Source organism: Methylobacterium sp. D53M, from assembly GCF_053345625.1.
The window spans coordinates 1-56342 of sequence record NZ_JBKFAL010000007.1 but is presented as its reverse complement, the minus strand read 5'-3'; the positions used below and the strand labels follow the sequence as shown (position 1 = coordinate 56342).

General features: G+C 72.4%; 50 protein-coding genes (1 of these 50 running past the window's edge). 27 read left to right on the top strand and 23 right to left on the bottom strand.

The window, feature by feature from the left end; genetic code table 11:
• Positions 1-266 carry the 3' portion of an orotidine-5'-phosphate decarboxylase gene (gene pyrF / locus ACLBYG_RS13040; RefSeq protein ID WP_056523322.1) on the top strand. The gene continues 427 nt to the left of window position 1, outside the view, so only the last 266 of its 693 coding nucleotides appear in the window; its start codon lies beyond the left edge, outside the window; the stop codon is at positions 264-266.
• Between the two features lie 63 nt (positions 267-329).
• Positions 330-674: a DUF1330 domain-containing protein gene (locus ACLBYG_RS13035; protein WP_020093214.1), complete on the top strand. Its 345-nt coding sequence runs from the start codon at positions 330-332 to the stop codon at positions 672-674.
• Between the two features lie 8 nt (positions 675-682).
• On the opposite strand, the gene ACLBYG_RS13030 is transcribed toward ACLBYG_RS13035, so the two are convergent.
• A complete protein-coding gene (locus tag ACLBYG_RS13030) occupies positions 683-1312 on the bottom strand; it encodes a TetR/AcrR family transcriptional regulator (RefSeq protein ID WP_056523325.1) in 630 nt (209 codons plus the stop codon).
• A gap of 152 nt (positions 1313-1464) precedes the next feature.
• On the opposite strand from ACLBYG_RS13030, the gene ACLBYG_RS13025 reads away from it, so the two are divergent.
• Entirely contained in the window at positions 1465-2235 is a 771-nt protein-coding gene (locus tag ACLBYG_RS13025) for an SDR family NAD(P)-dependent oxidoreductase (RefSeq protein WP_447681733.1), read from the top strand.
• 91 nt (positions 2236-2326) lie between these two features.
• Here the strand turns inward: ACLBYG_RS13025 and ACLBYG_RS13020 are convergent, their stop codons facing one another.
• From ACLBYG_RS13020 to ACLBYG_RS13005, 4 genes are all read right to left on the bottom strand, one after another.
• A complete protein-coding gene (locus ACLBYG_RS13020; RefSeq protein WP_012318739.1) occupies positions 2327-2524 on the bottom strand; it encodes a hypothetical protein in 198 nt (65 codons plus the stop codon).
• 204 nt (positions 2525-2728) lie between these two features.
• Positions 2729-3373: a cysteine hydrolase family protein gene (locus ACLBYG_RS13015; protein ID WP_082557760.1), complete on the bottom strand. Its 645-nt coding sequence runs from the start codon at positions 3371-3373 to the stop codon at positions 2729-2731.
• Between the two features lie 97 nt (positions 3374-3470).
• Positions 3471-3980 carry a ferritin-like domain-containing protein gene (locus ACLBYG_RS13010; protein ID WP_056523329.1) on the bottom strand — a complete coding sequence of 170 codons (510 nt, stop codon included), beginning with the start codon at positions 3978-3980 and terminating at the stop codon, positions 3471-3473.
• Positions 3981-4185: 205 nt separating this feature from the next.
• Positions 4186-4785, bottom strand: a complete 600-nt coding sequence (locus ACLBYG_RS13005; protein ID WP_020093209.1) for a PAS domain-containing protein — start codon at positions 4783-4785, stop codon at positions 4186-4188.
• A gap of 770 nt (positions 4786-5555) precedes the next feature.
• On the opposite strand from ACLBYG_RS13005, the gene ACLBYG_RS13000 reads away from it, so the two are divergent.
• On the top strand, positions 5556-6275 hold the full coding sequence (locus tag ACLBYG_RS13000; RefSeq protein WP_447681732.1) for a hypothetical protein: 720 nt from the start codon (positions 5556-5558) through the stop codon (positions 6273-6275).
• On the opposite strand, the gene ACLBYG_RS12995 is transcribed toward ACLBYG_RS13000, so the two are convergent.
• The 5 genes from ACLBYG_RS12995 to ACLBYG_RS12975 all read right to left on the bottom strand — a co-directional run bounded on the left by ACLBYG_RS12995 (position 6272) and on the right by ACLBYG_RS12975 (position 13616).
• Positions 6272-7153, bottom strand: coding sequence for an ABC transporter permease subunit (locus tag ACLBYG_RS12995; RefSeq protein ID WP_447681731.1), 882 nt, complete (start codon positions 7151-7153; stop codon positions 6272-6274). The genes ACLBYG_RS13000 and ACLBYG_RS12995 overlap by 4 nt on opposite strands.
• On the bottom strand, positions 7150-7941 hold the full coding sequence (locus tag ACLBYG_RS12990) for a taurine ABC transporter ATP-binding protein (RefSeq protein ID WP_447681730.1): 792 nt from the start codon (positions 7939-7941) through the stop codon (positions 7150-7152). Before ACLBYG_RS12990 ends, ACLBYG_RS12995 begins: the two co-directional genes overlap by 4 nt.
• Before the next feature lie 23 nt (positions 7942-7964).
• Positions 7965-8978 (bottom strand): taurine ABC transporter substrate-binding protein, encoded by a 1014-nt coding sequence (tauA, locus tag ACLBYG_RS12985; protein ID WP_447681729.1) that lies wholly within the window; start codon positions 8976-8978, stop codon positions 7965-7967.
• 410 nt (positions 8979-9388) lie between these two features.
• Positions 9389-12847 carry a PAS domain S-box protein gene (locus ACLBYG_RS12980; RefSeq protein WP_447681728.1) on the bottom strand — a complete coding sequence of 1153 codons (3459 nt, stop codon included), beginning with the start codon at positions 12845-12847 and terminating at the stop codon, positions 9389-9391.
• A gap of 223 nt (positions 12848-13070) precedes the next feature.
• A complete protein-coding gene (locus tag ACLBYG_RS12975) occupies positions 13071-13616 on the bottom strand; it encodes a TetR/AcrR family transcriptional regulator (RefSeq protein ID WP_020093203.1) in 546 nt (181 codons plus the stop codon).
• Positions 13617-13728: 112 nt separating this feature from the next.
• Here ACLBYG_RS12975 and ACLBYG_RS12970 point away from each other — a divergent pair, with 112 nt between their 5' ends.
• Positions 13729-14292 carry a sugar O-acetyltransferase gene (locus tag ACLBYG_RS12970; RefSeq protein ID WP_056523342.1) on the top strand — a complete coding sequence of 188 codons (564 nt, stop codon included), beginning with the start codon at positions 13729-13731 and terminating at the stop codon, positions 14290-14292.
• Between the two features lie 435 nt (positions 14293-14727).
• Here ACLBYG_RS12970 and ACLBYG_RS12965 read toward each other — a convergent pair whose 3' ends face one another.
• A complete protein-coding gene (locus ACLBYG_RS12965; protein WP_244491822.1) occupies positions 14728-16476 on the bottom strand; it encodes an outer membrane beta-barrel protein in 1749 nt (582 codons plus the stop codon).
• A gap of 550 nt (positions 16477-17026) precedes the next feature.
• On the opposite strand from ACLBYG_RS12965, the gene ACLBYG_RS12960 reads away from it, so the two are divergent.
• Both ACLBYG_RS12960 and ACLBYG_RS12955 read left to right on the top strand, forming a co-directional pair.
• A complete protein-coding gene (locus ACLBYG_RS12960; RefSeq protein WP_447681727.1) occupies positions 17027-17305 on the top strand; it encodes a hypothetical protein in 279 nt (92 codons plus the stop codon).
• Between the two features lie 186 nt (positions 17306-17491).
• Positions 17492-17809 (top strand): hypothetical protein, encoded by a 318-nt coding sequence (locus tag ACLBYG_RS12955; RefSeq protein WP_020093199.1) that lies wholly within the window; start codon positions 17492-17494, stop codon positions 17807-17809.
• A gap of 29 nt (positions 17810-17838) precedes the next feature.
• On the opposite strand, the gene ACLBYG_RS12950 is transcribed toward ACLBYG_RS12955, so the two are convergent.
• Positions 17839-20556 carry an MGH1-like glycoside hydrolase domain-containing protein gene (locus ACLBYG_RS12950; protein ID WP_447681726.1) on the bottom strand — a complete coding sequence of 906 codons (2718 nt, stop codon included), beginning with the start codon at positions 20554-20556 and terminating at the stop codon, positions 17839-17841.
• A gap of 103 nt (positions 20557-20659) precedes the next feature.
• Between ACLBYG_RS12950 and ACLBYG_RS12945 the strand changes: the two genes are divergently transcribed.
• The 7 genes from ACLBYG_RS12945 to ACLBYG_RS12915 all read left to right on the top strand — a co-directional run bounded on the left by ACLBYG_RS12945 (position 20660) and on the right by ACLBYG_RS12915 (position 27766).
• On the top strand, positions 20660-20908 hold the full coding sequence (locus ACLBYG_RS12945; protein WP_447681725.1) for a hypothetical protein: 249 nt from the start codon (positions 20660-20662) through the stop codon (positions 20906-20908).
• Positions 20905-22038 carry a branched-chain amino acid ABC transporter substrate-binding protein gene (locus ACLBYG_RS12940; protein ID WP_447681724.1) on the top strand — a complete coding sequence of 378 codons (1134 nt, stop codon included), beginning with the start codon at positions 20905-20907 and terminating at the stop codon, positions 22036-22038. Before ACLBYG_RS12945 ends, ACLBYG_RS12940 begins: the two co-directional genes overlap by 4 nt.
• 122 nt (positions 22039-22160) lie before the next feature.
• A complete protein-coding gene (locus ACLBYG_RS12935; protein ID WP_020093196.1) occupies positions 22161-23051 on the top strand; it encodes a LysR family transcriptional regulator in 891 nt (296 codons plus the stop codon).
• Positions 23052-23181: 130 nt separating this feature from the next.
• Positions 23182-23946: an HpcH/HpaI aldolase family protein gene (locus tag ACLBYG_RS12930; RefSeq protein ID WP_447681723.1), complete on the top strand. Its 765-nt coding sequence runs from the start codon at positions 23182-23184 to the stop codon at positions 23944-23946.
• Between the two features lie 22 nt (positions 23947-23968).
• Positions 23969-24856 carry a 2-hydroxy-3-oxopropionate reductase gene (locus ACLBYG_RS12925; protein WP_447681722.1) on the top strand — a complete coding sequence of 296 codons (888 nt, stop codon included), beginning with the start codon at positions 23969-23971 and terminating at the stop codon, positions 24854-24856.
• Positions 24857-24900: 44 nt separating this feature from the next.
• Entirely contained in the window at positions 24901-26493 is a 1593-nt protein-coding gene (gene garD / locus ACLBYG_RS12920) for a galactarate dehydratase (RefSeq protein WP_447681721.1), read from the top strand.
• A gap of 76 nt (positions 26494-26569) precedes the next feature.
• A complete protein-coding gene (locus ACLBYG_RS12915; protein WP_447681720.1) occupies positions 26570-27766 on the top strand; it encodes a PepSY-associated TM helix domain-containing protein in 1197 nt (398 codons plus the stop codon).
• A gap of 54 nt (positions 27767-27820) precedes the next feature.
• Here ACLBYG_RS12915 and ACLBYG_RS12910 read toward each other — a convergent pair whose 3' ends face one another.
• The 6 genes from ACLBYG_RS12910 to ACLBYG_RS12885 all read right to left on the bottom strand — a co-directional run bounded on the left by ACLBYG_RS12910 (position 27821) and on the right by ACLBYG_RS12885 (position 36275).
• A complete protein-coding gene (locus ACLBYG_RS12910; protein WP_447681719.1) occupies positions 27821-30001 on the bottom strand; it encodes a TonB-dependent siderophore receptor in 2181 nt (726 codons plus the stop codon).
• 426 nt (positions 30002-30427) lie between these two features.
• Positions 30428-31066 carry a TetR/AcrR family transcriptional regulator gene (locus ACLBYG_RS12905; RefSeq protein ID WP_447681718.1) on the bottom strand — a complete coding sequence of 213 codons (639 nt, stop codon included), beginning with the start codon at positions 31064-31066 and terminating at the stop codon, positions 30428-30430.
• Positions 31063-31362 carry a hypothetical protein gene (locus ACLBYG_RS12900; protein ID WP_020093189.1) on the bottom strand — a complete coding sequence of 100 codons (300 nt, stop codon included), beginning with the start codon at positions 31360-31362 and terminating at the stop codon, positions 31063-31065. Before ACLBYG_RS12900 ends, ACLBYG_RS12905 begins: the two co-directional genes overlap by 4 nt.
• A gap of 403 nt (positions 31363-31765) precedes the next feature.
• Entirely contained in the window at positions 31766-33616 is a 1851-nt protein-coding gene (locus ACLBYG_RS12895; RefSeq protein ID WP_447681717.1) for an NADPH-dependent assimilatory sulfite reductase hemoprotein subunit, read from the bottom strand.
• 262 nt (positions 33617-33878) lie between these two features.
• Positions 33879-35648 carry a diflavin oxidoreductase gene (locus ACLBYG_RS12890; RefSeq protein ID WP_447681716.1) on the bottom strand — a complete coding sequence of 590 codons (1770 nt, stop codon included), beginning with the start codon at positions 35646-35648 and terminating at the stop codon, positions 33879-33881.
• Between the two features lie 111 nt (positions 35649-35759).
• Positions 35760-36275, bottom strand: coding sequence for an Lrp/AsnC family transcriptional regulator (locus tag ACLBYG_RS12885; protein WP_010686224.1), 516 nt, complete (start codon positions 36273-36275; stop codon positions 35760-35762).
• 265 nt (positions 36276-36540) lie between these two features.
• Between ACLBYG_RS12885 and ACLBYG_RS12880 the strand changes: the two genes are divergently transcribed.
• The 3 genes from ACLBYG_RS12880 to cysN are packed head-to-tail and all read left to right on the top strand — an operon-like array spanning position 36541 to position 39745.
• Positions 36541-37380, top strand: a complete 840-nt coding sequence (locus tag ACLBYG_RS12880; protein ID WP_447681715.1) for a phosphoadenylyl-sulfate reductase — start codon at positions 36541-36543, stop codon at positions 37378-37380.
• Positions 37377-38339, top strand: a complete 963-nt coding sequence (gene cysD / locus ACLBYG_RS12875) for a sulfate adenylyltransferase subunit CysD (RefSeq protein ID WP_091926378.1) — start codon at positions 37377-37379, stop codon at positions 38337-38339. Before ACLBYG_RS12880 ends, cysD begins: the two co-directional genes overlap by 4 nt.
• Positions 38339-39745: a sulfate adenylyltransferase subunit CysN gene (cysN, locus tag ACLBYG_RS12870; RefSeq protein WP_447681714.1), complete on the top strand. Its 1407-nt coding sequence runs from the start codon at positions 38339-38341 to the stop codon at positions 39743-39745. The genes cysD and cysN overlap by 1 nt, the downstream gene beginning before the upstream one ends.
• A 167-nt stretch (positions 39746-39912) precedes the next feature.
• On the opposite strand, the gene ACLBYG_RS12865 is transcribed toward cysN, so the two are convergent.
• The 4 genes from ACLBYG_RS12865 to ACLBYG_RS12850 form a co-directional block, all read right to left on the bottom strand.
• Positions 39913-40941 carry a fumarylacetoacetate hydrolase family protein gene (locus ACLBYG_RS12865; protein WP_447681713.1) on the bottom strand — a complete coding sequence of 343 codons (1029 nt, stop codon included), beginning with the start codon at positions 40939-40941 and terminating at the stop codon, positions 39913-39915.
• A gap of 107 nt (positions 40942-41048) precedes the next feature.
• Positions 41049-42071 (bottom strand): LLM class flavin-dependent oxidoreductase, encoded by a 1023-nt coding sequence (locus ACLBYG_RS12860; RefSeq protein ID WP_447681712.1) that lies wholly within the window; start codon positions 42069-42071, stop codon positions 41049-41051.
• A gap of 66 nt (positions 42072-42137) precedes the next feature.
• Positions 42138-42473, bottom strand: coding sequence for a type II toxin-antitoxin system RelE/ParE family toxin (locus tag ACLBYG_RS12855; RefSeq protein ID WP_447681711.1), 336 nt, complete (start codon positions 42471-42473; stop codon positions 42138-42140).
• The gene (locus tag ACLBYG_RS12850) at positions 42466-42744 is read right to left on the bottom strand and encodes a ribbon-helix-helix domain-containing protein (RefSeq protein ID WP_447681710.1); all 279 of its coding nucleotides are present in this window, start codon (positions 42742-42744) and stop codon (positions 42466-42468) included. Before ACLBYG_RS12850 ends, ACLBYG_RS12855 begins: the two co-directional genes overlap by 8 nt.
• A gap of 166 nt (positions 42745-42910) precedes the next feature.
• On the opposite strand from ACLBYG_RS12850, the gene ACLBYG_RS12845 reads away from it, so the two are divergent.
• From ACLBYG_RS12845 to ACLBYG_RS12830, 4 genes are all read left to right on the top strand, one after another.
• The gene (locus ACLBYG_RS12845; RefSeq protein WP_447681709.1) at positions 42911-44113 is read left to right on the top strand and encodes a pyridoxal phosphate-dependent aminotransferase; all 1203 of its coding nucleotides are present in this window, start codon (positions 42911-42913) and stop codon (positions 44111-44113) included.
• 26 nt (positions 44114-44139) lie between these two features.
• Complete coding sequence (locus tag ACLBYG_RS12840) at positions 44140-44982, top strand: DUF1932 domain-containing protein (protein ID WP_447681708.1); 843 nt, start codon at positions 44140-44142, stop codon at positions 44980-44982.
• A gap of 427 nt (positions 44983-45409) precedes the next feature.
• Positions 45410-45790 carry a hypothetical protein gene (locus ACLBYG_RS12835; protein WP_091926382.1) on the top strand — a complete coding sequence of 127 codons (381 nt, stop codon included), beginning with the start codon at positions 45410-45412 and terminating at the stop codon, positions 45788-45790.
• 114 nt (positions 45791-45904) lie between these two features.
• The gene (locus tag ACLBYG_RS12830; RefSeq protein WP_056523381.1) at positions 45905-46858 is read left to right on the top strand and encodes a DMT family transporter; all 954 of its coding nucleotides are present in this window, start codon (positions 45905-45907) and stop codon (positions 46856-46858) included.
• A 32-nt stretch (positions 46859-46890) separates the two neighbouring features.
• Here ACLBYG_RS12830 and ACLBYG_RS12825 read toward each other — a convergent pair whose 3' ends face one another.
• Positions 46891-47160, bottom strand: a complete 270-nt coding sequence (locus ACLBYG_RS12825; protein ID WP_012318778.1) for a hypothetical protein — start codon at positions 47158-47160, stop codon at positions 46891-46893.
• A gap of 336 nt (positions 47161-47496) precedes the next feature.
• Between ACLBYG_RS12825 and ileS the strand changes: the two genes are divergently transcribed.
• The 6 genes from ileS (at position 47497) to ACLBYG_RS12795 (ending at position 56045) form a co-directional block, all read left to right on the top strand.
• The gene (gene ileS, locus ACLBYG_RS12820; protein ID WP_447681707.1) at positions 47497-50463 is read left to right on the top strand and encodes an isoleucine--tRNA ligase; all 2967 of its coding nucleotides are present in this window, start codon (positions 47497-47499) and stop codon (positions 50461-50463) included.
• A gap of 85 nt (positions 50464-50548) precedes the next feature.
• Positions 50549-51064: a signal peptidase II gene (gene lspA, locus ACLBYG_RS12815; protein WP_447681706.1), complete on the top strand. Its 516-nt coding sequence runs from the start codon at positions 50549-50551 to the stop codon at positions 51062-51064.
• Positions 51065-51224: 160 nt separating this feature from the next.
• Positions 51225-51890, top strand: a complete 666-nt coding sequence (locus ACLBYG_RS12810; protein WP_020093175.1) for a hypothetical protein — start codon at positions 51225-51227, stop codon at positions 51888-51890.
• A gap of 159 nt (positions 51891-52049) precedes the next feature.
• Entirely contained in the window at positions 52050-53459 is a 1410-nt protein-coding gene (locus tag ACLBYG_RS12805; RefSeq protein WP_020093174.1) for a M16 family metallopeptidase, read from the top strand.
• Positions 53460-53566: 107 nt separating this feature from the next.
• A complete protein-coding gene (locus tag ACLBYG_RS12800) occupies positions 53567-54862 on the top strand; it encodes a M16 family metallopeptidase (RefSeq protein ID WP_447681705.1) in 1296 nt (431 codons plus the stop codon).
• 232 nt (positions 54863-55094) lie between these two features.
• Positions 55095-56045 (top strand): ring-cleaving dioxygenase, encoded by a 951-nt coding sequence (locus ACLBYG_RS12795; protein ID WP_056523391.1) that lies wholly within the window; start codon positions 55095-55097, stop codon positions 56043-56045.
• The last annotated feature ends 297 nt before the right edge of the window (positions 56046-56342 follow it).

Sequence of the window (56342 nt, the reverse complement as noted above, 5' to 3'; positions counted from 1 at the left end):
CCGCGCAGGCGGCCGAGATCGGCATCGACGGCCTCGTCTGCTCGGCCGCCGAGGCGGGCGCGGTCCGGCGCGTCGTCGGCCCGGACCGGCTGATCGTCACCCCGGGCATCCGCCCGGCGGGCGCCGCGGCCGGCGACCAGAAGCGGGTCATGACGCCGGGCGATGCCCGCCGGGCCGGGATCGACCACGTGGTGGTCGGGCGCCCGATCACCGGCGCCGCCGACCCCCGCGCGGTGGCGCGGGCGATCGTGGCGGACCTCGCATGATCCGAGCGGGATTGCCTTCGGGCGGAGCGGTCCCACTTCGCTCCGCAGGGCAGGAGACGCAGCATGACCAAGGGCTACTGGATCGCGCGGGTCGATGTCCGTGACGCGGAGGCCTACAAGGACTACGTGGCGGCCAACGGCGCGGCCTTCGCCAAGTTCGGCGGCCGGTTCCTCGTGCGCGGCGGCGCCCACGAGGCGGTGATGGGCCCGGCCCGGTCCCGCAACGTGGTGATCGAGTTCCCGAGCTACGCCGACGCCCTCGCCTGCTGGAACTCCGACCTCTACCAGGCCGCCAAGGCCAAGCAGCGCGGCGGCGTCGAGGCCGAGATCCTGGTGATCGAGGGCTATGACGGGCCGCAGCCCAGCGCCTCCGAGCCGGCGCCGGAGGCGGGACCGGCCTCCGAGTAGGCGGCGCGCTACGGGAGCGGCCCGCGCGGCGCGAGGCTCCGCAGCAGGAACGCCGTCATCGCCGCCATGGGCGGCACCGGCTGGAGGGTGGAGCAGCCCACCAGCAGCGGGTGGGTGTAGCGGGCGATGGCGACGTGGACGCAGGCGGCCGCCTCGGCGGGATCGGCCGCCTCGAACTCGCCCCGCGCCACCCCGTCGCGGATGATCCGCTCGAACCCGGCGGTGATCCGGGCGACGTGGTGGCGGCAGACGTCCCAGCTCTCCGCCATCGCCGCCTCGATCATCTCGTGCAGGCGGGGAAACGTCTCGCAGCGCCGGGTGGAGTCGCGATGCAGGGCCTCGATCGCTGCCGCGAGGCGCGCGGTGGCGTCGAGGCCCGGCCGGTCGGCGATGCCGAGGATCACCGCCTCGCTCTCGCCGATCAGCCGCTCCAGCACCGCCTCGTTGATCGCCTTCTTCGACTCGAAGAAGCGGTAGACGTTGGCCGGGCTCATCTTCAGCGTCCGGGCGATGTCGGCCACGGTCGTCTTCTGGTAGCCGATCTCGCGGAAATACGTGCCCGCCGTCGCGAGGATGCGGCTCCGCGTGTCGGGCGCGCACTCCTCCGCGAGCGAGCGGGTCGTATCTTCGAGGGACATGCGACCTCACTAGGCCATGCGGCGGCGGGGCGTCAAAGACGCGAACCCGGATCGGGTTCCCCTGCGGCGGCTGCGCGCGCCCGGAACCGGCCCGGGCGGCGCCCATTGCCCAGGCACCCCGCCGCGACGGCGGCGTCAGCGAGAGATCCGCGATGCGCTTCACCGACACCCGCGCCCTGGTCACCGGGGCCGATTCCGGCATCGGGCAGGCGACCGCGGAACTGCTCGCCCGCGCGGGCGCCGACGTGGCCATCACCTATCACAGCGACGCGGAGGGCATCCGCGAGACCGCCGCGCGGGTGGAGGCCGCGGGCCGGCGGGCGCTGGTGCTCCAGCTCGACGTCGGCGACCCGGCGGCGGTCACGGCGGCCTTCGACTGCATCGGCAGCGAGTTCGGCACCCTCGACATCCTCGTGGCCAATGCCGGGCAGGCCATGAGCGGCATGCCGGTCGCCGAGATGGATGACGCGGTGCTGGAGCGGATCCTGCGGGTGAACCTCATGGGGCCGCTGTTCTGCGCCCGCCCCTTCATCCGGATGCGCCGGGCCCAGGGCGGCAACGGGAAGATCGTGTTCGTCTCCTCCGTGGCCCAGCACCTGCCCACGCCGGAGAGCGCCCCCTACGGCATGTCGAAGGCCGGGCTCGGCTCCCTCTGCCGGTCCCTGTCGCGCGAACTCGCGGAGGATCGGATCAACGTCAACAGCGTCGCCCCGGGCCTGATCGAGACGCCGATGACCGCCGACCGGTTCAAGAAGCCGGAGGTTCTCGACGAGTCCCTGGAGCGGATCCCGTGGCACCGGGCCGGCCAGCCCGAGGAGATCGCCCGGGCGATCCTCTACCTCGCCTCCGAGGACGCCGCCTACATCACCGGCCACACCCTGGTGGTCGATGGCGGCCTGACGATGCAGTGGGGCGGCGCCTGAGCGGCGCTCGGAGCGACGAAGCGCGGCGCAGGGGTCACGCCCGGCGCCGCGTCGAAGGGTCTGCGATATGCGGCTCGCGCGTGACCGCGCCTCAGGAGCCGAACTGCGAACCCAGGCGCTCGAGGTACTCGGCCAGATCGACGCCCCCGACGCGCTTGCCGTAGTCGAAGCGCATGCCCTGGCGGATGTCGACGCTCGCGTCCCGCGTGGTCAGGGTGAAGGGACGGACGCAGACCCAGGCCCCGTCGCGGCGGTGCTCGAAGTAGCCGAGGATCTCGTGCTTGGCCATAACCTTTCCTCCGGAACCCTGTTCAGGAACATAACGGTCTCACCGGCCACCGGTTCATGCGCCGCGACTGTTTTTCACGTGCGCGGCCGCACGGATCGAGTGTTCGTGAGCCGGGGTGGCCGGCGGAGCCGGGCCGAGAACTCGCCTTGAGCTTGGCCATTACAGATCGGATGCTCGGGCGCGGCGGGAGGGCGCGCGGCCGGCTCAGTGCCAGCGGTCGAGGATCTCGGCGGTCGTCATCGTCTCGACCTGGTGGCCGTACCGCATCCGGTACATCAGCAGGAGGGCGTCGTGCGCCTCGTCGCAGGAACTGCACAGGCCGTCGGTGGCCAGCACGATCCGGTAGCCGAGATCGACCCCGCCGAGCACGGCGGCCAGCACGCAGACGTCGGTCTCGGCGCCTGTGACGATCAGCGTGTCGACCCCCCGCGCGCGCAGGCGCGCGTCGAGACCCGTCTCCAGCCAGGGCGAGTAGACGGTCTTGTCGACGATCTCGGCGGGCGGAGCCAGTCGGGCGAGGTCCGGGACGAGGTCGATCAGGCCCGGGTCGAGGCGCTCCCGGGTCATGCCGGCCCAGCGCCGCGAGTAGGTCGCCCAGGTCCCGCGGCCCTCGCCCGGCCGGGCGGCCGGGATGAAGCGGGTGAAGACGGTCCGCTCCGGATGCGCCGCCGCGAGGCGGCAGACATGGGGCAGGACGCGGTTCATCCACGGGGTCTGCCAGTCGGTGGGCTCGGCGAACATGCGCTGCATGTCCACGCAGAGGTGGACGCACCCCCTCCCCAGGGCCCCGCCGGCGGTTTCCGGCTCCGGCCGGGGACTGTCCGTCGATGGGCGGCTTCCGATGTCCATGGGCGCGCGATCAGACCGGGTCAGCGTGGCTCGGGTGGGGGGCGAAGGTGGACGAAGGGCCGTCCCCGCCCGGTCTCGGGGCGGGGACGGCGGGACGTCAGCGGTCGGCCTTGGCGCCGGATACCGTCAGGGAGAGGTAGCGCTCGGTGGTCGGGCGGATCAGCTTGCGCACCGCCTCCGCCATGGCCTGCTCCTCCTTGAGGGACTGCTCGAACGCCGTCCGGTGGCCCTGCTGGCCGGCGGCGTCGCCGATGGTGAGCAGCGACTCGTAGGCGGCGATCTCGAAATTCTCGAAGGCGTGGTTGGCGTAGGTGTTCTTCAGGATCTCGTCCTGGGCCGGCGTGTGACCCAGGGCCATCATGTTGCCGACGAAGCCCAGGAAGCCCTCCTTGAGGGTCGAGGGGCTGTCGCCCAGGCTCTGGAGCGCCTCCTCCAGCCGGTGGCGCTGCCCGTGCGTCTCCTCGATGTGGCGGCGCAGGGCCTGCTCCATCTCGGGATAGCGCTCCAGGCGCTCGACCTGCCGCTCCATGATCTGCAGCGCCTGCATCTCCACAGCATGGGTGTTCTTCAGGGCCGTGACGTAGATCTCGCGGGCGTCCGTGGTCATGGCGTTCACCTCTCAGCAGTTGTGAGCGCGGGGCTCATTCAACCGGCAAACACGGGTGCCGCACGGCCAAGTTCCGGTCGGAAGGTCGCAGGCGCGGGGGGCGCCGGTCCCGGACGGGCCGGACCAGACCGGCCGGCGCCGGTCGACGAAGCCGGGGCGGCGCGCATCGAGCGGACGATCCGCGACCTCCGGCAGGCTGCCCCGCTCAGTGCAGACCGCCGCTGCGCTCGGCGCGCTGGCGCTCCGCGAGGCGCTTGCCGATCTCGAGGAGCAGCGTCTCGGTCAGCGCCACGAGGGCGGTGTCGCCGACCACCGAGACCGTGTTGTGCAGCGACAGGCAGAGGTCGGCGGTGCGGCTGAGGGCGTCGTCGATCGTGTCCCCGTCGCGCTCCGCGAAAGCCGCGCCGGCCGCCTTGCTGTCCGAGATCTCGACGATCACGCCCCGTCCGGTGGTCGGTCGCCCGTCCTGGTCCAGGTAGAAGTGCCCGCGGGTGAACAGCCACCGCAGCCGCCCCTCCGGCGAGCAGACGCGGTACTCCGCCGTGTAGGAGCCGCCGGTCCGGACGCAGTCCAGAATGACCTGCGAGATGTGGGGCTGATCGTCCGGATGGACGGCCTTCAGGAGCTCCGCGAGGCTGACCCCGACCCGCGACCGGGCCGGGCTGATGTTGAACAGCAGGGCGCTCACCGGATCGGCCCGCGCCTCGTCCCGGAGGATGTCCCACATCCAGAAGCCGACGCCGCCCGAGGCTTCGAGCGCCGCGACGAGCGCCGCCTCGGATACGACGTCGTCCGCGTGGTCCATCCGAGACCTCCCCGATCTCACCGCAACCAGAGGCGACGCTGCGCGACGATTGTGATCCTGCAAAATCCGTTATAGCCCAATACAAATTCCCGTAAAGATCTTGTATTCAAATATATGTGTTGTCTCGCCGTGCCCGGTTCGCCCGCCCTAGGCTTCCGTCAGAGTTGAGCGGCGGACTCGAAGGGAATTTTCTTCTGCTGGTCGCCGCGACGTGCCGTCCCTCCACTGGCCGACACCTGACTCCGCCGGCAGGGACGGCGCGAGGCCCCGCGTCCAAGCCCCGCATGCAGGCCCCGCGTCCTGGCCGAGGGGCCCGGGACGTCCCGGTCCGGGCCGGAGCTTGCGCGCCCTGCGCGTCCGCGCGGGCGCTGGACGCGGTCCGTCAGCGCAGCGAGCGCATCAAATGAGGGCGACCGCCGAGCGGGCCGACGCGATCAAGGACGGGTTGGTTCTGCCGACCTCCACGTCCGCTGCCTGGTGGGCCCCACATCTTGTCGGGACGCGGACGTGGATGCAGAGCCGCGCGCGGGCCGGCCCGTTCCTCCGATCCGCAGAATCTCCGCGCGGACCCATCCGCCGTCACGCCCTGAAACCGGACCCGTTCGCCCCTGTGGCCTGTACAGTAATGGCGCAACTTGCGCCATCTTGTGCAGCTATTTGCCCTGCTTAATGATTGACGAATCCGACTCTATCGGCTCAGATAATGCGCCTGATGGCGTTCGGACCGGCTCTCAGGTGTCGTCTGGCTCGGGTCGGCAAGGTTCGGTCCCATGAGCTACATGTTCAAGGTCCCCTCCGGCGCCGTGGCGGGGGCGATCGCGCAGCAGATCACGTCACAGGGCTACGCGGTTCTCGAGGACTACGTGAGCCCGGAGGACCTGCGCGTCGCGCAGGCTTTCGTCGCGCGGGCGGTCGCCGCGAAGGGCGGTGAGTACGCGGGTTTCACCGGGACGAAGGATCTCGGCGGCACGTTCCTGGCCGCTTTGCCGGACGACCCGACCTTCAACGCCCTGTGCCGCGGCATCTACGAGAGCGCCGTGGGACGGCCCGCGCCGGATGTCGGCTACTACCAGATCCTGCGCTGTCTGGCGGGACATGGCGCCAGGACGCACTCGATGCGCTTCCACTTCGACTCGTACGTGCTCACGGCCCTCGTCCCCGTCACGATGCCGGACCACGGTACTCCGGGGCGCCTGATCATCCACCCGAACACCCGCGCACTGCGTCGGAGCTACCTCCGCAACCTCGTCGACAAGGCGCTGGTCGACAATCCGCTCGCGCAGAAGCTCCTGACCCGCGCCTACGACCGCGGCAGCGACCGCGTGATCCGCCTGTCGCTGAAGCCGGGAAGCCTGTACTTTTTCTGGGGCTACCGCTCGCTGCACACGAACGAGCCCTGCGCGTCCGACGCGATCCGGGCCACGGCCCTGCTGCACTACGTCGATCCGCACGCGGGCAGCCGGCTCAAGCGGGTGATGCGGCGGCGCTAGTGTCGGCCCTTCCAGGGCACCAGCACGCGCTCCAGGCCCCGCATCCCGAGCTCGAACAGGCCCGCGAACAGGCCGATCAGCAGGATGCCCATCACCACCACGTCGGTGCGCAGGAAATTGGAGGCGTTGAGGACGAGCTGGCCGAGCCCGGCCTGGGCCGCCACCATCTCGGCGGCCACCAGGGTGGTCCAGCCCACGCCCATGCCGATCCGCAGGCCGATCAGGATCTCCGGCAGCGCCGCCGGGAAGACCACGTGGCGCAGGACCTGCCAGCGGCTCGCCCCGAGGGCGCGCGCGGCGTTGATCTGGTCGACCGAGGCGGAGCGCACCCCCGCCCGCGCGGCGAGCGCCACCGGGGCGAGGCAGGCGAGGAAGATCAGCAGCACCTTCGACAGCTCGCCGATCCCGAACCAGATGATCATCAGGGGCAGGTAGGCGAGCGGCGGCAGCGGCCGGTAGAACTCGATCGGCGGGTCGAGGATGCCCCGGGCGATCCGGCTCGTGCCCATGGCGAGCCCGACCGGGATGCCCACCAGGGCGGCGAGCGCGAAGGCGCCGAGGACGCGCAGGAGGCTGTCGCCGACGTGGAGCCCGAGCGGGGCGCCGTCGATCTCCCCGCGCCAGGCCTGACCGAAGGCCGCCAGGACCGCCTCCGGCGGCGGCAGGAACAGCGGCTTCACCCAGCCGGCACGGGTGGCGACCAGCCAGAGGCCGAGGGCTGCCAGCACCGTGGCGGCGCTGACCGTCGGCACCAGGATCCCACCGCGGCGGCGGATTCCGGTGCGCGCCAGCGGGGCCGTCGCCGGAGCCGGGGCCGGGGCCGTGTCCGGGATCACGTCCGGGACCGCGTCCGGCGCGGCGCGGGGCAGACCACTCATCGGACGGCCTCGGGCGCCGCGCCGGCGCCGCTCCGGATGCGCGCGAGCACGCGCTCGCGCACGGCGATGAAGGCGGGGTCCGACTTCACGGCCCGGGCGTCGCGGCCCTCGACGAACGCCCGGGCGAAGGGCAGGTCCAGCGTCTCGACGATGCGGCCGGGCCGCGGGCTCATGATCACCAGCCGGGTGGCGAGGAACACCGCCTCCTCGACGTCGTGGGTGATGAAGAAGGCCATCTTGCCGGTCCGGTGCCAGATCCGGAGGATCAGCTCCTGGATCTGCTCGCGGGTGAAGGCGTCCAGCGCGCCGAGCGGCTCGTCCATCAGCAGGGCGCGCGGGTCTCCGGCGAGCGCCCGGGCGAGGCCGACCCGCTGCTGCATCCCGCCCGAGAGCTCGTAGACCTTCCGGTCGGCGCAGTCGGGCAGGCCGACGAGGTCGAGCGTCGCCAGGGCGATCCGCCGCCGCTCCGCCCGGGGCACGCCCCGCATCTTCGGTCCGAAGGCCACGTTCTCGGCGACGTCCAGCCAGGGCATCAGGGCGTGGCGCTGGAACACCACGCCCCGCTCGGCTCCCGGACCCCGGACCGGCGCGCCGTCGAGGAGGATGCGGCCCTCGGTGGGCGCCAGGAATCCCGCGATCGCCGAGAGCAGGGTGGTCTTTCCGCAGCCCGAGGCGCCGAGCGCCACCACGAACTCCCCGGGACCGATGGTCAGGTCGATCCCCGACAGTGCGGCGACCGCGTCGGCGCCCTGCCCGTAGCGGACGCTCAGGTTGCGGATCTCGATCATGGGCCCTCCGGTCCGGGGACAGGCTATTTCCGGGCCGCGTCCACGACCTCCGTCGTGACGAACCGGGCGTAGTCGGGCGCCAGCGCCTGCACGCGCCCCTGCGCCTTCAGGAAGGCGGCGGTCTCGGTCAGGGCCTTGGCGGCGCCGCCGCCGAGCCAGGCCGGGGAGGCCTGCGCCTCCAGGGTCGGGAACCGGTAGGCCGCGAGGCTCGCGGGCACCTCGGCGGGCGCCGAGCCGCTGATCCGGGCCACCGCCGCCACCTCCGGCGCGTCGGCGCCCCAGGGCCTGGCGGCGTAGGCCGCGTCCTGGGCGGCGATCAGCCGGACGAGCGTCACCAGGAAGTCCCGGTTCCGCGCCGCCCAGGCCCGGTCGACCACGAGGCCGTCGAAGGTCGCCTTGCCCCGGCGGGCGAGGTCGCCGGCCGAGACCACCACGGTGCCGGACTTCTTCACCCGGGCGAGCACCGGGTCCCAGATGAAGGTCGCGTCGATGTCGCCCCGCTCCCAGGCGGCGGCGATCTCGGGCGGCCGCATGTTGAGGATCCGGACATCGGCCTGCGTGAGCCCGGCCTCCGCCAGGGCGGCGATCAGCTGGTAATGCGCGGTCGACACGAACGGCACCGCGACCGTCTTGCCGCGCAGGTCGGCCACGCCCGTCACGCCGCTGCCGGCGCGGGCCACGAGCTGCTCGGCGTCGGCGATCTCGTCGAGGATCCAGAACAGCTGGATGTCGAGCCCCTGCGAGGCGGCCGCCGCGATCGGGCTCGACCCCGCCTCGCCGATCTGGACGCTGCCCGAGGCCATGGCGCGGATCACGTCGCCGCCGCCGCCGAACTTGCGCCAGTGGATCGTGTAGCCGGTCGCCTTCTCGATCGCCCCGGAGGCCATCAGGGCGCGGAACGGCACCACCATGTCCTGGTGGGCGAAGGTGACCTCCCGGTCGGCCGCGCGGGCGGTGCCGGGGAACGGCGCGCCGAGAATCAGGGCGGCCAGGGCGGCCAGCGCGACGGCGCGGCGGTGCGGACCGGCAGATGTCATGAGATGTCCCCATTCCGGCCGGCCCGGCGCGGAGGCGACTCGGGCGGCCGGGCGCAGGGTCGGCCGAGCTCGGCCACGAAGGCAAGGGCCCGCGCCCTGCCCCGGTCGCGCCCGGGATCCGCCTCGCGCCGCGGCCCCCGCGGCGGTGCGCGGGTCCGGGGCAGCCGCCCGCGGCGGTGCGCGGACCGCGCGCGCCGGAATATCCATCTCCCCGGACGCGCGCGATAGCCGGTGCCGTTCTCCGAACCGCCCTCGCCGGAGGCGCCCGCCATCGTCGTCCCGGAGTCGCGGCCCGGCGGGCGCGCAGCCGGCGCGGGACCGCCGGCTGGAAGATCGTTCCTCGCCGCCGCGTGGCTGGGAGACGAGAATTTGGGCGTGCAAAACCCGCGGGCCGGCTCCGGCGCCCCCGCTCAGGCCGCGCGCAGCGCGGCGATCTCGTCGATCGTGGCGGCCGCCTGGGCCCGGAGCGCGGCCAGCAGCGCGGTGACGTCCTCGCCCGCGCGGCAGGCCGTCTCGAAGGCCCGGCAGGTCGCGGCCAGATCCAGGAAGCCGATCATGCTGGCCGCCGACACCATGGCGTGCGCGTCCCCCATCAGCCGCGTCCGGTCGCCGTCGGTCGCCGCCGGCCCGAACCGCTCGGCGAGCTCCTTCGCCAGCATCGCCAGGAGGTCGCCCATGCGCGCCTGGCCGACCATCGCGGTCATCTCGTCCAGGGTGGCCCGGTCGATCGTCCCCGCGCGGCGCGGCGGCTCGGCGCGAGGGGCCGCCCACCGGTCGATCGCGGCGAGCAGCGCGTCCGCGCGGAACGGCTTGCCGATATGGTCGTCGAGCCCGGCGGCGCGCAGCTCGGCCACCTGCTGCGGCAGGACGTTCGCCGTCATCGCGAGGATCGGCAGGCGGCCGGCGGCGCCGCCCAGGGCGCGGATCCGCCGGGTCGCCGCGATGCCGTCCATCACGGGCATCTGCACGTCCATCAGGACGAGGTCGTAGGACCGCGCCTGGACGGCCGCCACCGCGGCGACCCCGTCGGCCACCACGTCCACCGCGTGCCCGGCGCGCTCCAGGATCATCCGGGCGAGGTCCTGGTTGAGCGGCACGTCCTCGGCCAGGAGCAGGCGGCGGCCGGTCGCGCGGGCGATCGCCGAGGCCGGCGCGGTCGCGCGGGCCGGCGGGACGGCGGCGGGCAGGTCGGCCTCGAACCAGAAGGTCGAGCCGTGCCCGACCGTGCTCGCGACGCCGATCGTCCCGCCCATCAGCGTGACGAGGGATTTCGAGATGGCGAGCCCCAGCCCGGTGCCGCCGTACTCGCGGCTGATCGAGCCGTCGACCTGCGAGAAGCGCCGGAACAGGCGGTCGCACTTGTCGGTCGGGATCCCGATGCCGGTGTCCCGGACCGCGAAGCGCAGCCGCGTCCCGCTGGCCGTGTCCGGGCTGACCCGGACCGACAGGTCGATGCCGCCCGACGCGGTGAACTTCACGGCGTTGTTGAGCAGGTTGAGCAGGATCTGCCGGAGGCGGTCCTCGTCGCCCTCGACCCAGTCGGGCAGGCCCGAGCCGTGGGCGAGCGTGAGGGCGAGCCCCTTGCGCTCCGCGGAGGGGCGCACGATCGACACCGCGTTGTCGATCAGCGCCTCCAGGGCGAAGGGCCGGGGCACGATCTCGATCTGCCCGGCCTCGACCTTCGAGAAGTCGAGGACGTCGTTGACCACGGTCAGGAGCGCGGCCCCGGCGGTGCGGATGCGGTCGGCGTTCCGGCGCGCCGACGGTCCGAGATCCGTCCCGTCGAGGAGCAGGTCGGCGTAGCCGATCACCCCGTTGAGCGGCGTGCGGATCTCGTGGCTCATGGCGGCGAGGAACTCGCTCTTGGCCGCGCTCGCTCGCTCCGCCTCCAGGCGCGCGGCGTCGGCCGCCGCCTTGGCGGCGAGGAGCGCCGCCTCGGCGGCCTTGCGGGCGGTGACGTCGATGTTGAGGCCGATCATCCGCCGCGCCTGCCCGGGCGCGCCGCGCCCGACGCCGTTGATCCAGCGCACCCCGCCGTCCGCGGTGGGGACCCGGAACTCGATCGAGAAGGTCTGCCCGGCGGCCGCGGCCGCGGCCGCGATCCGCAGCGCCCGCTCGCCGTCGGTGCGGTCGATCAGGGCGAGCCAGTCCCGGGTGTCGAGGGCATGGTTCCGGTCGGTCTCGATGCCGTGGAGCCGCGCGCTCTCGGGGGACCACTCGATCCGGCCGCTGTCGAGGTCGAGGTGCCACGTCCCGGCATGGGCGGCCTGCTGGGCGAGGTGCAGCAGGCTGCTGGCATCCTCCACGGCGCGCCGGGCGGTGACGATCTCGTCGATGTCGAGGGCGGTGCCGAGCATGCCCACCATGCTCTCGCCCTGCCAGATCGGCAGGAGCACGATCTTGTGCCAGCGGTAGGCGCCGTCGTGCCGCTGCAGGCGGCCCTCGACCTCGTAGGGCGCGCGGCGGGCGGGCGCCTCCGACCACAGCCGCTCCATCCGCTCCGTGTCGTCGGGATGCGTCCGGGCGATCCGGGCGGCGCGCGTCGGGCCGATCGGGCCGTAGTAATCCTCGAAGCGCCGGTTGACGTAGGAGGCGTCGCCGGTCTCCGTGCTGGCGATCCAGACGAGCTGCGGCAGCGCGTCCGCCAGGGCGCGGTAGCGGGCCTCGCTCAACCGCAGGGCGTCCTCCGCGGCCTTGCGGGCGCTCACGTCGCGCAGGGTCGCCACGTAGCCGTCCGGGGCGCCGGTCGCCCGATCGTGGGTCAGGCTGAACGAGATCTCCACCCAGACCCAGTGCCCGTCCCGGTGCCGGTAGCGCTGGGAGGTCAGGGCGCGGGACGCGCGGCCGCCGGTGAGGTCGTCGAGGACGCGGCGGTACGCGCCGACCTCGTCGGGATGGACGAAGTCGAGGGGATGGGTGCCGATCAGCTCCTGCGGGTCGTAGCCCAGGACGGCGCGCACCGCCGGCGAGACGTAGCGGCGGCGGGCGGTCAGGTCGGACCAGATGATGATGTCGGTGGCGTTCTCGGCCAGCAGCCGGTAGCGGCGCTCGCTCTCCTCCAGGTCCCGCTCGGCGATCCGGTTCTGGGTCACGTCGCCGAAGGTCAGGACCGTGCCGCCGTCCGGCAGGGCCGCGCACCGGACCTCCAGGATCGGGCCGCCGGGCAGGCGCCAGTCGAACAGCGGCGGCAGCCCGGCGCGCGCGCCCGTTCCGAGGCCCGGATCGGACCCGGCCGCCGCGCAGTCGCCGCGGGCCCGCTGGTAGGCGCGGATGTCCGGGAGGGCGACGCCCGCCCGCAGGACGTCGTCCGGCAGGTCGAGCAGGTCCGCGGCGCTCCGGTTGAACGCGCGCACCCGCTGGTCGGCGTCGAGGACGACGAGACCCTGGTCCAAGCTGTCCAGCGTGCCGCGCAGGATCATGTCGGTCTCGCGCGCCCGCCGCTCCGACCGGACGAGGTCGGTCACGTCGAGAATGAGGCCGTGCAGGGCGACGAGCGCGCCCTCGGGCCCGAACTCGGGAAGCCCCTGGATGATCGCGTCCAGCACGGTCCCGTCCGGGCGGACGATGCGGGCCCGCGCCTGGTAGGGGATTGCCGGCCGGCTTCCTCCCAGGATCCCCTCGAGCCGCGCGACCAGGGCGGCGCGGTCGTCCGGATGATAGCACGCGACGTGCTCGGCGAGCGGCAGGTCGCACGCGCCGGGCGTCCCGAGCAGCCGCGCGAGACTCGCCGATCGGGTCACCCGGCGGGTCCGCGGATCGAGACGCCACTGCCCGAAGCCGGGGCCCCCGTCCCAGGGTGCAGGCTCGCCCGCGGCCCGGTGCGGAGCGGGATCCGGCGGCGCGGCCGGGCGGGTCGCGTCAATCTGCATCGGCCCCAGGGTTCCCCACCACCGGCGCGGACCGCGCCCGGGCGCGCCCGCGGCACGCATCGGGGCGAACCTGCTCGCGCGACGGTTGCTGATTCCTTGCCGGCACCGTGCGGCATTCGGCACCTGTCCGGCCGGCGATCACGATCGCTTGAGGGGCCGGCACGCGGCGTCCCCGGCCCGGTGGGGGGCGGGTGCGGGGACGGGTGCGGGGGCGGGTGCGGCCCTACCGCACCAGCCGCTCCACGATCGCCCGCACCTGCGCCCGATCCGCCGGCTGCGGGTCGACCGAGCGGTGGATCGTCAGGCCCTCGATCATGGCGTCGAGGGCCTTGGCGGTCTCCGGCGCGAAGTGCCGTTCCAGGGCGGCCCGGCTCTTGGCCATCCAGTCCTGCATGACCCGGCGCAGCGGCGGGTTCCGGGCCGCGAAGGCGTAGAGTTCGTAGCTCAGCAGCATCGTGCGCGGGCTCGCCCAGAGGTCGCTCACGATCAGGTCGACCACGGCCTCGCAGGCCTCGTCGACGGTCGCGGCCGCAGCGAGCCGGTCGGCGAACCGCGCCGAGACCGTGTCGGCGAGCCCGGTGAACGCCTCCGTCAGAAGCGCGTCGAGGCTGTCGAAATGGTAGGTCATGGAGCCCAGCGGCACGTCGGCCGCCGCCGCGACCCGGCGGTGGGTCGTGCCGGCGACGCCGTGCTCGGCGACGACGTCGAGGGTCGCCCGGATGATGCGCGCCCGGCGATCCGGGTCGAAACGGCGCTGGGCGGCGGGCAAGGGGACCTCCTAGGATCCGGTTCAGGGCAGCCGGGCCGTGACGCGCGCGGCCTTGATATGTACATCTGTACGCATAGCTAGGGTCCGACGCGGCCGGAGGGAGGTCCCCACCATGAACACAGAGATCGTGAAGACCCAGAAGCAGAGGATGCTGGCGGGCGAGCTGTACTGCGCCGACGACCCGGAACTGGCCGCCGACAACCGGCGCATCTCGGAATGGATGGACCGGTATAACGCCGCGCAGACGCGGAGCCAGCCCGAGCGGCAGGCGCTCCTGGAGGAGGCCTTCGCGCGGGTCGGCCCGGGCTGCAACATCCGGCCGCCGTTCCACTGCGACTACGGCTACAACATCAGCCTGGGCCGCGGCGTGTTCCTGAACTTCGGGTGCAGCATCCTCGACGTGATGTCGGTCACGATCGGCGACCTGACGCAGATCGGCACCGCCGTGCAGATCCTGACCCCCGATCATCCGCGCGACCCGGCCCAGCGCCGGCAGATGCTGGAATTCGCCCGCCCGGTGGTGATCGGCGCCAATGTCTGGATCGGCAGCGGCGCGATCATCCTCCCCGGGGTCACGATCGGCGACGACGCGATCGTCGGGGCGGGCAGCGTGGTGACGCGCGACGTCCCGGCCGGCGCCACCGTGGTGGGGAACCCGGCCCGGCCGCGGCCGTGAGTGGCGCGCGCGCGGGGCACGCGCTCCGTGCGGAAGCGGTCCGGCCGCGTCGGCCCTCCGTCGAGCGTGCCGGCGCTCCCGTCCGTGCCGGAACTCCCGTCCGTGCCGGAACTCCCGTCCGTGCCGGAACTCCCGTCCGGGCCGGAACTCCCGTCCGGGCCGGAACTCCCGTCCGGGCCGGAACTCCCGTCCGTGCCGGAACTCCCGTCCGGGCCGGACCTGCCGGGGACGCCGACGACCGGTCGCGGCCGGTTCACGCGGCCGCGCGGCCAAGCTGAGCGGCCCCGCGGCGTCGCTGCCGCGGGCTGGGGGGGCGATGCCGGAATCGAGGCACCGGGATCGAGGCACCGGGATCGAGGCACCGGGATCGAACGGCCGGCGCGGCCCGTCCCCTGGCCTGCCGCGCCCGCGTTCGGGCGCGGCGTGGCGGCTGGATCAGTCCTTGCGGATCGGGGCCGCCGGAGCGCCTGTCTCGCCGAAGCCGAAATCGGCCAGCCGGTAGGAGAGCTGCGCGAAGCCGCCGTAGCGACCGGTCTCGAACTTCATCGGGCTGGGCGGCGAGAACGGGAAGGCCGTCGTGTGCGCCTTGTCGGCCTGGAGCTGCCAGTAGCGGCCGCCGACGCCGACGCTGACGGACGGCGTCAGGTCGTACGAGATGATCCCCTCCAGGAAGTAGCCGTCGCCGCGGCCGCCTTCCGGCCCCGGATTGATGTCGGGCCGCAGCCAGTGCCGGTCGACGCCGCTCAGGCTCACGACCGGCAGGTAGGCGCCTTCCAGGCTCAGCCGGACCCGGTCGAACCGCGCTTCGCCGATCACGCCGACGCGCAGCGCGTTCCACTGCATGCTCTCGCCCAGCGTCTTCATGCTGGTCGGGTAGGGTCTGGCGCAGGGAGCCCCGCCCGCCACCTGACGGCAGCCGTAGCCGTTATACAGTTCGGACGCGAACTGGTAGCCGAGGAAGCCGCCGAGCTTGTACCCGTCCCGGCGCAGCACGTCGTAGCCGAGATCGATCACGCCGTAGCCGATGTCGCCGTCCTTGATCGGCGACAGCGTCTTCGAATAGCGGCGCAGGGCGGGCGGGAAGTCCTCGTCGGCGAGGCGGCCGCCGGTGACGCCGCCCGAGCCGAGGAAGCCCTTGGCGAACAGGCCGGTGGGGTTGTGCTCGAGCCGTGCGAAGCTCTCGCCGGCATGCGCCTGGGTGTTGTTGTAGGTCAGGCGCGAATTGAGTTGGCCGGGCGCGTCGGGGTCGCCGAGCTTCTCGCGCGGTGTCCCGGAGCTGAAGAAGTAGCGCAGGCCGCCCTCGAAATCCCAGGTGGCCGGGCCTGCCGACGCGATCGGGGCCAGGGTGGGAAGCCCGGCTCCGAACCGGTAGTTGAGGCCGACGCGGGCCAGGAAGCCGTCCGTCGCGACCCGCGTGCCGGCGTGGTAGCCGGTCAGCACGGGGTACGACGGAGCCGGGAGGACCGCCCGGGAGCCGAGATCGTAGTAGAGACCCTCGACCTTGGCGGAGAGGTGCTCGCTGAAGGCGTGCTCGATGCCGGCGCCGGCCACGTAGCCCAGGCGCACCGCGCCCTGGCGCCCGTCGAACAGCGGGAAACCGGCCAACGACAGGTTGTTGTCGGTTCGGACCGTGCCCGCGGCGAGGCCGCCCGTGGCGTAGACGAGGGTGCGATCGACGGCGAAGCCGATCCTGCCGCGCAGGGTGGCGAGCTCGTCCAGCCTCTGGCCGGAATGGGCGACGCTGCGGCGATAGAAGCCGCCGCCCGCGGCCGGAAAGGCGCCCTCGCGGCGATCGTAGCCCCACAGCCGGGTGAATTGGTAATCCGCGGCGGCGCCGGCGACGAAGCCGGAATTCACCTGCCAATCGTAGCCGACCTCGGCGCCGCCGACGAAGCTCCCGTCCGAGGCCCGCTTCGATGGAATGACCGGGCAGTTCCGGGCTCCGGGCTGCCCGTCCGGACCTGTGCAGACGAACTGCGTGGCCCGATCGAGGGTCCCGTAACCGGCGAACAGGCCGGCATGCGCTCCGGTCCAGGAGAAGATCGGCACGGCCGTCGCCGCCGGCGGAAGGGCCCGCCGCGGGAGGTCCGCCGCCATCGCGGTCTGCGACAGCAGGCACAGGAGAAGTCCGGAACTCGAGATGCGGTACATGTAGTGTCCCCCGCCGCGCGTCGTCGAAGGCATGAGCGTCAAGGTCTCTTCGCCGGTAAGGCTTCGGATGCCGAAGCGGAGCTTCTGCTGATCTCGCGCGGTTCGCATGATTCGTCCGTGTGAATAGGTAATGATGTCTCGATTCTGAAGCGCCAATTTTTGACCTATCTCATCAAATTTGACTGGATCTGCAATCGTTGACGCGAGAAAGGTATTTTATCGACTTCGTGAATTTTGCAGACTTAGTATCTTGATGGCCTATTCGAGTCATTGTCAGCAGAGATTTTGCTCTGATCTTCGGTCGTGCCGCGGCTTGGTTCCGTTCTCTTTTGCGGCTGGGTGATGCGTTCGTGCATCACCTGCGCCCTGCCCGGTCCAACCCTGGGCGGCCACGGGGCCGGGCCGCCGGCCCGACGCGATGCCCGTCGCGATACCGCTCCGGCGCGTTCCTGGCGGGGCGGCCCGGTCCGGGGAACCATCCGGGCGGCCCGAGCCTTCCTGGGCGGGATTGCGGGCGGATCCGGCCGCGAGTCCCCTGGAAACGCCCGCCCGTCTTCCCGGGCGGCGAGAGAGGAAACCTCACGTGCGTTCAACGATCATTGCCGCCGCCCTGCTGGCGACCCTCGGTTCCGCAGTCGCGAGCCCGGCCTCCGCCGCGCCGATCGGCCCCGGCACGGGCGTGTCGGCGCCCGCCGGCATGGTCTCGACGGTCCAGATGGATCCCGTCGAGCGCCACATGATGCGCCGTCGCATGGAGCGCCGGATGATGCGCCACCGGATGGAGCGCCACATGATGCATCGGGAGATGCGCCGCGAGATGCGCCACCGCGAGATGCGTCGCGAGATGATGCGCCGCATGTGACGCGCATCCGCGCCGGGGCGGTGCCCGCCCCGGCGCGGGCCGGGGAAGAGCCGCGAGGCGGGCTTCCCGCATCGCGGGGGCTGAGCCCGTGCTGGGCTCGAGCTGGCCGGGGGTGCCACGTCCGAGGCGATCGAACCATCCGCGCCCCGACGCGTTTCTGGCCACCGACAAGGGAGGATTGGTACGATGAAGGCGATTCTGGCAGCGGCCGCGGTGAGCCTCGGCATTCTGGGCGTGGTCGGCCCGGTCTCCGCGCAGCCGCGCCCCGACTACGACGATTACGGCGGCCGGGGCTACCGCGACCGCGGCGACTACGATTACCGGGACCGCGGCTACCGCGACCGGGACGATTACCGCGGTCGCGCCAATTACGGGTTCGACGAGCGCGAGTACCTGCGCTGCAATCCGGATGTCCGCCGCGCCGTGGCCAACGGCCAGATGGAATCGGGTGCCGCCCACTACAAAGTGTTCGGGCGTCGCGAAGGCCGGCGGCTGAGCTGCTGACCGATCGGCCGGCTCCCGGCCGGGCGCGCCTATCGCGGGCGTGCCCGGTCACGCAGCAGGTTGATGATCAGGGCCGTCCAGCCGGTCTGGTGCGCGGCGCCGAGGCCCCGCCCCGTATCCCCGTCGAAGAACTCGTGGAACAGCAGCGCCTCCTCGGCACCCGGCGCCGGGGCGATCGGCGGCCGGGTCCCGAAGGCCGGCCGGCGCCCGGTCCCGTCCTTGGCGAACAGCGCGATCAGGCGGTCCTCGAGGGCGTCCGCGATGGCGCTGAGCGTCCGCATCGCGCCCGAGCCCGTCGGGTACTCCACTAGGAAGTCGTCGCCGTAATAGGTGTGGAAGCGCCGCAGCGCCTCGACGATGAGGAAGTTCATCGGCATCCAGACCGGGCCGCGCCAGTTCGAGTTGCCGCCGAACATGTTCGAGGTGGAATCGGCCGGGTCGTACCGGACCGTGAAGGAGGCGCCGAGCTCGTTGAGCACGTAGGGCGCGTCGCGGTGCACCTTCGACAGGGAGCGCACGCCGTAGGGCGAGAGGAACTCGGCCTCGTCGAGCATGCGGCGCAGCAGCGCCTTCATCCGGTGGCCGCGCAGCAGCGACAGCAGCTTGCGGTCCTTCACGCCCCCCTCGGTCCAGCGGGAGACCAGGCGGGCGAGGTGGGGCCGGTTCTCCAGCACCCAGTTCAGACGCCGGGCGAAATCCGGCAGCCGGTGGAGCACGGAGGGCTCGATCACCTCGACGGCGAAGAGCGGGACCAGCCCGACCATGGAGCGGACCCGCAAGGGGAGCATCCCGCCGCCGGGGATGTCGACCTCGTCGTAGTAGAACGCGTCGGTCTCGTCCCACAGGCCGTAGCCCTGCCCGTCTCCGCCCGACCCGCCCATGTCGGTCATGGCCTCGGCGATCAGCAGGAAGTGCTCGAAGAACTTGGAGGCGGTGCTCTCGTAGACGTCGTTGTGGAGGGCGAGCTCCAGGGCGATGCGCATCATGTTGAGCGCGTACATCGCCATCCAGGCGGTGCCGTCGGCCTGGTGCACCACCCCGAAGCCCGGGGGCGGGCGCGAGCGGTCGAACACGCCGACATTGTCGAGCCCCAGGAAGCCCCCCTGGAACACGTTGCGGCCCTGCGCGTCCTTGCGGTTCACCCACCAGGAGAAGTTGATCAGGAGCTTGTGGAACACGCCTTCCAGGAAGGCGAGGTCGCCGCGCCCGCCCCGCCGGTCCCGGTCGATCTCGAACACCCGGTAGGTGGCCCAGGCGTGGACCGGCGGGTTGGCGTCGCCGAACTCCCACTCGTAGGCCGGGAGCTGGCCGTTCGGGTGCATGTACCATTCGCGGGTGAGCAGCAGGAGCTGCTTCTTGGCGAAGTCCGGGTCCAGCAGGGCGAGCGGCAGGCAGTGGAAGGCGAGGTCCCAGGCGGCGAACCAGGGATATTCCCAGGTGTCGGGCATCGACAGCACGTCGGCCGCCGCGAAGTGGCGCCACTGGCCGTTGCGGCCGCCCGCGCGCCCCCGGGGCGGCGGCGGCTGGAGCGGGTCGCCCTCCAGCCAGCGCCGCACGTCGTAGCTGTAGAGCTGCTTCGACCAGATCAGGCCGGCGGCGGCCTGGCGGAAGATCGCGCGGGAATCCGCGCTCGCGATGCCGTCCTGCAATTCCTCGTAGAACGCGTCCGCCTCGGCCACCCGGCGGCGGACCAGGGACCCGTCGTCGACGGCCCGGGCGCGCAGGCCCGCCGACAGCCGCAGGCGGATCCGGGCGGTCTCCCCGGGCGCCAGCCGCAGCGCGTAGTGCAGGCCGAGCTTGGTGCCCGCGTCCCGGCGCACCGAAGCGGGATCGCCGTCGACGATCGCCGCGTGGAGACCGTCCTTGAACGGCCCCGCGGCGTCCGGCTGCCCGCCGTGCAGCCGCAGGTTGGTGTCGTTCTCGCAGAACAGCAGGTCCGGCGCCCCGTCGAAGGCGAGCCGGTACGGCCCGAGCCGCTCGTGGGTGCAGACGGCGCCCCCGTCGGGCGCGCGGGCGATCCGCGGGCGCGCCTGCCCGGCCTCCCACGACCACGTGTTGCGGAACCAGAGCTGCGGGACGAGGTGGAGGTCGGCGGGCTCGGGCCCCCGGTTCAGCGCGGTGATCACCGCGTGGACGTCGTCGGCGTCGGCCTTGGCGTACTCCACGGTGACGTCGAAGAACCGGTCCCCGTCGAAGACGCCCGTCTCCTCGATCTCGTACTCGGGCTGCTCCCGCCCGCGCCGCCCGTTCTCGCCGACGAGGTCCGCGTAGGGGAAGGCCGCCTGCGGGTAGCGGTACAGCATCTTCAGGTAGGCGTGGCTCGGGACCGCGTCGAGGTAGTGGTAGACCTCCTTCACGTCCTCGCCGTGGTTGCCCTCCTGGTTGGTCAGGCCGAACAGCCGCTCCTTGAGGATGCGGTCGCGCCCGTTCCAGATGGCGAGGGCCAGGCACAGGTTGCCGCGCTCGTCGCAGATGCCGGCCAGCCCGTCCTCGCCCCAGCGATAGGCGCGCGAGCGGGCGTCCTCGTGCGTCAGGGCGGCCCAGGCGTTGCCGCAGGGGCTGTAATCCTCCCGCACGGTCCCCCATTGCCGCTCGCTGAGATAGGGGCCCCAGAGCGACCACGCCCGGTCGCCCCGGCCCTGCTCGGCGATCCGGCGGCGCTCGGCCCAGTCCACCGACGCGTCTCGACCCTCGCCCCGATCCCTGTCCCGATCCCCGTCCCGATCCTCGTCCGCGCGCGGCCCCATCAGCCGCGTCCCGGACGCGGGCCCGGTCGGCCGGGGCTGGGGGTGCGGCGGGGACGGGAGGCGGTCATCGGTCACGGCGGGTTGCTGCGGATGCGCCGGCCCGATGCATCATCGGCGCCATCCCGACCCGTCGGGCCTTCGGGCCGCCGCACGGCTCCGTGAGCGCCCGCCGGCCGATCGCGCGCCCGCGCCGGTGACCGTCTCGGCCCACCCCCAAACCTTGACCCCGGTGAAGGTGAGCGACAGGATCGCGCCGGGTGATCTGCGACTCGACGCGCGGGGATCCGCGTTGATCTATCTGAATTCAGCGTTCGTCGGCGATCTGTCCGGCCACATCTTGGGGGAAAGATGACGCGACTATTGATGGCCGGCCTGGCCGGGCTGCTGTTCATGACCGCGGCGCGGGGTCAGGAAGGTGGCGCGCCGGTGAAGATCGGTGTCGCCGCGCCCATGACCGGGCCGAACGCGGCTTTCGGCGCCCAGATCCGGAACGGCGTGAGCCAGGCGGTGGAGGACATCAACAGGGCCGGCACGCTGAAGGGCACGACGCTGGCCGTCACGGTCGGCGACGACGCCTCCGACCCGAAGCAGGGCGTCTCGGTGGCCAACAAGTTCGCCAGCGACGGCGTGAAGATGGTCGTCGGCGACTACAATTCCGGCGTCACGATCCCGGCCTCCGACGTCTACCTCGACGCCGGCATCATCCAGGTCACGCCGGCCTCCACGAGCGTGAAGTTCACCGAGCGCGGGATGTGGAACACGTTCCGCACCTGCAGCCGCGATGACCAGCAGGGCGCGGTGGCGGGCAGCTACCTGGCATCGCACTTCCCGGGCAGGAAGATCGCCTTCGTCCACGACAAGACCCCCTACGGCAAGGGGCTGGCCGACGAGACGCTGAAGGCCTTCAAGGCCAAGGGCGGCAAGGAGGTGCTGTTCGAGGGCATCAACCCGGGCGAGAAGGACTACGCGGCGCTCGTCTCCAAGATGAAGTCCGCCAACGTCGACGTCGTCTATTTCGGCGGCGTGCACACCGAGGCCGGGCTGATCATCCGGCAGATGCGCGATCAGGGCCTCGCCGCCCGCATGATGAGCGGCGACGCCATCCCCGACAAGGAGTTCGTCCAGATCGCCGGCCCGGGCGCGGCCGGGACCCTGATGACCTTCGCGCCGGACGCTCGCAAGAACCCGAACGCCAAGGGCGTGGTCGCGGCGTTCAACGCCCGGGGCATCGATCCCGAGGCCTACACGCTCTACGCCTACGCGGCCGTGCAGGTCCTGGCGAAGGCGATGGCCGAGACCGGCTCCAGCGACGGCAAGGCGCTCGCCGACTGGCTGCACCGGGGCCAGCCGGTGGACACGGTGGTCGGGCCGATCGCCTACGACGGGAAGGGCGACCTCACCCGCCCCGACTACGTCATCTACGAGTGGACCAAGGGGCCGGACGGCCGGATCGACTATGCCGGGCACGAGGTGACCCCGTAGGCCGGTCGGGCCCGGAGTCCGCCGCCTTACCTAATTGGATGAGGGCGGCGATCTCAACGTGGCCGCCGCGAAGGCCTTATGCTCCCGCCCGACTGCGCCGCGGTCCGGGAGAGGGAGCCTTCATGTTCGACTTCAGCCAGCTCCGGTGCTTCGCCGCCGTGGCGGAGGAGCTGCATTTCGGGCGTGCGGCCGCCCGGCTGAACATGACGCAGCCGCCGCTGTCGCGGCAGATCCAGGTCTTGGAGCGCGTCCTCGACGTGCAGCTCTTGGAGCGCACCAGCCGCACGGTCCGGCTGACCGCCGCCGGTCGCAGCTTCCTGCCCGAGGCGCAGCGCATCCTGCGGCTCGCCGAGACCGCGACGCACGTCACCCGGCAGGTCGCGGCGGGGCGCGCGGGCGTCCTCAAGTTCGGCTTCACGGCGGCCTCGGCCTACGACTTCCTGCCGCGCCTCGTCACCGCGTTCCGGCGGGCGCTGCCGGACGTGACGCTCGCGCTGCGCGAGATGGTCAGCAAGGACCAGATCGAGGAGCTGCTCGCCGGCCGGATCGACGCCGCGCTGGTGCGCCCGCCCGTGACGCACCCGGACCTGATCGCCGTCCGGGCGCTGGCCGAGCCCCTGGTGGTGGCCCTGCCGGCCGGGAACCCCCTGGCCCTGCGCGACGGGCTCACCCCCGCCGATCTCGGGCGCGAGCCGCTCATCGGCTACGCGCCCAACGAGGCGCGCTACTTCCACGACCTCGTCCTCGGCCTGCTCGCCGAGGCCGAGATCCGGCCCCCGACGGTCCAGCAGCTCACGCAGATCCACTCGATCCTGGCCCTCGTGCGGGCGGCGCTCGGCATCGCCCTGGTGCCGGCCGCCGCCGAGCGCCTGCGCTTCGAGGGCGTGGTGTTCCGCCCCCTCGTCCTGCCGGCGCCGCGCCCGGTGGAGTTGCTCCTCGCGTGGCGGCGCGACGCGGACGACCCGCTCATCGCCCAGCTGGTCTCGATCGTGGCCGAGATGCCGCCCGCGTGAGCCCGCACGGTCGATCGATGCGCGATCCGCATCGATCGATCCAGTGTTTGGCTTTGACCTCGCGGCGGAAGGCTGCGCGTGATGGGGCGGACGGCGCGCAGACGCCGCGACGCCCCCAGGGAGGATCGTGATGGACAGCCTCACCAACCGCTTCAAGGCGGCCCTCGCCGAGGGGCGCCAGCAGATCGGCCTGTGGTGCAGCCTCGCCAGCCCCATCTCCACCGAGGTGGTCGCCGGGGCCGGGTTCGACTGGCTGCTCCTCGACATGGAGCACTCGGCCAACGACCTCCGGGACATCTACGCCCAGCTCCAGGCGATGATGGAGGGCGACACGCACCCGATGGTGCGGGTGCCGAGCGACGACCCGATCACCATCAAGCGGATCCTCGACGCCGGCGCCCAGTCGCTGATGATCCCCAACATCGACGACGCCGCGCAGGCCGCCCGCGTGGTCGCGGCGACGCGCTACGCGCCCCGCGGCATCCGCGGCTTCTCGCAGGCGCCCCGCGCCGCCCGGTTCGGCCGGATCAAGGACTACCACACCCGCTGCGAGGCCGAGATCTTCGTGGCGGTGCAGGTCGAGTCCCGCCGCGCCCTCGACAATCTGGACGCGATCGCCGCCGTGGAGGGCGTGGACGGCGTGTTCATCGGGCCCGGCGACCTCTCCACCAGCCTCGGCTATGTCGGCCAGCAGGGCCACCCGGAGGTGGTCGCCACCATCGAGGCGGCGGTCGCCCGGATCGTCCGGGCCGGCAAGCAGGCCGGCATCCTCACGTCGAGCGAGGAACTGGCCCGCCGCTACATCGCGGCCGGCACCCGCTTCACCGCGGTGGGCTCCGACATGGGGCTGCTCGCCCGCAGCTCCGAGGCGCTCGCCGCCCGCTTCCGCGCCTGAGTTCCGCAACGGGATCGTACCCATGAACATCGGATTCATCGGCCTCGGCATCATGGGCACGCCCATGGCCGGACACCTGATCGCGGCGGGCCACAGCCTGTTCCTCAAGACCCGGCGCAGCGTGCCCGAGGCCCTGCTCGCGGCGGGCGGCACCGCCTGCGCCACCGCCGCCGAGGTGGCCGAGCGCGCCGACACGATCATCCTGATGCTGCCCGACACCCCGGACGTGGAGCAGGTCCTGTTCGGGGCGGATGGGGTCGCCGAGGGGCTGTCGCCCGGCAAGACCGTGATCGACATGAGCTCGATCGCGCCGCTCGCCACCAAGGATTTCGCCGCCCGGATCGCCGAGCGGGGCGGCGCCTATCTCGACGCGCCGGTCTCGGGCGGCGAGGTCGGGGCCAAGAACGCCGCGCTCTCGATCATGGTCGGCGGCGAGGCCGGGACCTTCGCGCGCGCCGAGCCCCTGTTCGCCGCGATGGGCAAGACGGTGACGCATGTCGGCCCGGTCGGCTCGGGGCAGGTCGCCAAGGTCGCCAACCAGATCATCGTCGCCCTGACCATCGAGGCGGTGGCCGAGGGGCTGCTCTTCGCCTCGAAGGCCGGCGCCGACCCCGCCAAGGTGCGGCAGGCGATCACCGGCGGGCTGGCCACCTCGCGGATCCTGGAGCTGCACGGCGCGCGGATGATCGAGCGGACCTTCGATCCCGGCTTCCGCATCGGCCTGCACCAGAAGGACTTGAACCTCGCCCTGGACAACGCCCGGACGCTCGGCCTCAGCCTGCCCGCCACGGCGCTGGCGCAGCAGCTGTTCTCGGCCTGCGTGGCCCAGGGCGGCGCGGCCTGGGACCACTCCGCCATGGTGAAGGCCCTGGAGGCCCTGGCGAACCACGCGGTCGGCGACGCCGCCTGATCCCGACAGGAGCCCGGACGGGCGCGAGACGGAAGGAGCATCCGATGCAGGCCGAGATCGAAGCCCCGACCCGCCCGCACCCGGCAGGCGTGGGGGCCGCAGGGGCCGCCGGCGACGTGCCGCGCACGATCCGCCTGAGCGACAGCGACAACGTCGCGATCGTGGTCAACGCCTTCGGGCTGCCGGCCGGCACGGTGTTCCCGGACGGGCTGGCGCTCGTCGAGTTCGTGCCGCAGGGCCACAAGGTGGCGCTCACCGACATCCCGGAGGGCGGCGAGGTCCGCCGCTACGGCGAGGTGGTGGGCATCGCGACGCAACCGATCCCGCGGGGCGCCTGGGTGGAGGAATCCCGCGTCGCGACGCCGGTCGCCCCCGCCCTCGACGCCCTGGAGATGGCCACCCGCGTGCCGGCCCCCCTGCCCCCGCTCGAGGGCTACACCTTCGAGGGCTACCGCAACCCGGACGGATCGGTGGGCACCAAGAACATCCTGGCGATCTCGATCAGCGTGCAGTGCGTCGCCGGCACCCTCGACGTGGCGATCCGGCGGATCAAGCAGGAGCTGCTGCCGCGCTACCCCAACGTCGACGACGTGGTCGGCCTGACCCACGCCTACGGCTGCGGCGTCGCCATCAACGCCCCCGAGGCGGTGGTGCCGATCCGGACCCTCCAGAGCCTCGCGCAGAACCCGAATTTCGGCGGCGAGGTCATGGTCGTCGGCCTCGGCTGCGAGAAGCTCGTCTCGGAGCGGCTCCTGCCCGACAGCGGCGCGGCCGGCGACGGGGTGGTGCGGCTGCAGGACGAGCGCCACCGCGGCTTCTCGGCCATGATCGACAGCATCCTGACCATGGCGGAGGCCCGCCTGGAGGTGCTGAACCGCCGGACCCGCGAGACCTGCCCGGCCTCCGAGCTGGTCGTCGGCCTGCAGTGCGGCGGCAGCGACGCCTTCTCGGGCGTCACCGCCAACCCGGCGCTCGGCTTCGCGGCCGACCTGCTGGTCCGCTGCGGCGCCACCGTGATGTTCTCCGAGGTGACCGAGGTGCGCGACGCGATCCACCTCCTCACCCCGCGGGCGAAGAGCCCGGAGGTCGCCGCGGCGCTGGTCCGCGAGATGGCGTGGTACGACGCCTACCTCGCCAAGGGCGAGGCCGACCGCCGGGCCAACCCGTCGCCGGGCAACAAGAAGGGCGGCCTCAACAACATCGTCGAGAAGGCGCTGGGCTCGGTCGCCAAGTCGGGCACGAGCGCGATCTCCGGGGTCCTGGCGCCGGGCGAGCGCGTCCGCGAGAGGGGGCTGATCTTCGCCGCGACGCCGGCGAGCGACTTCGTCTGCGGCACGCTGCAGCTCGCCTCGGGCATCACCCTGCAGGTGTTCTCCACCGGCCGCGGCACGCCCTACGGCCTCAGTCAGGCGCCGGTGATCAAGGTCGCCACCCGCACGGAGCTGGCCGAGCGCTGGTCCGACCTGATCGACCTCGATGCCGGCCGCATCGCCACAGGCGCGGCGACGATCGAGGAGGTCGGCTGGGAGCTGTTCCACCTGATCCTCGACGTCGCGAGCGGGCGCAAGCGCCCCTGGTCGGACCGGTGGGGGCTGTTCAACGACCTGACCCTGTTCAACCCCGCGCCGATCACCTGAGACTCACCGGCGGGACGGCGTTGCGTCCCGCCGCGTCGTCAGCGTGGCCGGACTCTGCTAGGCAGCCGGCACCGCCATGACGCTGCCGATTCCCTCCCTCCGGACCCTGCTCTTCCGCCTGCACTGGGCGCTCGGCCTCACCGCCGGCCTCGTCCTCGCCCTGATGGGGCTGACCGGGGCGCTGATGAGCTACGAGGAGGCGGTCACCGCCTTCGCCAACCGCGACCGGCTCGAGGTCGCGCCCGGCGGGCGGACGGCACTGCCCCCCGCGGCGCTGGCGGCGCGGATCGACGCGCAGGCGGGCGGCCGCGTCGCCAACGTGCTGACCCTGTCGGACGACCCGCGCGCGAGCGTCCACGTCCGCTTCGCCCGCGATCCCGAGACCCGCGCGCGGCCGCCCGCCGCCTACGCCGACCCCTACGACGGCGCGCTGCTCGGCCCGGTGCGGCTGGAGGGCGCCTTCACGACGGTGCGGGACCTGCACCGCTGGCTGCTGCTGCCCGGCGGGTCCAAGGGCTGGGGCCGCACGGTGACGGGCGCCTGCACCCTGGCGCTGCTGGCCTTCCTGGCGACCGGCCTCTACCTGCGCTGGCCCCGGATCCACCGCTGGCGGATCTGGCTGAAGCCGGCCCTGTCGCGGCCCGGCCGGCCGCGCTGGTGGTCGCTGCACGCCGTGGTCGGGACCTGGCTCCTGCCGGTCTACCTGGTCATCGCGCTGAGCGGCCTGACGTGGTCCTACCCGTGGTTCAAGGACGGCGCGACGCGGCTGCTCGTGGGCGCCCCCGACGCCGCGAAGCCGGTCGGCCGCAGGGCCGCCGGAAAGCCGGCCGATCCCGCCGCCGACGGCGCGGCCGTCGACCGCGCCTGGGCGGATTTCCGGGCGCGGACCGGCGCGGAGGCCGGGACGGCGGTCCTGACCCTGCCGGGCGCCGACACGAAGGCGATCCGCATCCGCTGGCTGCCGAAGGGCGTCGACGCGCCGAGCGCCCGCAACGAGATCCGCTACGATCCCGCCACGGGCGCGCTGCTGGCCTCCGAGCGGGCCGTCGACGCGCCGCTGGGCCGGCGCCTCCTGGACAACGTCCTGGAGGTGCATCGCGGCCGCTTCTTCGGCGACCTCGTCGCGCTGCTGTTCTGCCTCGCGGCGCTGGCCATGCCGGGCTTCGCGGCGACCGGCCTGACGCTCTACGTTCTGCGCCGCCGCGCCGGCGCCCGGCGCAGGACCGTCGCGGCCGGGGCGCCGGCGGGCGCCGTCCGCACGGCGAGCCCCTGACGGCGGCCTCCGGCGGGGCGACGGCCCGGCCGCTCGGGCGATGCGGCCCGCCCGTCAGAGCCGGGCGGTGATCGTCGCCAGCACCGTGAACGGCGCCCCGGGGGTGTTGTTGGTCGCGTTGGTCGGCGCCTCGATGTAGCGCGCGTTCGTCAGGTTGCGCATGTTCACCGACAGGCGCCAGTGGGCGTCGAAATCGTAGTACACGAGCGCGTCGAGCCGGTTGTAGGCGCCCACGGTGAAACTGTTGTCGAGGTCGCCGTAGCGTCGGCCGACATGGGTGACGCCGAAGCCGAGCCCGAGCCCGCGCAGCGGGCCGTCCTGGAACGCGTAGGTCGTCCACAGGCTGCCGCTGAACACCGGCACGCCGGTGAGCCGGTTGCCGACCGCGAAGGTCGTGTCCTTGGTGATCCGCGCGTCGATCAGGCCGACACTGCCGATGATGCTCCAGCCGGGCAGGATCTCGCCGGCCAGATCGGCCTCGACACCCCGCGACCGCTGCTGGCCGGTGATGACCGAGAAGGTGGGATTGCGCGGGTCGGTGGCCGCGACGTTGTCCCGGACGATCTGGAAGGCGGCCGCGCTCAGGGTCAGGCCGGGCGTGAGATCGACCCGGGTGCCGGCCTCGACCTGCTCGCCCGTGCTGGGCGGGGGACTCGCCACGTTCAGCACGCTGGCGGTCTGCGGCAGGAACGACGTGGCGTAGCTCGCGTAGAAGGTCAGCGGCTCGAACGGCCGGTAGATCAGCCCGACCCGCGGCGAGGCGCCGAACAGGGTCTGCTCGGGCGGCTGGGTCCGCGAGGCCGGCTGGCGGTTGAAATAGTACTGGCTGCCGAGATCGAACCGGGCCCCGACGACGAGCTGCAGGCCCGGCGCCAGCACGATCTGGTCCTGGACGTAGAGCCCGAACACCTCCAGCTTCTGCTTCAGGTCGGCCTGGAACTGGAGCGGCTGGAAGGCCGCGCCGAACATCGGGTTGAGGAAGCTGACCGGGGCGAGGTTGCCCTGCTGGGAGAAGGCGTGGCGGAAGCCGTTCGAGTACTCGAACCCGAGGAGCGCCGTATGCGCGAAGCCGAAGGTGTCGAACTTCATCACGGCCTCGGTCTGGCTGTCGACCGCGGCGAAGCGCGAATTGACCGTGGCTTCGCGCCGGCTCAGCAGCGTGCCGGCATTGTTGACCGATAGGGCACGGGCGGCGAACACGTCGAACGTGCCCCATTGCCCGGCGATGACCTGCCGGAGCGTCAGGTTCTCGTTGACGTCGTGCTCGGCCCGCATGGTGATCGTGTTGAACGCGCCGAAGTAGCGCGAGGACGGCTCACCGTAGAACCGGCCGATGTTGTCGAGCGGGACGCGGCCGCGGAAGGCCACCAGCCCCTCGTCGTACTGGGTGTGCTGGTTGGTGAATTCCGAGTTCACGTAGACCCGGGTGTCGGCGCTCGGCGTCCAGCTGAAGGCCGGCGCCACGAAGACGCGCCGGTTTGTGTCGCCGCCGTAGTTGCGGAAGGTCGGATCCTCCTGGGCGGCGAAGCTGAGACGCGCGGCGAGGCCCTCGACGGCGGGCAGCGCGCTCGACACGGAGCCCTGGAAGCGCCGGAAGCCGAAGCTGCCGCCCTGCACGCTCGCGTCGGCCGTGGGCTCGAAGGTGGGCCGGCGGGTCACGATGTTGATGACGCCGCCGGGATCGCCCCGGCCGAACAGCACCGAGGCCGGGCCCTTGATCACCTCGACGCGCTCGGCGTCCACGAGGTCACGCGTGACCGGGTAGAAATTGATGGCCGGATCGACCAGCACGCCGTCGACGGCGAAGACCTGCGTGGAGAAGCCGCGGATCAGGTAGTTCTGCGACCGTCCCTGCACCGTGCTGCCGAGAACCACGTTGCTGACGTTGGTCACGGCATCGGTGAGCCGCAGATCCTGCTGGTCGGTGATCACCGAGCGGGACACGACGTTGATCGATTGCGGCGAGTCGCGCACCGGCGTGTCGGTGCGCGTGGCGGTCGCCGAGCGCGTCGCCCGGTAGCCCACGACGGGACCGTCGGCCCGCTCGCTGGCCGGGCCCGTGCCCGCAACGCTGAGTTCGGAGAGCACGACCTCGTCGGCGGCCGGGTCGGATTGCGCGCGGATCTCCGTCGGCGCGAGCAGGAGGAGCGACGTCGCGAGTCCGGTGCTGCAGATATTCAGGCGCGACCGGAAGTATTTGATGCGATCGACGGCGTCGATCCGGGCGGCGTGCATGATTTAAAATCGTTCTCAAGAGCGGCGTATCGACGCGGTGCGGTGTTTCTAGAGTGCAAACGCCGTCCTTTCTCAACGCCGATCCCGAAAGCCGCGGGTGACGCGCGCATCCTCTTCCCGGATGTGGCGCGGAAGGCACGCTTTGAGGGGCAATGCTTTGAAATCATTCAAAGATGCCAACTACAGAGTGTGTAATGCGTGGCCTTCGCAACCGGCTGAATCCCGGGCCGCGGGCCGACTCACGCCGTCGCGTCTGTCAGGTGACCGCGCGGGATCGCCCGGGAGAACGGCCGGCCGGCCCGCGCGAGGGGGGAAACGCGGACCGGCCGGCGTACCGCGCGCCGTGTCCGGCGCGCGATCGTCGATGGCGGTTCGACCGGCGCGCCGCCGGTGCGTCCCGAGGGCGCGGCGGCAGCGGTGCCGGGATCAGCGGCCGGCGTGTCGGCCCGCGTGCGTCGGGGCTGGCAGGCGACCGTCGAGCCCGGCGTCGAGGAGCGCGTGGAGCTGGGCGATCGCCGCGGCGACGTCGTAGTCGGGCAGCGCGGCCCGGCCGACGACGATCCCCTTCATCAGCGGCGCGAGCAGGGCGTAGAGCCCGGCCGGATCGCATCCCGGCGCGGTGGCGAGCCCCGCCAGGGTCGCCACGAACCAGTCGCGGCTCTCCGCCTCGGTCCGCGCCGTCATGGCGGCGATGTCCGGGTTGCGGGTCGATTCCGACCAGATCTCCACCCGCAGGGTCGCGGCCTCGCGGGTGATCGACGCGAAGTAGCGGGCGATGATGCCCAGCAACGTCCCGCGCGGATCGCCGCTGCCCTCCATCTCGGCGACCAGGAGCGTGCCGCGCTCGCGCTCGCGCTCCACCAGCCCGAGGACCAGGGCCTCCTTGGATTCGAAGTAGCGGTAGAAGTTGCCCGGACTCATCGCGGCCTCGCGGGCGAGGTCCTGCATGGTGGTGCGATGGAAGCCGTTGCGCGCGAAACAGGCCTCGGCGGCGTCGAGGATGTGCGCGCGCCGGGCGGACGGGTCGCCGCGGGCCTCCGCCCTCCTGTCCGCCGCGACGGTCACGATCCCGGCTGCGCCGTGACGGCGACCGGGGCGACGCGGCTCTGGTCCTTGCCCAGGCTGGCGACCGCGCAGGATTGCGGTCCCTGATGCAGGTCCGCGCAGATCCGGGCCTGCCAGCCGTCCGGGCCGGCGCCCGTCCAGTTGATCAGGGCCAGCCAGGCGAGGGCCAGGACGGCGCCGAAGGTCAGGTTGGCGGGGGTGCAGACGGCGCGGACGAGGGCGAGGGCGCCCGGGCCGCGGGCGCCGAAACGCTCGGCATCGAGATCGGACCAGCGGCCTTCGAGGGTGAGAGCCATCGCGCGCTCCTGTTTGCCCCACTCTTATAATGAACGTTCATTCTCATGTCAATGAACGTTCATTCTCGTCGCGGGCGATGGGTTGCGACGGCAGCGCACCGCTGGGACGGGGATATGCGAGGGCGGGGATCTACCGGGCGTGCCGGCGCGAGCGCGGCCGGGTCTCCGGCGGCGGTTCCGGTTTTCTCGGAACGGCTGTCCGGATCCACGCATGGGCGGGGAGTTCCTCCGGGGCTCGGATCCCTCGCGCCGCGGCCCGGCCGCCCGGGATCGGCGCGCGGCTCCGGTCAGGGCGGGGCCGGGCCGCGACCCGCATTCCGCAACCCTGCCCGCGACCCTGCCGCCGCGGCCTCGCGGTCCCGGCGCGTCCGGAAGCGCCGTCCCGGACGCGCGCGGCCTTTCGTCAGCCGAGCGTGGCCGGCTTGAGGGCGCCGGTCCGCTCGTGGAAGTCCGGGCCGTTGGTGGTCCGCGCCACGTGGCCGGCGCGGATCAGGTAGTCGCCGAAATGCTCGCCCGGCTGCCGGCCCTTCGCGTAGTCGGCGAAGAGCGGGTCGAGGGTGTCGCGGATCTCGGAGGCCGCCACGTCCTCCCGGTAGAGCTTGCTGAGCCGCGAGCCGTCGTGGGCGGCGCCCAGGTAGAGGTGGTAGCGCTCGGGGCCGCGGCCGACGAGGCCGATCTCCGAGATGAACGGCCGGGCGCAGCCGTTCGGGCAGCCGGTGGAGCGGATCGTGATCTCCTCCTCGGCGAGCCCGTGGGACGCGAGGCTCTCCTCCAGCTCGGTCATCAGGTCCGGCAGGTAGCGCTCGCTCTCGGCGAGCGCGAGGCCGCAGGTCGGCAGGGCCACGCAGGCGAGCGAGCTGCGCCGCAGCGCGCTCGCGCCCCGGGTCAGGCCGTACTCGTCGACCAGCGCGTCGATCTCGGCGCGCTTCTCGGCCGGGACATTGGCGATGATGACGTTCTGGTTGCCGGTGAGGCGGAAATCGCCCTGATGCACCTCGGCGATGCGGCGCAGGCCCGAGAGGAACTGCGCGCCGCCCGCGATGTCCTTGATCCGGCCCGAGGGCACGTAGAGGGTCAGGTGGTGGCGGCCGTCGTCGCCCTCGACCCAGCCGTAGCGGTCGCCGTTGCCCGTGAAGGTGAAGGGCTTGGGCGCGCCGAGCTTCTTGCCGGCGCGCTTCTCGACCTCGGCCCGGAAGGCGTCGAGGCCGTAGCGCTCGATCGTGTACTTGAGCCGGGCGTTCTTGCGGTTCTTGCGGTTGCCCCAGTCGCGCTGGACGGTCATCACCGCCTCGGCGACCTTCAGGGCGTCCTCGGGCTTCACGAAGCCCATCACGTCGGCGGTGCGCGGGAAGGTGTCGGGCTCGCCGTGGGTCATGCCCATGCCGCCGCCCACCGTCACGTTCCAGCCGGTGACCTGGTTCTTCTTGTCGAGGATCGCGATGAAGCCGAGGTCGTGGGCGAAGATGTCGACCTCGTTGGAGGGCGGCACCGCCACGACGGTCTTGAACTTCCGCGGCAGGTAGGTCCGGCCGTAGACCGGCTCGACCTCGGCCTCCTCCTCGCCGCCGACCACGCGCTCGCCGTCGAGCCAGATCTCCCGCCACGCGCTGGTCTTGGGCAGCAGCGAGTCGGAGATGTCCTTGGCGAGCTGGTAGGCGGCCTTGTGGGCGCCGGTCTGGGCGGGGTTCGTCGCCGCCATGACGTTGCGGTTGACGTCGCCGCAGGCCGCGATCGTGTCGAGCAGCGCGCCGTCGATGGCGGCCATCGTGCGCTTCAGGTTCGACTTGATCACGCCGTGGTACTGGAAGGTCTGGCGCGTGGTCGCGCGCAGCGCCCCGCCCGCGTAGGTCCGGGCGATGTCGTCGAGGATCAGCCACTGCTTCGGGGTGATGACGCCGCCGGCGATGCGCAGGCGGATCATGAAGCTGTAGGCCTTGTCGAGCTTCTTCTTGGTCCGCTCGGGGCGCAGGTCGCGGTCGTCCTGCAGGTACATCCCGTGGAACTTCACGAGCTGCCCGTCATCCTCCGAGATCGCCCCGGTGGCGTGCTTGAGCAGGCCGTCCGCCAGGGTGCCGCGGAGGTAGCCGCTGGCGATCTTGATGTGCTCGTTCGCCGCGAGCTTCTCCGCGCGCGCGGCCTCGGCGTCCGTGATCGGGCGCGTTGTCGGCGGGGTCTCGTAGACGCGCTTGGCCGGGGCGGTGGTCGGGCCGGGGGCCGGGGTCTCGGCGGCGTCGCGGGGGCTGTGGTCGTCCATGGGGTGAATCCGTCTGTCTGAACGCGTCTCCCAGCCCCCGCGTCAGGGGTGGGTGTCGAGCGGAGCGCGCGCCGGTTCACGGAAGGGGCGGGATCCGCGACGGTCCCCCTCTCCCCGGCGGGAGAGGGTCGGGGTGAGGGACGCGCCCTCTCCGGAAAGACCTGGATCCCTCACCCTGTCCCTCTCCCGCCCGGGAGAGGGGACCCGCGCCCCGTCCTGCTCCGCTGCAATCTCGATCCTGTGGCCTCGGAAGGCCGATCCGTCAGTAAACGTCCTGCTGGTAGCGGTGGCTGCGCTCCAGCGCCGCGACCTGCGCCTCGGCGTCGGCGGCGCTGAGGCCCTTCGCGCTCTGGTACGCGCCCACCACGGCGGCGCGCACGTCCTTGGCCATGGCCTTGGCATCGCCGCAGACGTAGAGATGCGCGCCCCCGTCCAGCCAGGAGACCAACTCCTGCGCGTGCTGGGTGATCCGGTCCTGAACGTAGACCTTCTCCGGCTGGTCCCGCGAGAAGGCCACGTCGATCTTCGTGAGCGACCCGTCCTCCAGGGCGTCCTGCCACTCGAGCTGGTACAGGAAGTCGTGGGTGAAGTGCCGGTCGCCGAAGAACAGCCACGAGCGCCCCGGGGCCTCCACGGCCCGGCGCTCCTGCACGAAGGCGCGGAACGGCGCGACGCCGGTGCCCGGCCCGACCATGATGATGTCGGTGGCCGGATCCTGCGGCAGGCGGAAGTGGCGGTTCGGCTTCAGCCGCACCCGCAGCTTGGCGCCGTCGCGGATCCGGTCGGCGACGTGGACCGAGGCGACGCCCGCGCGGGCGCGGCCGTGGGTCTCGTAGCGCACCGCCGCGATCGCGAGGTGGACCTCGTCGCCGACCTCCTTGCGGGAGGAGGCGATCGAGTAGGCCCGCGGCGGCAGCGGCCGGGTGATGGTGCCAATATGCTCGGCGGTGAGCTTCGCCGGGTAGGTCTCCAGCAGGTCGATCAGGTGGCGGCCCTCGATCCAGGCCTTGGCCTCGCCGCTGTCGACGAGCGTCTGCGCCTCCGCGTGGCCGGTCGCCTTCACGAAGCGCTCGATCGTGGCGGCCGACAGCGTGGTGATGTCCCGCTCGGCGAGCAGCGCCCGGCGCAGGGCCTCGTCGCCCGAGAGCCCGGCGGCGTTCAGGATCTCGTCCACGAGCTGCGGGTCGTTCTCGGGATAGATCTCCAGCGAATCGCCGGGCTCGTAGGCCGGCGCGCCGTCCTCGAAGGCAAGCGCGAGGTGGATCGTCTCCTTGTCGGAGCGCGACGAGTTGAGGTTCACGTGCTCGACGACCTCGACCACGACGGGCTCGCGGCTCGGCTCGGCGTCGTCGTCCTCGCCGGCGCCGGCGCGGGCGAAGTCCACCGCCACGACGTTGTCGGGCTGCTCGGCCGGGGCGAGCGCCTTCAGCGCACCCTTGATCCAGTCGGCGGCCGGCTTCTCGAAGTCGAGGTCGAGGTCGGCCCGCTCGGCGGCGCGCTTGGCGCCGAGCGCCTCGAAGCGCGCGTCGAGCGCCTTCCCGATGGCGCAGAACTCCGCGTAGGACGTGTCGCCGAGCGACAGGACCGCGAACTCGACGCCGTCGAGGCGCGGGGCGCCCTCCCCCATAAGCTCGCCGTAGGCCCGCACGGCCCGGGCCGGGGGCTCGCCCTCGCCCCAGGTGGCCGCGATGGCGATCAGCTTGCCGGCCTTGGGCAGGGTCGCGACGTCGAGGTCGGCGAAGTCCACCACCTTCGGCTTGAAGCCCTGCTTGCGCGCCAGCTTGGCGACGTTGCCGGCGAGCGCCTCGGAGTTCCCCGATTCGCTGGCGTAGATCACCGTCAGCGGCGCGGCGGCCTTGGGCGGGGCGGCCGGCACCGCGGCCGGCTGGCCGCCCGCGGCGTCGAGGCCCGCCAGGAAGCCGGCGAGCCAGGCGCGCTGCGTGGGGCTCGCGGTGCCGAGCACCGCGTCGAGGCTGGCGCGCTCGCCGTCCCCGAACGGGGCGGTGCGCGGGAGGAGATTCTGGCGGGACATCACGGGACCATGTCGGGGCCGGCGCGGCCGGTGTCAATCGAGAAACGTTCGTTTTGCAGAACGGGCGGCGTATAGGACATCACGTTCGCTGCACTGCGAAAAAAGAGAATATCATTCTCCAACCACGGCGAGGACGGGGGCCGTCCCCGGCAGGTGCCGCCCGTTCTTCGGGGGCGCCGGCAGCGGCAGGGCCGTGGTGGATTTCACCTTCTCCATCGCGAAGCGGGAGGTGACGTTCTTGAGCGGCAGCACCGCGATGAGGTGCTTGTAGAAGCTGTCATAGGCCTGCATGTCGGCGACGACGACCCGCAGCATGTAGTCCACGTCGCCGGCCATCCGGTAGAACTCCAGCACCTCCGGCATGGCCGAGACGGTTGCGGCGAAGCGCTGCAGCCACTCCTGGGAGTGGTCGGCCGTCTCGATGGAGACGAACACAGTCAGCCCGAGGCCCAGCTTCACCGGATCGAGCACCGCCACGCGCCGGTCGATGACCCCGTCGGCCTCCAGCTTCTGGATGCGCTTCCAGCACGGGGTCTGCGACAGGCCCACGCGCTCGCCGATCGCCGCGATGGAGAGCGTGGCGTCCGTCTGCAGCAGGGCGAGAATCTTCAGATCGATCGCGTCCAAAGCTGTCTCCGTGGGCTTCCGCCGCGCGCGGGGCGCGAGCGCATATACGTGTCTACCGGGACCAGTGAGAAGAATCTTTTACCTCGGGCCCATGCTGCCCGCGCCGGAAGCTGTGCGCAACCGCACGCCGAACCGCCGGTCCGACCCCGCCAAGCGCGCCAGGGCGCCTTGACTTCGTTCGGTATAGCGAACATTTCGACCGTTCGACAACAGGCACGGCGCTGGCCGTGGCCTTTCCACCACGCGAACCTCGGGACATGGCGCGATGACCCGTCCGGACCGACAGGCGGCCGACTCCCTCGCGGAGCGGCTGTCCGGGCTCGACCTTCCAGGCCGCCTCCACCTGATCGCCGCCGAGATCCCCGGCCGCCTCGTCTTCACGACGAGCCTCGGCGTCGAGGACCAGGCGCTCACCCACGCGCTGGCCATGGCGGGCCTCGCGAAGGGTCGCGTCGAGATCGTCACCCTCGATACCGGCCGCCTCTTCGCCGAGACCTACGACACGTGGACCGAGACCGAGTCGGCCTACGGCATCCGAATCACCGCCTACGCCCCCGAACGCGCGGCCGCCGAGGATTTCGTGCGGAGCGAGGGCATCAACGGCTTCCGGCGCTCGGTGGCGGCCCGTCAGGCCTGCTGCGGCTTCCGCAAGGTCGAGCCGCTCGGCCGCGCGCTCGCCGGCGCGAGCGGCTGGCTCACCGGGCTGCGGGCCGGCCAGTCGGCCAACCGCGCCGAGACGCCGCTCGCCGCCTTCGACGCGGAGCGCGGCCTGATCAAGCTGAACCCGCTGGCCGACTGGTCGCGGGAGCAGGTCGACCGCTTCGTGCGCGACAATTTCGTGCCCTACAACGTCCTGCACGATCGCGGCTTCCCGTCGATCGGCTGCGCCCCCTGCACCCGCGCCGTGAAGCTCGGCGAGCCCGAGCGGGCCGGCCGCTGGTGGTGGGAGCAGGAAGACAAGAAGGAGTGCGGCCTGCACGTCGGACGCCAAGTTGCGCACCCTGCGGCGGCCGTGCAGCCGGGCCAAGAGCCCGCGATCCTCGAGCCCGCCGCCTTCGAGACCACCCCGAATCAGACAGCCCGCCAGCCGGAGTTCGCCCGATGAGCGCCGCCCTCGCCGCCGCCGTGCAGCCGAGCGCCCCCACGCCCGCACCGACCGCCGCCGACCGCCTCAGCCATCTCAAGAGGCTGGAGGCCGAGAGCATCCACATCTTCCGGGAGACGGTCGCCGAGACCGAGAACCCGGTGATGCTCTACTCGATCGGCAAGGATTCCTCGGTGCTGCTGCACCTCGCCCTCAAGGCCTTCGCGCCCGGGCGGCTGCCGTTCCCGCTGCTCCACGTCGACACGACGTGGAAGTTCCGCGAGATGATCGCCTTCCGCGACGCCCGCGCGAAGGAACTCGGCCTCGACCTCCTGGTCCACACCAACCCGGACGGGCTCGCCCGCGGTGTCGGACCGGTGAGCCACGGCTCCGAGGTCCACACCGACGTGATGAAGACGCAGGCCCTGCGGCAGGCGCTCGACAAGCACAAGTTCGACGCGGCCTTCGGCGGCGCCCGCCGCGACGAGGAGGCGAGCCGCGCCAAGGAGCGGATCATCTCCCTGCGCACCGCGCAGCACCGCTGGGACCCGAAGCGCCAGCGCGCCGAGCCCTGGCACCTCTACAATCTCAAGAAGAAGCGCGGCGAGTCTCTGCGCGTCTTCCCGCTGTCGAACTGGACCGAGCTCGACATCTGGCTCTACATCGAGCAGGAAAACATTCCGATCGTGCCGCTCTACTTCGCCAAGGAGCGGCCGGTGGTCGAGCGCGAGGGCCAGCTCATCATGGTCGATGACGAGCGCCTGCCGCTCGCCCCCGGCGAGACCCCGCAGCAGCGCCTCGTCCGCTTCCGCACGCTCGGCTGCTACCCGCTGACCGGCGCGGTCGAGAGTGACGCCGCCTCCCTGCCCGAGATCATCGGCGAGACGCTGGCGGCGCGCACCTCGGAGCGCCAGGGCCGGGTGATCGACAAGGACGGCGCGGGCGCCATGGAGCGCAAGAAGCAGGAGGGCTATTTCTGATGACGCTCCACCAGGCTCCCACGGCCTTCACCGACCGGGCCTCCGGCTACGCGGCGTTCCTGACCGCTCACCGCAACAAGGCGGTGCTGCGCTTCATCGCCTGCGGCTCGGTGGATGACGGCAAGTCGACCCTGATCGGGCGGCTCCTGCACGACACCAAGCAGATCTTCGACGACCAGATCTCGGCGCTCCAGCGCGATTCCCGCAAGCACGGGACGCAGGGGCAGGAGATGGACCTCGCGCTGCTGGTGGACGGCCTCCAGGCCGAGCGCGAGCAGGGCATCACCATCGACGTCGCCTACCGGTTCTTCTCCACCGACAAGCGCTCCTTCATCGTGGCCGACACCCCCGGCCACGAGCAGTACACCCGCAACATGGCCACCGGCGCCTCGACGGCCGACGTGGCGGTGATCCTGGTCGACGCCCGCCAGGGCCTGACCCGGCAGACGCGGCGCCACGCGCTGCTCGTGTCGAATCTCGGGATCCGCCGCGTCGTGCTGGCGGTGAACAAGATGGACCTCGCCGGCTGGGCGCAGGGCACCTTCGACGGCATCGTGTCGGGGTTCTCGGACTTCGCCCGCGGGCTGAAATTCTCCGAGGTCAAGGCGATCCCGCTCTCGGCCAAGAACGGCGACAACGTCGTGGACGCGGGCGTCGCGGCGCCCTGGTACACGGGCGGCACCCTGCTCCACTACCTCGAGACCGTGCCGGTCCGCGCGGAGGCGCTGAACGCGCCGTTCCGGATGGCGGTGCAGTGGGTCAACCGGCCCAATTCCGAGTTCCGCGGCTACAGCGGCCGGATCGCCAGCGGCCGGGTGCGGCCGGGCGATTCGGTGACGGTGCAGCCCTCCGGCCGGACCTCCACGGTGGCGCGGATCTACACCGCCGACGGCGACCTGCCCGAGGCCGGCGAGGACGAGTCGGTGACCCTGGTGCTGGCCGACCAGATCGACGCCTCCCGCGGGCAGGTGATCGTGGCCACCGACGCGCCGATGCGGGTCACCGAGACCCTCGACGCGCGCCTGTTCTGGGCGGCCGAGACCGATCTCAGCCCGGGCGCGAGCCTGCTCGTCAAGATCGGCACCGCCACGGTCACCGCGACCGTGGAGCGGATCGCCTCGCGGATCGATCCGGAGACCGGCCAGCCCGGCCCGGCCGAGCGCCTGTCGGCGAACGACATCGCCGACGTGAGCCTGCGCTTCGACCGGCCGGTGGCGGTGGACCCGTACGCGGAGAACCGCGAGACCGGCAGCCTGATCCTGATCGACCGCGAGACCACCGATACGGCAGCCCTCGGGCTCATCCTGGCGCCGAAGGCGGGAGCCGCGCAGGCGGCGACGCCCGGTGCGAAGCCTGCTGAAGGATCGGGGTTCCTGGCCCGTCTCGGGCGCCTGCTCGGGCGCTGAGGACGACCCGCGGACCCTGGCCGTCTCAGGTGATGGCTGCGACAGGGCCGTCCCTGCGAGCGGAGCGAAGCGATCCAGCCGGCGCGACGACTCCCGCCGTCGCGCTACCCTGGGTCACGTCGCTGCGCTCGTGATGACGGTGCGGGTCGCACCGCTCGGACGACGGATCAGACCAGCCTGAAGCGCAGCTCACCGAGCCCTTCCAGCTCGGACACGACCTCGTCGCCGGGTTTCAGCCACGCGCGGTCCTTGCGCGGGATCTTCTCGCCGAAGATCACCCCCTGCGGGGTCCCGGTGTAGAAGATGTCCCCCGGCTTCAGGGTCATCACCTTCGACGCGAAGCTGATCAGCTGGCGGCAGTTGAAGATCATGTCGTTGGTGCTCCAGTCCTGGCGCACCTGGCCGTTGACCAGCGTCTTGAGCTTGAGATTGTTCGGGTCCTTCACCCGGTCGGCGGTGACGAGGTAGGGGCCGAGCGGCGCGAACCCGTCCGAGGTCTTCCCGATCATGAATTGCGACGTCAGCGTCTGCAGATCCCGGGCGCTGAAATCGTTGCCCGTGCAGTAGCCTGCCAGGTAATCGAGGGCGTCCGCCTCGGAGACGTTCCGGCATTCCCGGCCGAAGACCAGCACCAGCTCGGTCTCGTAGTCGAATTCCCGCGCCGCCTGGGTCGGCAGCGCGATCGTGCCGCCGTGGTGGTTCAGGGCGTTGTTGTACTTGTTGAACAGCGGCGGGTCCTTGGGGATCGGCGTGCCGGTCTCCTCCGCGTGGTGGCGGTAGTTGAAGCCCATCATGATGATCTTCTCGGGCCGCGTGACCACCGGCCCGTAGGCGATGCCGGATTCCGCCAGCATGAGGCGCCCGTCGGGTGCGGCCTCGACCGCGTCGATCAGCGCCCGCAAGGCCGGGCCGCGCCCGTTCTGGAGGAGGTCGTCCATGTCGGCCGGAACCGGCATCCCGAGCGCCCGGCCGGCGGCTTCGACATCGAGGATGCCGTCCTTCGTCTTCACGCCCAGGGCGTAGCCGTCGCCGCGGCGCATGTTGATGAGGGTCATGTCCCGGGGCATGCCGAAGGGCGGCGCCGCCGCCGATGTGGTCTTCGGCGCCGCATTCCGCTCCTCGGCCGCCCGGGCCGGCGCCGCCGCGGCGGCGAGGCCCGCGGCCGTGGCGGTCAGGAATTCGCGTCGGTTGCCCATGCTGCCTCTCCTCCGGTCGGCCCGTCTGGTCGCGGGCGTGAACCGGGAGGAGCCTGCACGGCCGGCGCCGCCGCCGCCAGGACCCGCGGCGGGTGCCGGGTGACGGCTCAGGCCGCCTGTGAGGTCGCGCCGAGCCCCCAGGCTTGGGCCAGCAGCGCGTAGGAGTCGTGCCGCGCTGCCTGGTCGGGGATCGCCGAGACGATCATCAGCTCGTCGGCCTGCGTGCGCTGGACCATGTCGGCGAGCCGGGCCCGCAGGGTCTCGGGGCCGCCCACGTGCAGGCGGTCGCGGCCCCGCTCGATCTGCATCCGCTCGCCGTCGGAATACGGATAGTCCAGCGCCTCGGCGAGGCTCGGCAGTGGCCGGTACTCGCCGCGCTCCCGCCGCAGCGTCGCGAGCCGCGCGCTGGACGCGAGTCGCTCGGCCTCCGCGTCCGTGGCGGCGCAGATCGCCGCCACCGCCAGGATCGCGTGGGGCTTCGCGCCGAGCCGCGTCGGCCGGAACCGGTTCCGGTAGTCCAGCATCGGCGGCTCCGCGGGCATCCCGGAGAAGTGCTGCGCGAAGCCGAAACCGCAGCCGATCTCGCCAGCGAGGCGGGCGCTGTAGTCGGAGGACCCGAGCAGGAAGATCGGCGGCAGCGCCACCCCCGCGGGGCTCGCCTCGATCCGCGCGAACGGGTGCCCCTCCGGGAAGCCGCCGTCCCAGAACAGCAGCTCCTGCAGGCGGTCGAGGAAGTCGTCCCCGCCCTCCCCCGGCGCTTCCCGGCGGCGCAGCGCCCGCGCGGTGAGGCCGTCGGTGCCGGGCGCGCGCCCCAGACCGAGGTCGATCCGGCCCGGGAACAGGGCCTCCAGCACCCGGAAGCGCTCGGCGACCATGAGCGGCGCGTGGTTCGGCAGCATGATGCCGCCCGAGCCGACCCGGATGTTGCGGGTCGCGGCGGCGATCTGGCCGATCATGATCTCGGGTGCCGGGCTCGCCACGTTGGGGAGCGCGTGGTGCTCGGCCAGCCAGTAGCGCCGGTAGCCGAGGTTATCGACGCGGCGGGCGAGGGCCAGCGTGTCGTGCAGCGCCCGCGCCGGGGTCGAGTCGGCGCCGACGAAGGAGAGGTCGAGGACGGAGAGCGGGGTCATGCCGGAGAGATGGGGGCGTGGGCCGGTCGGCGCGAGGGCATGATTGTCCGCGGCCCGCCATGCGCGTCACGGTGCGGGTTCATCGTCAGGCCGAGCGCTCTGATACAGCGCCTCGAAATCGCGGCCACCGTAGAACACGTTGGTGATCGTCACCCGGTCGGCCTCGACCCGATAGGCGATGACGGCGGATCGCTCGAACGGCGCGGTTCGGAGGCCCGGCTCCAGATCGTGGCGCGCCCGCCCACCATGGGGCGCATCGCCGATTCGACGACAGCGCGCGATGATCCGCCGGATGAAGCCCTCGGCGATGTTCTGGTCCTGGCTGGCCTGGAGCACGACGTCGAAGATGTTCGCGAGGTCCGCCGCTGCACTGCCCTGGAACGCGACGGGCAGGTTACGCACGGCGGCGCTCGTCACGTGCCTGAGCGAACAGGGCTTCCATGTGCGCCTCGACTTCCTCGAGGCTCAGCGGCGGCCGCGGATCGTCCAGGGAACGCCGGATGCGGGCGCGGATGTCATCGAGACGCTCGGCATCCTCGCGTCGCTGGCGCTGCAGGGCGTGCACGGCCTCGTCGAGCAGCGCGTCCACCGAAGCGTACTCACCGGCCTCGACGCTCTCCCGCACGGCGCGGAGCGTGTCCGGCGCCAGGGTGATGCTGATCGTCTCGCCCATCGGCAGGGCCTCTCGTTCCGTCCCGATTCCGAGGATCATAGCAGAAACGTCGCTCCCGCGCGCCGCCGCGGCGTCTCACGCTTGCCGGCTCAGCGTCCCGGGCCTAGGGTCCGCCGCGCCGCGGGGAAGCGGCGCCTGACCGCAAAAATCCGGAGCACCGCACGCCATGGCTCTCCTCGCCGACGTCCTCTCGCGGGTGAAGCCGTCCGCGACCATCGTGATGACCCAGAAGGCCCGGGACCTGAAGGCCTCCGGCGTCGACGTCATCAGCCTGTCGGTGGGTGAGCCCGACTTCGACACGCCCGAGCACATCAAGCAGGCCGCCATCGCGGCGATCCACCGGAACGAGACCCGCTACCCGCCGGTCTCCGGCATCGTGCCCCTGCGCGAGGCGATCGTGCGCAAGTTCAAGCGCGAGAACGGGCTCGACTACAAGGTCTCGCAGACCATCGTGGGCACCGGCGGCAAGCAGGTGCTGTACAACGCGTTCCTCGCCACGCTGAACCCCGGTGACGAGGTGGTGATCCCCCGCCCCTACTGGGTGTCCTACCCGGAGATGGTCGGGCTGTGCGGCGGCACGCCGGTCTTCGCCGACACCGACATGGCCAACGGCTTCAAGCTCCAGGCCGAGGAGCTCGACCGGGTGCTGACCCCGAAGACCAAGTGGATCGTCCTCAACTCGCCGTCGAACCCGTCGGGCGCCGCCTACTCCCGCGCCGAGATGAAGGCGCTCACCGACGTGCTGCTCCGCTACCCGGACGTGCACATCCTCACCGACGACATCTACGAGCACCTCACCTACGGCGACTTCGCGTTCGTCACGCCGGCCCAGGTCGAGCCGCAGCTGATCGAGCGGACGCTGACGATGAACGGCGTCTCGAAGGGCTACGCCATGACCGGCTGGCGCATCGGCTACGCGGCCGGGCCGGAATCGCTCATCAAGGCGATGGACTTCGTCCAGGGCCAGCAGACCTCCGGCGCCAGCACGATCGCGCAGTGGGCGGCGGTGGCCGCCCTCGACGGGCCGCAGGACCACCTCGCCACGTTCCGGGCCGCCTTCCAGGGCCGGCGCGACCTCGTCGTGTCGATGCTCAACCAGACCAACGGGCTGACCTGCCCGACGCCGGAGGGCGCGTTCTACGTCTACCCGTCCTGCGCGGCGCTGATCGGCAAGCGGACCGAGGCCGGCAAGACCATCGAGACCGACGAGGACTTCGTCATGGAGCTGCTCCAGGCCGAGGGCGTGGCGGCGGTCCACGGCTCGGCCTTCGGCCTCGGCCCGAACCTGCGCATCTCCTACGCGACGTCGAACGCGGTGCTGGAGGAGGCCTGCCGGCGCATCCAGCGCTTCTGCGGCTCGCTGCGGTAGCGGCCCCGAGGTCCCGGAGGCGTCCCGTGCCCACGATCGCGGTGATCGCCCCGGGCGCCATGGGCAGCGCCGTCGGGGCCCGGCTCGCCGGGCACGGCGCCCGGGTGCTGACCTCCCTGGACGGGCGCGGGGCGGCGAGCCGCGCCCGGGCCGCGGCCGCCGGCATGGCGCATGCCGGGGACGGCGACCTCGCCGCCGCCGACCTCTTGCTCTCCATCGTGCCGCCCGCCGACGCGGAGGCGCTGGCCCGCCGGCTCGCGCCCGCCCTGGCGGCGGCCCCGCGCAAGCCGGTCTACATCGACGCCAACGCCGTCAGCCCGGAGACGGTCGGGCGCGTCGCCGGGATCGTCGCGGCCACCGGCGCGCCATTCCTCGACGGGGCGATCCTGGGCCTGCCGCCGAAGCCCGGCGCCAAGGGGCCGCGCGTCTACGTCTCCGGTCCCGAGACGGACCCGGCCCTGGTCCTGCGCGACCTCGGCCTCGACCTGCGCGTCTGCCCCGGCGACGTCGGCGCCGCCTCCAGCCTGAAGATGAGCTATGCCGGCCTCAACAAGGGCCTGACGGCGCTCGCCGCGCTCGTGATCGGCGCCGCCGAGCGCGCCGGCGCCGGGGAAGCGCTGCTGGCCGAGCTCGCCGAGAACGAGCCGGCGCTGCTGGCCCGGTTCGCCAGGGGCCTGCCCGACATGGCGCCGAAGGCCTATCGCTGGGCGCCCGAGATGGAGGAGATCGCCGGGTTCCTCGGGCCCGACGCGGCCGGGCGGCAGGTCTTCTCCGGCTACGCCGCGCTCTACCGGCGCCTCGCCGCGGAGAACGGCGCGGACGAGATCGCCGCGCTGATGCGCTTCGCCGCAGCCGCGGCGGAGCACTGATCGCCGCGGGGTCCCGGAAACGGCCCCGCCTCTGTTGCCGGCTCGGCTGTCACCCTCTACACGGGCTGTCCCCAGCGGCCGATGCGCCTGAAGGTTTCGCGAGCCCGCTCGGGCCTGCATGGCGGCGGGGTCGGCAGTGACGGGACGGTCCGGACCAGTTCTCTGGGCCGTTCCTGTGAGGCTCAGTGGGCCGAGTCGCTGCAGGAGTGTCGGGAGCGCGGGGAACAGGAACCGCGGGTCCGGCGCATGGCCCACATGATTTCCCACCCGATTCCGCCCGCGAGACGGGTCGCGGGCGCGAGCCCCTGACCCGTTCCGGGACAGGGGCGCACGGGGCCGTTGCGGCTTCGTTCACGCTCCCGCGCGATGATGCGTCCGGGCCGGGGATCCGGTTCCGCGTAACCGCGTTCTCTCGGGCCTGACGACCATGCGAGCCCTGCTCACCAGCGGCATCAAGGCGATCCTCGGCATCGCCGCGCTCTCAACCGCCGCGCACTGGACCCTGCGGGTGCAGCGCGAGTCCGCCGCCCCCGCGGTCGCGACGGCGAGCCTCGCCGAGCCCACCGCGACCGGCTCCATCGAGCCGCGCCGGGTCGAACGGGCCGCCGCGCTGGCGCCCGCGCCGGTCGCCGCGGCGGCGCCTGTTCCCGCTGCGCCCGCGCGCGCCGCCGCGGGGCTCGACCAGTCGCACCTCGCCGCTCTGATCGCCGGCGCGACGCCGCCCAAGCCGAAGCTCGCCAAGGCCGCGACCAAGACGGCCTCCGCCGAGAAGGCCCCCGCCGCCGAGAAGGTCGCGGCGAAGCGCTGAGCCGCCGCCGGCGCGGGCGACCGTGCCGGCTGCATGGTTCCCCTGCGCGCCGGCCGATACCCGCGCGGCGCCGGGCGTGGCAGGGGTTTCAGCCTCTACCGAGATTGGTCAGGCATGAGCACGCAGGTCGCGACCTCCGTCCCCGACGACAGCGCCGCGCCGCGCGCCGCTCCGGAGGCCGACCTCGCCGGCCGCCGGCGGATCGTCGGCATCGCCCTGATGTGCGGGGCCGTCGCCTTCTTCGCGAGCCTCGACGCCTGCGGCAAGACCCTGGCCCGGGCCGGCGTCGATCCCCTGGTCACCACCTTCATGCGCTACGCGGCGAGCGTCGCCATGATCTCGCTGTTCATCAACCCGGTGCGCACGCCGGGCGTCGTGAAGAGCCGGCGCCTGCCGCTGCAGATCGCGCGCTCCCTGCTGCTCTTCGCCTCCACGGCGCTCAACTTCCTGGCCCTGCGCTACCTGCAGCTCGCCGAGACGATCTCGATCCAGTTCGCCGCGCCGCTCACCGTGGCGCTGCTCGCCGGGCCGCTGCTCGGCGAGTGGTCGTCGCGGGCGCGGCTGGCGGCGATCGGCGTCGGCTTCCTGGGCGTGCTGGTGATCGTGCGGCCGGGCGTCGGCGGCATGCATCCGGCCGCGCTGCTCTGCGTCGCCAACGTCGTGGTCTACGCCTTCTACGCGATCATCACGCGCAAGCTCGCGGCCTACGACTCGACCGCCACGACCATGTTCTACACGGGCCTCGCGGGACTCGCGCTGATGGCCCCGCTCCTGCCGTGGATCTGGACGAGCCCGGCGAGCCTGACCCACTGGGCGCTGCTGTTCGGGGTCGCGCTGTTCGGGACGCTGGGCCACTGGCTGCTGGTGATGGCCCATGCCCGGGCCCCGGCCAACGTGCTGGCGCCGTTCATCTACACGCAGCTGCTGTGGTCGGTGACGCTCGGCTTCCTGCTGTTCGGCGACGTCCCGAGCCGCTGGACCGTGGCGGGCGCCATGATCGTCGTGGGCTCCGGCCTGTACCTCCTGGCGCAGGAGACGATCCGCCGGGAGGCGCGGCCGGCCGCCTGAGGCGACCGGCCGGACCCTGTTACGGGACCCTGTCAGCGGCCGAGGCGCTCCTGGCGCTCCATCCGCTCCTCGCGGCGGTTCTCGCGCGCCCGGCGGGCCGGGTCCGGATCGGTGCCGAGCACGCCGCCGACGGTGCCGGTCGCCGCGCCGACCGCGCCGCCGACGACCCCGCCCACGGGGCCGGCCGCAGCCGTGCCGTCCTCGACGCCGCGCTGGGCGCCGCGCGCCGTGCCCTGGGCCTCCGCGGCGCCCGCGTAGGCCAGCGGCGCGAGGGCGAGGGTCGCGATCAGAAGCTTCTTCATGGGGCTACTCCCGGATGTCTGTCCGAATCGGCTCCGCGCCGCCGCGGCGGGCGGAGGGTGTGTCGGTCAACGGTTCAGACGCCGATTGGTCCCATCCGCGGTCACGGGCGCGTGATCCGCGCTGCCGCTGGCCTCCGGCCGGGGCGGCTGGTAGAGAACCCGTCATGCACGCTTCGCGCGCCCTGCGCGGCCCCGGCCGCCCGATCCGAATTACCGGCCCGGCCTCCGCCTGAGGGCCCGCTCCAGCGCGGCCGCGCGGAGGTCCGGGATCCTCCTGCCGCCCGACCCGATTCCGCCGGCCCGACGCAGCCGGCCCGACCGCCGATGCGAGATCCGATGACCGCCCCCGAGACCGCGCCCGCCCGCGACTATTCCAAGACCCTGTTCCTGCCGCAGACCGAGTTCCCGATGCGCGCCGGCCTGCCGGTGCGCGAGCCGCTCTTCATCGAGCGCTGGAAGCGGATGGACCTCTATGGCAAGCTGCGCGCCCGCGGCCAGGGCCGGCCGAAATTCGTGCTCCACGACGGGCCGCCCTACGCCAACGGCAACATCCACATCGGCACGGCGCTCAACAAGATCCTCAAGGACGTGGTGGTCCGCTCGCAGACCGCCCTCGGCTTCGACGCCAACTACGTCCCGGGCTGGGACTGCCACGGCCTGCCGATCGAGTGGAAGATCGAGGAGCAGTACCGCGCCAAGGGCCGCAACAAGGACGACGTGCCGGTGATCGAGTTTCGGCAGGAATGCCGGACCTTCGCGGCCCAGTGGCTCGACGTGCAGCGCGAGGAGTTCAAGCGGCTCGGCGTCACCGGCGACTGGGACCATCCCTACGCCACCATGGCGTTCCCCGCCGAGGCCGTGATCGCCGACGAGCTGATGAAGTTCTCGATGAGCGGCCAGCTCTATCGCGGCTCCAAGCCGGTGATGTGGTCGGTGGTCGAGAAGACCGCGCTCGCTGAAGCCGAGGTCGAGTACGAGGAGCACGTCAGCGACACGATTTTTTGCGCGTTTCCGATCCGGTCCGGCGCCGAGGGCGATCTCGCGCAGGCGCGGGTGGTGATCTGGACGACCACTCCGTGGACGATCCCGGGCAACCGCGCCGTCGCGTTCTCCAAAAAAATTGCCTACGGCCTGTACCGGGTGACGGAGGCGCCGGCCGACAACTGGGCGGTGCCCGGCCAGACCTACCTGCTCGCCGACAGCCTCGCCGCCACGGTGTTCAAAGCCGCCCGGGTCGAGGCGTTCGCGCGCGTCGCCGACGTGAGCCCGTCGACGCTCGCCGGCCTGACCCTGGACCACCCGCTGGCGAAGCTCGGCTACGGCTTCGCCGTGCCGATGCTCGACGGCGAGCACGTCACGGACGAATCCGGCACGGGCTTCGTCCACACGGCGCCGAGCCACGGCCGCGAGGATTTCGAGCTCTGGATGGCGAGCGGCCGGCTGCTGCGCGGGCGGGGCATCGACACGACCATCCCCTACACGGTCGACGCCGACAGCGTGCTCACGGAGGCCGCTCCGGGCTTCACCGGCACCCGCGTGCTCACCGCCAAAGGCGAGAAGGGCGACGCCAATAAGGCGGTCATCGCCGCGCTGACGGAGGCCGGGGCGCTGATCGCCCGCGGGGTGCTGCGCCACCAGTACCCGCATTCCTGGCGGTCCAAGAAGCCGGTGATCTTCCGCAACACGCCGCAATGGTTCATCGCCATGGACCGGCCGGTGGATTCGCTGGGCAACCGGACGCTGCGCGAGGTGGCGCTCCAGGGCATCGACGACACCCAGTGGGTGCCGACCCAGGGCAAGAACCGCATCACCGGCATGGTCGCCAACCGGCCGGACTGGGTGGTCTCGCGCCAGCGCGCCTGGGGCGTGCCGATCACCGTCTTCGTCCACCGCGACACCGCCGAGATCCTGAAGGACGACGCCGTCAACGCCCGCATCCGCGACGCCTTCGCGGCCGAGGGCGCCGACGCGTGGTTCCGGGACGATGCCGCGCAGCGCTTCCTGGCGCCCGACCACGACCCGGCCGCCTACGAGAAGGTCACCGACGTCCTCGACGTCTGGTTCGATTCCGGCTCGACCCACGCCTTCGTGCTCGACGATCCGGAGGCCTTCCCGGGGCTCGCCGGCGTCACGCGCGTCCGCGACGGCGGCCAGGACCGGGTCATGTACCTGGAGGGTTCCGACCAGCACCGCGGCTGGTTCCAGTCCTCGCTGCTCGAATCCGCCGGCACCCGCGGCCGGGCGCCCTACGACATCGTCCTGACCCACGGCTTCGTGCTCGACGGCAAGGGCCTGAAGATGTCGAAGTCGAAGGGCAACGTCGTCGCGCCGCAGAGCGTCATCAAGGATTCGGGCGCCGACATCCTGCGCCTCTGGGTCGCCGCCTCTGACTACACCGACGACCTGCGCATCGGCCCGGAGATCATCAAGACCTTCGCCGAGACCTACCGCAAGCTGCGCAACTCCCTGCGCTGGATGCTGGGCTCGCTGGCCCACCGGGTCCAGGGCGACGACGTGGCCTACGCCGACATGCCGGAGCTGGAGCGGCTGATCCTGCACCGGCTCGCCGAGCTCGACGGCGAGATCCGCGAGGCCTACGCAGCGTTCGACACCAAGCGGGTGGTGGCGCTGCTCAACGGCTTCATGACCGGCGACCTGTCGTCCTTCTACTTCGACGTGCGCAAGGACGCCCTGTACTGCGATCCCGTGTCCTCGGTCCGCCGGCGGGCGGCGCTGCAGGTGATCGACGAGGCCTTCCGCCGGGTGACGATCTGGCTCGCCCCGGTGCTCGCCTTCACCGCCGAGGAGGCGTGGCTCGACCGCTACCCGTCCGAGGACGGCTCGGTGCATCTCCAGACCCTGCCGGAGACCCCGGCCGCGTGGCTCGACCCTACCCTCGCGGAGCGCTGGCAAAAGATCCGGCGGGTGCGGCGGGTGGTCACCGGCGCCCTGGAGATCGAGCGCGCGGCCAAGCGCATCGGCGCGAGCCTGGAGGCGGCGCCGACGGTCTACGTGGCCGATCCGGACCTGCTCGCGGCGCTCGAGGGCTGCGACTTCGCCGATACCTGCATCACCTCGGCCATCGCCGTGGTGGCGGGCGAGGGCCCGGCCGAGGCCTTCCGCCTCGACGAGGTGCGCGGCGTGGCGGTGGTGCCGAGCCCGGCCGAGGGCCGCAAGTGCGCCCGGTCCTGGCGGGTCAGCCCGGAGGTGGGCAGCGACCCGGACTACCCGGACGTGACGCCCCGCGACGCCCAGGCCCTGCGCGAGTGGGACGCGGCGCATCCGGAGGCGAGCGCGGCGTGAGGGCGTTCCGCGTCGTCGGCGGCGCCACCCCCTCTCCCCGCCCGCGGGGAGCAGGGGGCGCCGGCCCGGGCCGAGTGCGCCGCCCGTGACGCCCTTCCGCGCCGGCCTCCTGGCCCTCGTCCTCACCCTGATCCTCGACCAGGCCAGCAAGCTCGGCCTCTATTTCGGCACCGACCTCGTGCTGACGCAGCCCTGGCGGCTGGCGCCCTTCGCCGATTTCGTCGTGGTCTGGAACCGGGGCGTCTCCTACGGGCTGTTCCAGCAGGAGGGCGGGATCGGCCGCTGGCTCCTCGTGGCCCTGTCGCTGGCCGCCGCCCTCGGCCTCGGGATCTGGATGCGCCGGGCCACGTCGCGGCTCCTCGGGATCGCCCTCGGGCTGATCGTCGGGGGGGCGCTCGGCAACGCCATCGACCGGGCCGCCTACGGCGCCGTCTTCGACTTCGTCCACCTGCATGCCGGCGGCTGGTCCTGGTACGTGTTCAACGTCGCCGACGCGGCGATCGTGGCCGGCGTGATCGGCCTGATCCTCGACAGCCTGTCCCCGGACGGCCGCAGGGGCCGGGCGTCCCCGCCGCAGGGCGACCCGGCGCCGCGCCTGTGATCCCTGCAACACACAGGTCCTCCCGCGTCCCCCTCCTGGCGCGACGCAGTCAAGGCGCCATACGATCGCCGGAAACCGGTCTCAGGCCGGGACCTGTCGGATCGGGCCGCGCCGCGGCCTTCCCAGAGCCGGACGCTCCGTCCGGAACCCGTGAGGCAGCATGACCGGGCATCGCAGGCTTCGTCCCCTCCTCTCCGCCGCGGTGGCCCTGGCTCCGCTCTGCGTCGTCGGTGCCGCGCACGCGCAGGAGCGCGGCGAGTTCATGCGCGACGCCCTGTCGGGCATCGGCCTCCTGGAGAAGCGCCAGGATCCGATCGACTATCACGAGCGGCCGCCGCTGGTGATGCCGCCCAAGATCGACGGCAAGGCCCTGCCGCAGCCGCGGGCGCGCTCCACCAGCACCGCCTGGCCGAAGGATCCCGAGATCGTGGAGCGCGAGCGCGCCGCCGTGGAGCGGCGCAATCCCAAGGGCTCCCAGGCCCAGGGCCGCTACGACGACAACAACGCGACGCTCTCCGTGGAGGAGATGCGCGGCGGCCGCCGTGCCGGCGCGGGCCTGACGACCACCGCCGAGCGCAAGCCCGGCGACAACAACCGCGACGACAGCCTGCTCAGCCCCTTCGAGCTGCTCAAGGGCAAGAGCGCCAACGCCGAGCCCTCCGACATCGAGCCGAGCCGCGACACGCTCACGGACCCGCCGACCGGGTACCGGCAGTCGCCCAAGCAGCTGGCCCGGCCGCCGTCGAGCGACCCGATCAACAACGCCAGCCGCGAGCGCGAGGAGTCGGATCCCCGCGCGTATCTCCGTCAGCGCGCGCAGCAGTGACGGGGGCGCCGTGTCGCCGTTGCAACGGCGCCGCGGCGTGGCAACATGAGATGATCGTCCCGGTGCGGTTCTTGCGCCCCGGTGACCAGGACGGCCCCGATCCGCGCGCGCATCCCGACGCGGGACGCTTCGATCCGGGGCCGGCAGAAGGAAAGCGGAATGCACCTGTTCAGGAAGGCGACGCCCACCCTCTTCCCGCTGCGTCCGGGCTCGCCCTACGGCGGCAGCGCCGGCCGGGGCGAGGCCGCGCCGTTCGGGCGTTCCGAGGCGGGCGGACCGGAAGTGACGGCCTTCACCCTCGACAACGGCCTCGACGTGGTGGTCGTCCCCGACCACCGGGCCCCCGTCGCCACCCACATGATCTGGTACCGCAACGGTTCGGCCGATGATCCGCTCGGCCAGTCGGGCATCGCCCACTTCCTCGAGCACCTGATGTTCAAGGGCACCGAGAAGCACCCGGTCGGGGCCTTCTCCAAGGCGGTGTCGGGCCTGGGCGGCCAGGAGAACGCCTTCACCAGCTACGACTACACCGCCTACTTCCAGCGGGTCGCCCGGGATCACCTCGGCACCATGATGGAATTCGAGGCGGACCGCATGAGCGGCCTCGTCCTCGACGACGCCGTCGTCGCCCCCGAGCGCGACGTCGTGCTGGAGGAGCGGCGCATGCGGGTCGAGACCGACCCCTCCGCCCAGCTCTCCGAGGCGATGGCGGCCGGCCTGTTCGTGCACCATCCCTACGGCATCCCGATCATCGGCTGGATGCACGAGATCGAGGGCCTGAACCGCGAGCACGCGCTGGCCTACTACAAGCGCTTCTACACCCCCGAGAACGCCATCCTGGTGGTGGCCGGCGACGTCACGCCCGACGAGGTCCGGCGCCTCGCCGAGACCACCTACGGCCGCGTGACGCCCCAGGGCGCCCGGCCCGAGCGCCTGCGGGCGCGGGAGCCGGAGCCGAAGGCCCTGCGCCGCGTCGCCGTCGCCGACCCGAAGGTCGAGCAGCCGACCCTGCAGCGCCTCTACCTGACCCCCTCCTGCATCACCGCCCGGGACGGCGGCTGCCACGACCTCGAGCTGCTGGCCGAGGTGCTGGGCGGCGGCTCGACCTCCTACCTCTACCGCAAGCTGGTCATGGAGACCGGCCTCGCGGTGAATGCCGGCGCCTGGTACATGGGCTCGGCGATCGACGACACCCGCTTCTCCGTCTACGCGGTGCCCGCCGAGGGCGTGCCGCTGGAGAAGCTGGAGGAGGCCGTCGACAGGGTGCTGCGCCGCGCCCCCGCGGAGGCCCTGGACGCCGAGGCGATCGAGCGCGCCAAGACCCGCCTCGTGGCCGAGACCGTCTACTCCTCCGACAGCCAGTCGTCGCTCGCCCGCATCTACGGCTCGGCGCTGGCGATCGGCGAGACCATCGAGGAGGTCCGCCGCTGGCCGACCGACATCGAGGGGGTGACGCAGGCGCGTCTCAAGGGCGCCGCCGAGCGCTGGCTGACGCCGGCCCGCTCGGTCACCGGTTACCTGACCAAGGCGCAGGATCCCGACGCCCCGGTCGCGATGGCCGCCGAGTAACCCCGGGTGCGTCCCGCCGGGCCCGTGACGGGTCCGGGCGGGGCGCTCTGCCGAACGGGAGCCCTGGCCCGCTCCGCCGTCGCCCGAGATAGAGACACGAGGTTCCCATGAGCTTGGCCGAGACTCTGGTCGAGACCACCGCCCAAACCGTCAGCTCGCCCACCACGGCGCTGCCGGTGACGACCGCCGCCGGCATCGAGGCGTGGCACGTCGAGTCGCCGGTGGTGCCGATGATCGCCCTGGCCTTCACCTTCGAGGGCGGCGCCGCCCAGGACCCGGCCGGCAAGGCCGGCTGCGCGCAGATGCTGGCGCGGCTCCTCGACGAGGGCGCCGGCGATCTGACCTCCGACCTGTTCCAGGAGCGGCTCGCCGCCCGGGCAATCGAGCTGTCGTTCCACGCGGGGGCCGACGCGGTCGGCGGCTCGCTGAAGATGCTGGTCAAGCACGCCGACGAGGGCATCGCGCTCCTCGCCCTGGCGCTGGCCAAGCCCCGCCTCGACCCCGACGCGATCGAGCGCGTCCGTGCCCAGATCATCGCCGGCCTGCGCTATCAGCAGAACGATCCGGGCGTGCTGGCCTCCCGCCGCTTCTTCAAGGAGGCGTTCGCCGGCCATCCCTACGCCCGCCCGTCCTCCGGCACCGTGGAGAGCGTGACGGCGATCACCCGGGACGACCTGCTGGCGATGCACGCCCGCATCATCGGCCGCGGCCGGGTGAAGGTAGCGGCGGTCGGCGCCATCGGCGCCGAGCAGCTCGCCGAGGGCCTGAACCGCGCCTTCGGAACGCTGCCGGAGGCCGGGGCGCTGAAGGCGGTGCCGCGCACCGAGGTGCACGATCTCGGCAAGCGCGTCGTCGTCGACCTCGACGTGCCCCAGTCGGTCATCCGGTTCGGCATGGCCGGCGTGCCGTGGCGCGACCCGGACTTCATCCCGGCCTACGTGCTGAACCACATCCTCGGCGGCGGCGCCTTCACGTCCCGCCTGTTCCAGGAGGTGCGCGAGAAGCGCGGGCTGGCCTACTCGGTGGGGACCTCGCTGGTCAGCCACCGGTCGGCCGCGATGACCTGGGGCTACACCGCCACCAAGAACGAGCGCGTCGGCGAGGCCCTGTCGGTGATCGGCGACGAGATCGGCCGGCTGATCGCCGACGGCCCGGACGACGACGAGCTGCAGAAGGCCAAGGATTACCTGACCGGCTCCTACGCCCTCGGCTTCGACACCTCGACCAAGATCGCCCACCAGCTGGTGCAGATCGCCTTCGAGGAGCTGGGCATGGACTACATCGCCCGGCGCAACGCGATGGTCTCGGCCGTGACCCAGGCGGATATCCGCCGGGCCGCCGCCCGCACCTTCGCGGACGGCAAGATGCTGGTGGTCGCCGCCGGCCGGCCGGTCGGGCTCTGAGAAGCGGGTCTCGGGACCGCGGTTCGGCGAAATCCGCCGCGCCCGGGTACCGATCGCCGCGTAGCGGCCGCGCCGCCGGTCCGGGGCGCGGCGCCTCTCGGGCGGCGATCGCTGCGGGCCGACCGCGGCGCGGCCCCGGAGGAACGGGTGCCGGCCGCCCGATCCGCGGGCCGCTCGCGAAGCCGCCGCCGCTCCCCACCTGAGGCGCGACGCGGCGAACCCCAGGACCGACATGCAGCTCACCGGCATCCACCATCTCACCGCGGTGACCGCCCGCGCGGCGGAGAACGTCGCCTTCTACACGGGCACGCTCGGCCTGCGGCTCGTGAAGAAGACGGTGAACCAGGACGACGTCTCGGCCTACCACCTGTTCTACGCCGACGGGCTGGCGAGCCCCGGCACCGACATCACCTTCTTCGACTGGCCGGCGCCCCGGGAGCGGCGGGGCTCCGGCAGCATCACCCGCACGCACCTGCGCGTCCCGGGCGAGGGCGCGGTCGCGTGGTGGCACGCGCGCCTGCGCGAGGCCGGGATCGTCGAGGCCGAGCCCGCCGCGCGCGACGGGCGCCTCACCCTCGATTTCGAGGATCCGGAGGGCCAGCGCCTCGCCCTGGTGGACGATGGCGGGACCGGGCCGGAGCATCCCTGGGACGGCTCGCCCGTGCCGGCCGCCTACCAGATCCGCGGCCTCGGCCCTATCCGGCTGTCGGTGCCGGACCCGGCCCGCACCGCCGCCGTGCTGACCGAGGTGCTCGGCCTGCGCCGGGACCGCGCCTTCGAGACGGGCGACGGCCCGGTGGAGGTCTACGCGATGGGACCCGGCGGCCCGGCCGCCGAGCTCCAGCTCCTGGCCGACCGGTCCGCGCCGGCCCGCCAGGGCGCGGGCGCGGTCCACCACGTCGCCTTCCGCATCCCGGACGGGGATTACGAGGCCTGGGCCGACAGGCTCCGGGCGGCGCGGGTGCCGAGCAGCGGGCCTGTGGACCGCTACTACTTCCGCAGCCTCTATTTCCGCGAGCCCAACGGCATCCTGTTCGAGATCGCCACCGACGGGCCGGGTTTCACCGCGGACGAGCCCCTGGAGACCCTGGGCGAGCGCCTGGCCCTGCCGCCGTTCCTGGAGCCGCGCCGGGCCGAGATCGAGGCCGGGCTCGCGCCGCTCCGGCCCGCCGCCCCCGTCTGAGGGCGGCGCGGGGCCCGCTCTGCGGCAACCCTCCCATGTCCGGAACGGCGCTGCGGAGCGTCCGCGAAGACGCTAAATCTTCGAACGATTCCAGGCCGTTCACTTCTTTCGCCAGTGTGATCCCGGCACGCCTTGACGGACGTGCTGCAACTGCGAAAGAAGCGGCGCGCGTGTGTTTGCAACCGGATCCGGGCGGGTTCCCTGCCGAGGATCCACCCCCGCCCGAGCGGGGCGGCGGGGATCCCCCGCACCACGGGCCCCGAATCGTCGGGGCCGTGTGCCGAGCGTCAGAGGATT

Bases quoted from the DNA above. Each gene is read 5' to 3' on its own strand.
- ileS (WP_447681707.1), top strand. From the start codon at position 47,497: ATGACCGCCCCCGAGACCGCGCCCGCCCGCGACTATTCCAAGACCCTG.
- ACLBYG_RS12990 (WP_447681730.1), bottom strand. From the start codon at position 7,941: ATGATCGAGATCCGCAACCTGAGCGTCCGCTACGGGCAGGGCGCCGAC.
- ACLBYG_RS12880 (WP_447681715.1), top strand. From the start codon at position 36,541: ATGACCCGTCCGGACCGACAGGCGGCCGACTCCCTCGCGGAGCGGCTG.
- ACLBYG_RS12910 (WP_447681719.1), bottom strand. From the start codon at position 30,001: ATGCACGCCGCCCGGATCGACGCCGTCGATCGCATCAAATACTTCCGG.
- cysD (WP_091926378.1), top strand. From the start codon at position 37,377: ATGAGCGCCGCCCTCGCCGCCGCCGTGCAGCCGAGCGCCCCCACGCCC.
- ACLBYG_RS13005 (WP_020093209.1), bottom strand. From the start codon at position 4,785: ATGGACCACGCGGACGACGTCGTATCCGAGGCGGCGCTCGTCGCGGCG.
- ACLBYG_RS12800 (WP_447681705.1), top strand. From the start codon at position 53,567: ATGAGCTTGGCCGAGACTCTGGTCGAGACCACCGCCCAAACCGTCAGC.
- ACLBYG_RS12955 (WP_020093199.1), top strand. From the start codon at position 17,492: ATGAAGGCGATTCTGGCAGCGGCCGCGGTGAGCCTCGGCATTCTGGGC.
- ACLBYG_RS12805 (WP_020093174.1), top strand. From the start codon at position 52,050: ATGCACCTGTTCAGGAAGGCGACGCCCACCCTCTTCCCGCTGCGTCCG.
- ACLBYG_RS12925 (WP_447681722.1), top strand. From the start codon at position 23,969: ATGAACATCGGATTCATCGGCCTCGGCATCATGGGCACGCCCATGGCC.
- ACLBYG_RS12980 (WP_447681728.1), bottom strand. From the start codon at position 12,847: ATGCAGATTGACGCGACCCGCCCGGCCGCGCCGCCGGATCCCGCTCCG.
- ACLBYG_RS12825 (WP_012318778.1), bottom strand. From the start codon at position 47,160: ATGAAGAAGCTTCTGATCGCGACCCTCGCCCTCGCGCCGCTGGCCTAC.
- ACLBYG_RS13035 (WP_020093214.1), top strand. From the start codon at position 330: ATGACCAAGGGCTACTGGATCGCGCGGGTCGATGTCCGTGACGCGGAG.
- tauA (WP_447681729.1), bottom strand. From the start codon at position 8,978: ATGACATCTGCCGGTCCGCACCGCCGCGCCGTCGCGCTGGCCGCCCTG.
- ACLBYG_RS13000 (WP_447681732.1), top strand. From the start codon at position 5,556: ATGAGCTACATGTTCAAGGTCCCCTCCGGCGCCGTGGCGGGGGCGATC.
- ACLBYG_RS13025 (WP_447681733.1), top strand. From the start codon at position 1,465: ATGCGCTTCACCGACACCCGCGCCCTGGTCACCGGGGCCGATTCCGGC.
- ACLBYG_RS12835 (WP_091926382.1), top strand. From the start codon at position 45,410: ATGCGAGCCCTGCTCACCAGCGGCATCAAGGCGATCCTCGGCATCGCC.
- ACLBYG_RS12930 (WP_447681723.1), top strand. From the start codon at position 23,182: ATGGACAGCCTCACCAACCGCTTCAAGGCGGCCCTCGCCGAGGGGCGC.
- ACLBYG_RS12890 (WP_447681716.1), bottom strand. From the start codon at position 35,648: ATGTCCCGCCAGAATCTCCTCCCGCGCACCGCCCCGTTCGGGGACGGC.
- ACLBYG_RS13030 (WP_056523325.1), bottom strand. From the start codon at position 1,312: ATGTCCCTCGAAGATACGACCCGCTCGCTCGCGGAGGAGTGCGCGCCC.
- ACLBYG_RS12935 (WP_020093196.1), top strand. From the start codon at position 22,161: ATGTTCGACTTCAGCCAGCTCCGGTGCTTCGCCGCCGTGGCGGAGGAG.
- ACLBYG_RS12995 (WP_447681731.1), bottom strand. From the start codon at position 7,153: ATGAGTGGTCTGCCCCGCGCCGCGCCGGACGCGGTCCCGGACGTGATC.
- garD (WP_447681721.1), top strand. From the start codon at position 24,901: ATGCAGGCCGAGATCGAAGCCCCGACCCGCCCGCACCCGGCAGGCGTG.
- ACLBYG_RS12810 (WP_020093175.1), top strand. From the start codon at position 51,225: ATGACCGGGCATCGCAGGCTTCGTCCCCTCCTCTCCGCCGCGGTGGCC.
- ACLBYG_RS12795 (WP_056523391.1), top strand. From the start codon at position 55,095: ATGCAGCTCACCGGCATCCACCATCTCACCGCGGTGACCGCCCGCGCG.
- ACLBYG_RS12940 (WP_447681724.1), top strand. From the start codon at position 20,905: ATGACGCGACTATTGATGGCCGGCCTGGCCGGGCTGCTGTTCATGACC.
- ACLBYG_RS12845 (WP_447681709.1), top strand. From the start codon at position 42,911: ATGGCTCTCCTCGCCGACGTCCTCTCGCGGGTGAAGCCGTCCGCGACC.
- ACLBYG_RS12830 (WP_056523381.1), top strand. From the start codon at position 45,905: ATGAGCACGCAGGTCGCGACCTCCGTCCCCGACGACAGCGCCGCGCCG.
- ACLBYG_RS12895 (WP_447681717.1), bottom strand. From the start codon at position 33,616: ATGGACGACCACAGCCCCCGCGACGCCGCCGAGACCCCGGCCCCCGGC.
- cysN (WP_447681714.1), top strand. From the start codon at position 38,339: ATGACGCTCCACCAGGCTCCCACGGCCTTCACCGACCGGGCCTCCGGC.
- ACLBYG_RS12970 (WP_056523342.1), top strand. From the start codon at position 13,729: ATGAACACAGAGATCGTGAAGACCCAGAAGCAGAGGATGCTGGCGGGC.
- ACLBYG_RS12850 (WP_447681710.1), bottom strand. From the start codon at position 42,744: ATGGGCGAGACGATCAGCATCACCCTGGCGCCGGACACGCTCCGCGCC.
- ACLBYG_RS12965 (WP_244491822.1), bottom strand. From the start codon at position 16,476: ATGCCTTCGACGACGCGCGGCGGGGGACACTACATGTACCGCATCTCG.
- ACLBYG_RS12900 (WP_020093189.1), bottom strand. From the start codon at position 31,362: ATGGCTCTCACCCTCGAAGGCCGCTGGTCCGATCTCGATGCCGAGCGT.
- ACLBYG_RS12950 (WP_447681726.1), bottom strand. From the start codon at position 20,556: ATGGGGCCGCGCGCGGACGAGGATCGGGACGGGGATCGGGACAGGGAT.
- ACLBYG_RS13020 (WP_012318739.1), bottom strand. From the start codon at position 2,524: ATGGCCAAGCACGAGATCCTCGGCTACTTCGAGCACCGCCGCGACGGG.
- ACLBYG_RS13015 (WP_082557760.1), bottom strand. From the start codon at position 3,373: ATGGACATCGGAAGCCGCCCATCGACGGACAGTCCCCGGCCGGAGCCG.
- ACLBYG_RS12915 (WP_447681720.1), top strand. From the start codon at position 26,570: ATGACGCTGCCGATTCCCTCCCTCCGGACCCTGCTCTTCCGCCTGCAC.
- ACLBYG_RS13010 (WP_056523329.1), bottom strand. From the start codon at position 3,980: ATGACCACGGACGCCCGCGAGATCTACGTCACGGCCCTGAAGAACACC.
- ACLBYG_RS12860 (WP_447681712.1), bottom strand. From the start codon at position 42,071: ATGACCCCGCTCTCCGTCCTCGACCTCTCCTTCGTCGGCGCCGACTCG.
- ACLBYG_RS12865 (WP_447681713.1), bottom strand. From the start codon at position 40,941: ATGGGCAACCGACGCGAATTCCTGACCGCCACGGCCGCGGGCCTCGCC.
- ACLBYG_RS12945 (WP_447681725.1), top strand. From the start codon at position 20,660: ATGCATCATCGGCGCCATCCCGACCCGTCGGGCCTTCGGGCCGCCGCA.